The sequence below is a fragment of the Paraburkholderia largidicola genome, assembly GCF_013426895.1.
GTDB lineage: Bacteria > Pseudomonadota > Gammaproteobacteria > Burkholderiales > Burkholderiaceae > Paraburkholderia > Paraburkholderia largidicola.
Map to the genome: position 1 here is coordinate 285,265 of NZ_AP023177.1, position 55,102 is coordinate 340,366.

Sequence of the window (55,102 nt, forward strand, 5' to 3'; positions counted from 1 at the left end):
GGTGAGGCGCGCACGCAGATGATCGCCCTGAACCGCAACGATCCTGCCGCACTCGACCGACGCTTTGCCGGCATGAAAGCCGCGCTTGAAGAAGCGGTTCGGGATCACTCTGCTCTTTGAGCCAAGGGACAAAACTGTGTATTCCGCAGAGCAGCGTCTGAAGACATTGTTTGTCGCGGGCCTCGCGGGCAATGCATCCGAATATCGCTCGTTCCTGTCCGAACTGACGCGTCACCTGCGAGGCTATCTTCGCAAGCGGATTCCACAACTCCACGACGACGTCGAGGATCTCGTTCAGGACATCCTGCTTGCCGTGCACAATGCGCGTCATACATACCGCCCGGATGAACCTCTCACCGCGTGGGTCCACGCGATCGCGCGTTATAAGCTGATGGATTTCTTCAGGACCCGTGCGCGACGCGAGTCGTTGCACGAACCGCTTGATGAGCACGACGACATTTTCGCCGAATCCGACGACGAGCCGGCGGATGCCCGTCGCGATGTCGGGAAACTCCTTGGTCACCTACCGGACAAACAGAGGCTCTCGATCCTGCACGTCAAGTTGCAGGGACTTTCGGTTGCAGAGGCCGCCCAGTTGACAGGGCTATCGGAGTCGGCCGTCAAGGTCAGTATTCACAGGGGACTCAAGGCTCTGGCCGCACACGTCCGGAGAATCGCATGAGAACAGATGATCTTGTCGGATTGCTCTCGACCGGCATAACACCTTTGCGAAGAGGCACCGCAGCCCGTCGCTTCGGCATCTCACTGCCTATCGCCACGCTTGGCGCAACGGCATTAATGGCTATGGTGTTTGGCGTTCGCCCCGATCTGGCCGCCGTCGCCAAGACCCCGATCTTCTGGGAGAAGCTCGCGTTCCCACTATGCCTCGCAATCGGTGCCCTGATTGCGACCGTTCGGCTGGCGCGCCCCGGCGCCAAGGTTGGAGCCGGATGGCCCTTCATGACGACTCCGGTGCTAGTCGTCTGGATCGCTGCAGTCGTGACTGTCGTCACCGCGGCGCCGGAAGACCGGCTGCCTGCGCTACTCGGGCACTCGTGGCGGTCATGTCCGTTCAATATTCTTCTGCTCGCCGTTCCAGGCTTCATCGCCGTATTCTGGGCCGTCAAAGGTCTGGCACCCACGAGCCCACGGCTTGCGGGCGCTGCCTGCGGGCTGCTCGCGAGTTCGATCGCCACAGTCGCGTACTGCTTTCATTGTCCTGAGATGAGTCCGGCGTTCTGGAGCGTTTGGTATGTGGCTGGCATGTTGCTCCCAGCCGCGTTCGGGGCGGTGCTTGGTCCCAAACTCCTTCGCTGGTGAACAACGCTCTGACAATCCGGGCGGCAGTCCTCTGATCAGATGGCTGATGTCGACCACCACAGAAAAAAACAAAACACCACTGTAACCAGACGTCTGTGACCCACGAATTAGATGACGTATCCATCACGGATACCTTCTAATCTCTGGAGAAATGCGATGTCCACAAAAGCCACTGTTAGTTCCACCCTGCTCGCTGGCGTCGTTGCGAGCCTGCTCGCATCAGTCGCCCATGCAGCACCGCTCACAAAAGCGGAAGAAGGCGCAGCCATTGCGGCCCACAAGGAAAAGTGCTACGGCGTCGCACTGAAGGGGCAGAACGATTGCGCCGCCGGTCCCGGCACGACGTGCCAGGGAACGTCGGCAATGGACTTCCAGGGTAACTCGTGGAAGTTCGTTCAAGGCGGCACCTGTACGAGCATCGAAGTGCCGGGCGGTGGCCATGGCTCGCTCACGCCAATAAAGTCCTGAACCTGCCAACGGCTCGATGAACGGGAGCGGCCATGAACGATACCTCAGGAACAATGGCGGTTTGCGACCCTGACTGTTCTAGTGGCGTGACGCGTCGCGCTCAAGCGCCTGTCGGAACGAGTTTCAAGCATGAACACCTGAGCGCGATTCTCGCGGACGGCCTGGAGGATGGCTTCTTCGAAGTTCACGCCGAGAACTATATGGGCGCCGGTGGCCCACCCCACCGGGCGCTTACGGCAATTCGCGAAGCCTACCCGCTCTCCCTTCACGGCGTGTGCATGTCGATCGGCGGACCAGGAGCACTGGACCTCTCGCATCTCGCGCGCTTTCGCGATCTGGTGACGCGCTATGAACCCATGCTGGTGTCCGAACACCTCGCGTGGTCATCACACGGCGGCACATTCTTCAACGACCTCCTGCCGTTGCCGTACACGCAAGCAACGCTCGAGCACGTATGCGAACACATCGATCAGGTCCAGGACGCGATCAAACGCCCCCTCCTTCTTGAGAATCCGTCGACCTATGTCGCGTTCGCATCCTCGACATTGAGCGAAACCGAATTCATCCGCGCAGTCGTTCAGCGTACCGGCTGCGGCCTGTTGCTGGACCTCAACAACGTCTTTGTTTCGGCGACCAATCACGGCTTTTCCGCCGAGGCGTATCTCGCCGGACTACCGCTTGAACAGGTGGGCGAATTGCACCTGGCCGGACATAGCGAGCAGCGCGACGACGAAAACGAACTGCTGCTCATCGATAGCCACGACTGCGCCATCTCCGATCCCGTCTGGCGTCTCTATCGGGATCTCGTTACGCGAATCGGCCCACGGCCTACGCTGATCGAATGGGACAGCAAGCTTCCCGCATGGCCGGTGCTGCGGGCTCAGGCTCTATCCGCGCGGCACATCATGGCGGAACAAGACGTGTCACTCGTCGAGGAGGTCAGCCATGCAGGCTGAACATCCTTCGGGCGGCCACGCCGCCGCGTTTGCACCGGGTTTGACGGACCCATCGATCACCGCGCCTGAGGACGTCACCGCCGGGCCGGGCAAGGGTGTGGTCAAGCGCTACAACGTTTATCGCAACAACGTCACGGTCAGCCTCATCGAGGCGCTGGCCGCCGTCTATCCTGCTATCCAGCGCATCACCGGAGCCGACTTCTTCAGGGCGATGGCCCGTTTCCATCTCCGCGCGACGCCTCCCACTTCGCCGCTGCTGTTCGAGTACGGACGGGACTTTCCCGCGTTCGTCGAATCCTACGAATATGCGCGCGAGATGCCCTGGCTTGCGGATATCGCGCGCATCGAGCGGGCGTGGCTGGATGCCTATCACGCAGCCGACCTGCCTGTGCTCGCCGCCGAGGCGCTAGCCGGGATCGAACCGGCGTCTCTTGCTGACGTCCGTTTCACGCCACACCCGGCCGTGCGAGTGGTGCGCTCACGCTATCCCGCCGTGGCCATCTTCGCGACCAACCGGAACGACGGTCCCATTACGCCGCTGCGCTCAAGCGAAGCGGAGGACGCACTCGTGACGCGACCCGAAGATGAGGTGCTGGTATCGCGCCTGCCGGCTGGCGGCGCGGCCTTCCTGACCCATCTTCTCGAAGGGGCATCACTGGGCGAAGCGGTCGCGGCGGCGTTTCAGGAGGCGCCCTCCTTCGACATCCAGGGCAATCTGGCAGGGATGCTTTCAGCCGGCGTATTTACCGGCATTCGGCACGGAGATTGACCAGGATGTCGGACCGTTTGCCCGGCAGCCGCTGCCCGTATCGCATCGCGTATCCGCTTTCAAAACGTTGCGGCATTCTTCGTTGGGCCACATGAGAACTTCAGATCTTATACTAAGGCTTACTAATACTCTTACACCGATTGAGTCGAATTTTGCTTCGAAGCGGCTCAATCGCGCGCTTAGCGTCGGCATGGCCAGCAGCGCGGCTTTGCTGGTAGTACTTTATGGCATCCGCAGCGACATGCCGGAATTGATACTGACGACGATGTTCTGGGTACGACTTGCGTTTCCGGTAACGACACTCATCGCTGCGATGAACCTCGCCGGACGGCTTGGACGGCCCGGTGCACCCGTCAGGCTGGCATGGTTAGCGGTCACACTGCCATTCATTATCATGTTGCTCGCTGCCACGTTCGTCGTATTCGCGACTCCGCCAGGTTATCGCCTGCAACTGATGTTAGGTACGACATGGCGTGTCACCACGGCGAATATTGTTCTGCTCTCTCTTCCATCGCTTGTCGCAGTGATGCACGCCTTGAAAGGACTGGCTCCCATCCACCCGATGTTGTCAGGTACAGGCGCCGGACTGCTCGCTGGCGCGCAAGGACTGCTCGTATATTCGCTTTACTGTTCAGAGATGTCCGTACCGTTCTGGGGTGTCTGGTACGTACTGGGCATCAGCATCACTGCCGGTATCGGTGCCCTGATTGGTCCGCTCTATTTGAGGTGGTAGTCCGGAAAGAGCACCAGGAGAAATCACGTCGCGGGAAAGCAGGTTTCCTGATCAACGCAGGTTGTCTGTGTTGATCGGACGCTGAGTCAACAGTCGCAACCTACATGCGAAGGAAAAGCCGTGAAAACCATTGGCAGTCTCAGGATAGGCGTTCGCCTTGGAATTGGATTTGGCGTGACGCTCGTTTTGCTATGTCTTGTAGGCGCTCTAGGCCTCGCCCAGACTTCCCGCATTTATGCTGGTACCCAAGATCTTGCAACCAATCTGCTTCCCAGTGTCCAGCGACTGGGCAATATACGGGCGCTGGCTGATGAAACGCGCCAGGCTTCCTTAAGTTATCTGATTGCAACCAGCTCTTCGGAACGTCAGTTTCAGCGGTCGAAACACGACGCAGCGCTAAATGAGTTATCGCGGGTGTGGCCACAGTACGAGGCGGTGGTCGGCTCGGCTGAAGAACTGCAATTGTCGAACCAGATCAAGGCAGCATGGAACACCTATCTCTCGCTGGACAAACGGCTGAACGAGCTTGCCGACAGCGGAGATGAGCATTTCGGTGACGCCCGGTCTTTCGCCGGGGGCGAGTCTTTGCGCGCGTTCACCAAAGTCACTGACCTCATTGCGCAGGACATCGCCCTGAATAGCCAGGGAGCGGAGGACTCCGGTACCGAGGCAGCGACCGCCTTCCACAGCGCGTTGCTTTTTACGTGCGTGCTGATCGGAATAGCCGTCGCATTGAGCCTGGTTGTTGCGTTCATCATCACTCGCTCCATCACAGCTCCGATCCGTACATCCGTGAAAATTGCCCAAACGGTCGCACAAGGCGACCTCACCTCGAAAATCGAAGTGCGCGGCAAGGACGAAACGAGCCAACTACTGCGCGCGCTCAAACACATGAACGAGAGACTCGCGGACCTGGTTGGAGAAGTACGATCCGGCAGCGATACGATTGCCACGGGCGCTGCGCAGATCGCGGCGGGCAATGCCGATCTGAGCCGGCGCACGGAAGAACAGGCTGCATCGATTGAGCAAACCGCCGCGAGCATGGAGGAGCTGACTTCCACCGTCAGGCAAAACACGGAAAGTGCCCGGCAAGGCAGCACGCTTGCGGCAAACGCGTCCGATATTGCGCAGCGTGGCGGCAATGTTGTGGGACGCGTGATCGAGACCATGCATGCAATATCGGACAGTTCGGCTAAGGTGAGCGATATTATCGCCGTGATCGAAGGTATCGCTTTCCAAACCAATATTCTCGCGCTCAACGCAGCAGTCGAGGCGGCACGTGCGGGCGGTCAGGGGCGCGGGTTTGCCGTTGTCGCGGCAGAAGTACGGACCCTTGCGCAACGAAGTGCCAGCGCCGCGAAAGAGATCAAGGAACTCATCACACATTCGGTTGACCGCGTAAAAGCCGGTTCAGATCTGGTGAACGAAGCAGGCACGACCATGGGCGAGGTAGTCCATGCGGTCAAGCGCGTCGCCGGCCTGATGGAAGAGATTACGACAGCCTCACTCGAACAGCATACGGGTATCGAACAGGTCAACACCGCCGTTGCCCAGATGGACCAGGTGACGCAGCAAAACGCCGCATTGGTTGAAGAAGCCTCAGCCGCGGCGCAATCGATGTCGGCCCAATCCGGCACGCTGCGCGAAGTCGTGTCAATTTTCAAGCTGGCAGCTGATCCTTTGAAGAGCGCCCCCTCCGATGCCCCGATCTGAAGCTGCTGCAGTACAAACATTCAAACCAGGCAAGAAGCGAGAGGCAGCGGAAACGCCATCTGCTGACCGCTTCGCTCTATCGCAAACACCTCCCCACCCGCTTCGCCGCGTGGCGCGAACCTACCAATGTAACCCAAATTCCGTCGACTGTTTTGTGAGCACTGTCCTTTACGCATCAACATCGACGAAGTTCCGTTAGTTCACAAAGCCCCCTGCGGGTTACACGTATAAGCTTCTTTAAGCACGGGATTTGACGCATCGAGCGCATTATTGATGCAAAAAAATCTCGCGGCGCATTTCCCTGCGGTTGCTGGCGGCCAACGATGGTACTGTCCATACCCTCTACGCACGCTGGAGGACGGGACACGCATAGCCGCGGCATTCCGCGTCGCAGGCTGCGGCTAACCAGCGTTTGACCGAGTTGTTCGAACATCAACGCACAGCGCGGAACGGCAGACGGACCGGTGCGTTTCGTGCCGACTGCCGACAGCGGCGAACATGTACGTCCCAGGCAATGTGGGCCTCTGTGCTTCGCTGCGCTGGTCGCCACTGCTGGTTAGAGCGCAGAATGATCCCTTACAGCCTCTTCGAGGGCGGGCTTGAGTGCGAGAAAACGCTCATCGACCGCTGCAGGATTATCGCGATTGAGTGCAATCATCTGGGCTCGTACCTCGCCGCCCCGGATTACTTCGAACGCATCCGCCTCTATGCCCTCCACGATAGCGGCGGCCACTGCGGACGCTGGCTCCCGGGTAAAACCGAGTTCTGGCCCGGCCCGGTTGGATTTCATCATCGGCGTGTCGGTGGCGCCTGGATAGGCAGTCAGCACATGGACGCCTTCGCCCCGGAGCTCGCGCCGCAGCGCCTCGCCGAAACGGGCGAGGCCGGCCTTGGTCGCAGCATAGGTCGCATAGAACGGAGCGCCGATCAGCGCGATGCCAGAGGCGATGTTCACGACCATTGCGTCACCGCCCGCACGCAACGCCGGCAGGGCCGCACGTGTCAGCAGAACGGGCGCAACAAGATCGACGTCGATCATGGCCAGCAATTCGGCTTCAGGCGTGTTTTCAAGGCGTCCGGCCCTCACGCCGCCAGCATTGTTCACGAGCACGTCGAGCCCGCCCAGCGTGTCCAAGGCTTGGCTCAACGTTGCCGCACGGCCCTCGGGGGTCGCTACATCGGCCGTTACCGCCCAGATGGATGGAGCCGTTCCCTGAAGCTCCCGGACCGCGCTCGCCAGTGCGTCTGGCCGTCGCCCGGTGACAACGACTTTCGCGCCCTTCGCAAGCAGTGCATGTGCAAGTGCAAGCCCGATGCCGCTTGAGCCGCCCGTGATTAGAATACGTTTGCCTTCGACCCTCATGATTGCGCTGCCTCCGTCTTGTCCTGTGTCGCCGTATCAAAATCGCTCGCATCGTGACGCTCCCGAAGCTGCCCGGAAGGGTCACCGCTCGTCCGGTTGACCATGCGTCCACGTCTTACCGCCGGCCGCGCGAGAAGCATGTTGGCCCAGCGTTGAATGTTCGTGTAGTCCCGCACGGACAGGAATTCCGCCGCACCGTATTGCCAGCCTTTGACAAGGCCGCCGTACCACGGGAACACCGCCATGTCGGCGATGGTGTAATCGTCACCGGCGAGATATTCACTGTTGGCGAGCTGCCGGTCGAGCACATCGAGCTGGCGCTTCACCTCCATCGCGAAACGGTCGATCGCATACTCGATCTTCGTTGGCGCATAGGCGTAGAAGTGGCCGAAGCCGCCGCCCAGGTATGGCGCGCAGCCCATCTGCCAGAACAGCCAGTTGAGCGTCTCGGTGCGTGCCGCCACGTCTTTCGGAAGAAACGCCCCGAACTTCTCGGCCAGGTACAGCAGGATCGAGCCCGACTCGAACACGCGTACAGGCTTCGGCCCACCGCGATCCAGCAGCGCGGGGATCTTCGAGTTCGGATTGATGTCCACGAAGCCGCTGCCAAACTGCTCACCCTCGCCGATCCTGATCAGCCAGGCGTCATACTCGGCCCCCGAATAGCCGGCTGCGAGCAGTTCCTCCAGCAGGATTGTGACCTTTACGCCATTGGGCGTGCCCAGCGAATAAAGCTGCAGCGGATGACGCCCGACAGGCAGCACCTTTTCATGCGTCGGCCCGGCGACCGGTCGGTTGATGTTCGCGAAGGTGCCACCGCTGGGTTTATTCCAGCTCCAGACCTTCGGGGGAATATAGTCGAGTGAATCAGCCATGCAGTTCTCCATTACGGCTCAGCGCCGGCTCAGGCTACCAGCGGATAGTTGGACGGGAAGAGCGCGCGACGGGTCTCCTCGTCGTTGACCTTCTTGAACTCGTGGTCCTTGCCGATTGCTCTGGCGCGGGCCGCCGCTGGGCGTGCATCGACTGTTTCGAACAGCCGCTTGAGGTTGGGAAACGACCCCAGCGGATCGTCGGCCCCCTTGAGCACACGCGAAGCGCGGTCAAGCCATCCCCAAGCCGATATATCGGCGATTGTGTATGTTTCACCCACGATGTACGTGCGTCCTTCCAGATGGTCGTTCAGAACCTGGTAGTGGCGCTCGGCCTCACGTCGATAACGGTTCACCGCATAGTCGAGTCCTTCGGGCGCGGCGAACTGGAAGTGCACGGCCTGGCCCGAGAACGGGCCAAGACCGGAGGCGAGAAAGAGCAGCCACGAAAGCAGTTCGGGCCTGTCCTGCGGTGCGCCCTGCAATTTGCCGGTCTTCTCCGCCAGATAGAGCAGGATCGCCGTGGAGTCGAACACGCGCGCTTCCTTGCCGCCCGGCCCGTCTGTATCGACGATGGCAGGCACCTTGCCGTTGGGGTTGATCGCGCGGAATTGCGGCGTGTGCTGCTCGCCCTTGCTCGTGTCGATGGGGACCATCTCGTAGGGAAGACCCGTCTCCTCGAGAAACAGGGCAATCTTGGCCGGATTTGGCGTGGGGTGGAAGTAAAAGCGGATCATGGCGGTACCTTCAGGTTTGCGAATGGGTTGATGCACGCGGCACTGCTGCAATGCGCGCGGGAGCGGGCCTGGAAGCGAGCAGTACACCGAAAACGATGATGACGATCGACACACCTTCAGCCAGCGACGGCGTTTCGCCGAGAACGGGTATGGCGAGAACCGAGGCAACAGCAGGAAGCAGTGCAATGACAGCAGTGGCAGCCGAAGAGCCGAGCAGGGAAACGGCGCGGTTATAGGTGATGAGCGCGACGCCACTCATCAGCACGCCTTGATAAATCCCTTGCATGGCAATCTCCCCCGGGGAGGCAAGGCTGAACCGGCTGAGGCCGAGGAACAGATAGACTGGAAGATAAAGCGCCATCGACCAGAGGCAGATCAGCGCAGCGGACTGGATCGGTGTCAGGCCGCTGCGTCGAAACAGCAGCGTATAGATGGCCCACATCGCGGCAGCGGCCGTCAGTGCGAAGATGCCAAAAGGATTGGGTTTGCCATGGGCTGCTACACCGGCACCCACCAGGCAAACGAGCCCTGTAATGATCGCCGCATAGCCGATCCACCGTGACCTTCCCTGCCGCTCACGCAGGAAACCCCAACCGAACACGCCGGCGAAGACTGGCATCAACGTCGGTGCGACAGACGCGGCCTGAGCCGCCGAAGTCAGCTTCAACCCGAGCGCGACGAGCAGTACGAAAGGCACGCCCCACAACACCGCAAATATCAAACCCTCGCCCCAGGCGGCGGCAGACAGGCGGGAGCCCCGGCGCACGACAGTTGGCGCGAGAAGGATGCCGCCAATGCCGAACCTAAGCGCGGCAATGTCCCAGATGCGAAGCTCGCGGGTGACACCGAGCCGTGTCACGACAAACCAGCCCGAGAAGATCATGACCGTGAGCGCTGCCCAGGCGAACCCCGACAGTCGTATGCGTGAGGCTTTTCGCTGCGCCTGCTCAGGGTCGACGGCCGCCGCAACCGATACCTTGCCGCTTGCCATCGATCAGGCCGGTAGAAGCGCTTTCACGGCAGCGAGAATCGCATCCGGTTCGAGCCGCTTGCGGTAATCGACCTCGATACCGGCGAGCACAATGCGCCCATCCGGAGCAATCACATAGGTGGCGGGAACCGGCAATTCCCAGCTCCCGTCGCCATTGATCGCGGGCAACGCCTTGTTGTTCGAGCGCAGTGCCTCACGCAGATCCTCGGGCAGTGCATAAACGAGTCCGAAGCGGCGCGCGGCGGAATTACCTGCATCGCTCAGGACATCGAAGGTTAGTGCGTTTGTCTGCGCAGTCGTCAGCGATCCGTCGGGAAGCTGTGGCGAGATCGCGATCAGCCGGGCGCCCAGCGCGGCCATCTCAGGAAGGATCGCCTGATACGCCCGCAACTGGATATTGCAGTAGGGACACCATCCGCCGCGATAAAACGTAAGCACGACGGGTCCGTGCTGCAACAGACCGGAAAGCGAGACCCAATTGCCATGTATGTCCGGTAGTGAAAAGTCCGGCGCTTCATCGCCAGTTCCGACCGCCAGGTCCAGCGCGAACCTGGCACGCAGTTCGTCGATCCTGGCCTCGTAGAGCGCGACGCGCCCGGATGGCGCAGTGCGCGCGAACTCCGCCCTGAAGCTGTCCAGTTGCTCCTGCAGTCCCATGACTCTCCTCCTCCACGGGGCACGTTGCGCCCACGGCTATATTCAGCTCGCGCCCTTTCCGTTTTAGAACGCACATTCTATAATCGCTCATCGCAGCGAAGTTGGCAAGCTCGCTGCGCCATGATGGATCCAGGTGACAGAGATGGCGAGACCAAGGGAATTTGACGAAGAAGCAGTGCTGGACGCAACGGTCCAGTGCTTCTGGAGGTACGGCTACGAGGCGACGTCGGTGAAAGATCTCACCGGGAAAACAGGTCTCACCGCCGCAAGCCTTTACAACGCGTACGGAGACAAGCGCGGCCTGTTCCGGGCAGCGCTCGATCGCTACACAAGCGAAAGCATAGGCAACCGCATACGGCGGTGCGAAGCGCTCCCTCCCCTTGAGGCGATCCATTCGTTCTTCGAAGAGATCCTGCGCCGCTCGTTGAACGATCGCCAGCATAAGGGTTGCATGCTCGTGAATTCGGCCCTGGAGATGGCACCGCACGATGCTGAATTCCAGAAGATCATCGACGGTGTTCTTACCCGTATCGAAGGCTTTTTTCTCGGGTGCATCAGAACAGGTCAGGCCGACGGGACCATTACGCCATCACAGCCGGCCGCGGTCCTCGCCCGGCACCTGCTTGGCGTTCTGATGGGCGTTCGCGTCCTGGCGCGCGTTCGTCCGGAAAAAGCGCTGCTGGAAGGGGTGATTGCGCCAGCGCTCGCCCAGCTTGTACCGCCCGAGGACGGGCCGAACTGACGTTCCACGAAAGATGAGTGCATTCAGGTACCCTTTCAGGGTTTGCGCAATCTGGCCTGCTTGGCGACGCTGTTGTCGTTCGCACACCAGGGTTTGGGATTGGCATATGTAGCTGACGTGGAAGCCGCCGAGGATCCGGCGACCGGGCGGCTCGAATCAGTGCTACGCAGCTACATTCATCCGACCGTGGGGATGTACCTCTATTTCCCGGCGAAGGCGCAACCGAAGCTGCACGCCTTCATCGACACAGTGAGGCATAGGGCGTGAATCGCACAAGTCATCCGATTTCGGCCTTCACCGCCGCAAAGGTTTCCTCCAAGAACGCCGCGATCGGCCGCTCGCCGCTCTGGTTTCCCCAAGCCTCGATGGCCAGACGCGTGGCGCCCATGGAGACCATCGCGACGACACGCAGCGCCTGCCGTCGTTGCGGCTGGCGCCAGACTTCGCACAGCGTTGCGTAAAGCCCCTCTTCCTGGGCTGCGTATGCCGCCTGTTTGCGAGCTTTTAGCGTTTCGCTCGCGCGCATCACGCGGTCGATCGCTCGCATTTTCTCCGATTCGTAGCGCGAAACGTGATTGATCAGCGTTTTGCGCACGGCGTCGAGCGGCGCTTCGTCGGGGGAGACTTTCAGCAGCTCCGCTTGCATCGCATCCCATGCCCCCGCTTGCCACGCGAGCACGATGTCATCCTTCGACCTGAAGTACGAGAAGAATGTGCGCCGCGAGATGCCCGCTGCCTCCGCAACCGCGTCGAGCGTTGTCGCTTCGTAGCCATGGGCCAGAAAGAGCTGCAGACCCGTTTCCGCGATGCGCAGGCGCGTCTCTCGTTGTTTTTGTTCGCGTAGCCCTCGACGCGCGGATTGATCATCAACGGTTTTCGATGTCACGTAAATTTGCCTTGCAAGATTGCACTGAGTGCGCAAATATACGCACTCAGTGCAAATATAATCAACCCTCAGGGCGAGAATCATGGCCAAGTGGACTGCAGCGGATATTCCATCACAGCGTGGCCGTACCGCCATCATTACCGGGACCGGCGGCCTCGGCCTCGAAAATGCGTTGGCGCTGGCCCGCGCCGGTGCGAATGTCATCATCGCCGGACGCAATCCGGCCAAAGGCCGCGAAGCGGTCGAACACGTGCGCCGAAATGCGCGCGACGCGACGGTGTGTTTCGAGGAACTCGATCTCGCGCGTCTTGAATCAGTGGATGCATTGGGTTCGAGACTGCGTGCCAGACTCGACAGCGTGGATCTTCTCATCAACAACGCCGGCGTGATGACACCGCCGCAGCGCAAGACCACGGACGACGGATTCGAACTACAGTTGGGCATCAACTACGTGGGGCACTTCGCACTTACGGCGCACCTGCTGCCGCTTTTGCGCAACGGCGCAAGTCCACGCGTCGTGACGCTTGCGAGCATTGCTGCCCGCGACGGCGCGATCCATTTCGACGACCTGCAAGCCGAACGCACGTACAAGCCGATGCAAGCTTACGCGCAATCCAAGCTCGCATGCCTGATGTTCAGCCTCGAACTCCAGCGGCGCTGCGAGGCCAGGGGCTGGGGCATTGCGAGCATCCCTGCGCATCCGGGCATTGCCCGCACCGACCTGCTGCCAAACGGGACAGGACCGAACAGCGCTTTCGCCCTATTACGCAAATATCTCTGGTTCATGTTCCAGCCCGCGTCGCAAGGGGCATTGCCAACGCTTTATGCAGCGACGTCACCGGCTGCACAAGGTGGCATGTATTACGGACCGGACAGAATGGGCGAGATACGTGGACTCCCGGCCACAGCGAAGATTCCGCGGCAAGCGCTTGACATGGAGACTGCGACACGATTCTGGGAGCTCTCCGAAAAACTAACGGGCGTAGCATTTGGATGAATCCGGCCGATACCGTCATTCGGCCATGAGCGTGTCTGGCATCAGCCACCAGAACCCGTCGCGGACAGCATCGACCGTCGTACCGGTGAGCCCGGCCTGTGTCTGCACCCCCTCGATGTCTCCGGAATCGTGCAGTGGTTGTTCGAGCAAATCCGCGCTGAGAAAGGCGTGCTCGATATCGTCGTCGCGAGCGCGGGGTTCGTTGAGCAAGTCACGCTTGAGGCCGCGACGCCCGAGCATTTCGACAAGACATTTGACATCAATGCACGCGGCGTGTTCTTCACCAGCCCAAAGGCCCTTCGGCTGATGACACGCGGCAGCTCGATCGTACTGGTCTCGTCGGCCGTGTATCGCAAGGGCTTTCCTGGGCACGCGACCTACAGCGCGACCAAGGCGGCGCTGCGTTCGTTCGAACATGGTCCACTGAACTAAAGGACCGAGGAATTCGCGTGAACAATCTGAGTCCGGGCGCCGCGGACACGCCGATTATCGACGGATAGTTCAAGACCAAAGAGTAAGCGGGTGCCGGTCGCGCCTTCTGCGCGTCGACCACGCCGCTAGGACGAACTGGTCGCCCCCGAGGAGCTTGCAAACGCGGTCTCTTTCGTCGCATCCGACGAACGCAGCGTCTCTACTGGCATCGATCTAGTAGCGGATGGGGGCTTTACCCAGCTCTAGGTGCGGGGGTGAGTCGCGTATCGGATCTCGTCTATCCTAGCGATTAGCAGCTCAGATTATCTTGAAAATACGTTGAATTTTTATCAGGTATCCCTGGTAAGAACTTTGGCAACCGGCAATTTTGGCGCTCTCCGAAAACCGCGGTCTCCGGCCATGAATGCCTCCAACATGTGAGGAATCAACGTAACGGCGTCGACCGTTTCGCCGTAGGTTTGTCCATGCAGCGCGGCGTAACGGTCGAGCTCGACCTTGAGGCTGGCCGAGCACGTAAAAGTCAGTTTGACTGTCTGTGAGTCAGGCAGCGGCCCCAGCCGCAGTTTGCGCGTCGTGCTCATTGAATCGGTCCTCTCTGGACATTGAGTGGCTGATACGGCCGCAGCACCAAATCCTTGTTCACCATCACGTTGACCTGAAACCCTGTCCGTACCGTCAGCGTCGGTTGGATGCTCAAATCGCGGCGAGTGATTTCCTGACCGACCTGATTGGCCGTGTCCTGCGAGCTGTCCCGGAGCGCGATGATCGTGTTGCCGTTGGCGCTGCCCTGATTCGAGACGGCCAGCTCGGAGCCTACGCCGAGCATCGTTGATAGCGCAGCACCTGTCAGAACGCGGCCCCAATGCCAGTCCACACCGTCCTCCAGGCCCGCATAACCGGCAGCGTCGACGCCGGGCAACCTGTCCAGCGCGATCGACGAGGAATCGGGCAGCACCAAGCGCAGCCAGACCAGCAGCACCCGCTGCTGCCCGAACGCGACCTGGCTGTCGTAGCGGCCGATCATACGTGAACCTTGCGGGATCAATAGGTAGTGCCCGGTCGCGGTGTCGTATACAGGCTGAGTCACCTCAGCGATGATCTCTCCCGGCAGGTCTGAATTGATGCCCGTCACCAGCGCCGCCGGAATGATCGTGCCCGCCATGACGGTGTACGGCGGGGCCGGAGCCTGCAAGCTGCCGGTGTTACTAATCGCAGCATCGCCCCCTTTTGTCACGAACGCTTCCTTCTGGTCCTGCCGGTTCTGGATCGCCGTCGGGTCGTCGGGCTGTGCGGCCGTGGACGCTGGCCCGGCACCCATCGGGTTGAACGCGCCCGCCGAGCCATTGGCTATTGACGGTGTGCCCGCAGACGAGGCGATTGCATCGGGTTTGCCGCCATCGCTGCCGGTGCGGAAGAACACCGCCGACCGTGCAATCTCGTCAGCCATACGCTGACGGTCAACGCTTTCGGCCGATGGCCCCTGAGCTGCCATGCTGCCCGGCAGCGGTGGCCTGGCCGACGCCGCGCCCCAGTCGCCCGGCAGCGGCGGTCCGAGCTGCGGCACGCTGGCCTGGGCCGCCGGCGCTGGTTTCGGCGGCAGTTTCGAGTAGTCGGCCGGCAACTGGTCGAGGTCGTCGGCCCTGGCGATCCGATCGACGTTGTACAGGTTGGTCCGGTCGTCCGAGCCGCGTCGTCCCTTCGATTGCAGCGCCCACATCGACGCGCCGGCCACGGCCACCGCAAGCGCCGTGGCGGAGATAGCCAGCGTGCGACGATTGAGCCGCGTAACCGCGCGCGGTGCTGCGCGCAGCTCCACGCCCTCCGGGGCGACTTTCGGCGCCGGCTGGGCTTCGCGGTCAGTCGTGTCCATGACCGGCTCCTGCGGCCACGCCGTCAGTGCGTTCGATGCGTACCACGGCGGCCCGACTCCCCTCCTTTCCGCCCAGGCGCAGCTCGGCCGCTCCGAACAGCCGATCCACGATGTCGTAAGGCGCATGGAAACGGTAGTTCACCAGCTCACCCTTGCCATCGGGGCCGACCACGAACAACGGCGGCAATTCGCCATGCGCGATGCCGGCAGGAAACTGGATATAGACGTGCAGCCCGTCGTCGAACGCGCGTACAGGTTTCCACGGTGGGCTGTCGCCCGTGATCGCGTAGCGGAAATGCAGTTGATCGAGCGACAGGCCTGAGGCCGCAGGCGTAACGGCATCCGCGGCCTGTGCCTGGGCCCGCAAGGCCAGCATCTGGTCCTTCGGATACTCCCACGAAACCGACGCCATCCAGGCCTTCGCGGTGGACGTGAGTTCGAGCAGATAGGTGCGCCGGTTCGTCGTGATGACGAGATTCGTCTTGATCCCCGCGTGTACTGGCTTGACCATGACGGCCACGCGCCGGGTCGCCCCGCTGCCGCTCGCGGTGTCGCCCACGATCCACTGAACGGTATCTCCGGCCGCGACCGTCACCAGTTCCTCGCCCGGCTGCAAGCTGATGACGGTCACGCGGCCAGGACTCGTGTAGACCTGATACAGCGCCCCGTCGGAAAACGGCCAGACCTGGATCGCATTGATGTAGCCATCGCGCGTCGGCACCACGCTCGCGTCGGCATTGGCCTGCTCAACGCGCGCTTTCGCATCTGCCGGCTCCGATGCCGGCTTCGCATCGAGGTTGCCCGGCAACGGCTTCATCTGATCGGGCAGCGGCAAAGGCTTGGGCACTTCGACTACCGCGACGGGTTTCGGCGGTTCGGGTAGCGGTTCGGCCTTCACGGATCCGTCCAGCGAGATCGCCGGCGGTGGCTTGCCTTGCGTGGCGCAACCAGCAAGGCCGCCCGTCAGGGCGAGAAAGGCAATGGCGGTGATCGACGGTTTCATGGCTTCTTCGCTCCTTCCGGTGTGTCCAGGTCGCGGCTCCAGGACAGCCCGTTGATGTAGATACCGAGGGGATTGCGGCGCACCTGCTGCTCGGTGCGCGGCGTCTGCATGACGAGGGTGAGCATCGCGGTCCAGTGCTCGGTGCCGGTCGGCGTGCCGTCGTTGAAGTGCTGTTCGGTCCAGCGCACCTGGAACGAGGTGTCGCTGACGCGCACCACACTGGTCACGTCCACCGATGCGGAGTCCCGCCCGACATGGGCGAACGGATCGTGAGCACGCGCGTAATCGTTCAGCGTGGCCGCGCCCCGGTCGGTGGTGTAGCCGTAGGCTTCGAGCCAGTTCTGCCGCACGACTACCGGATCGATTGACAGCGAACGCACGTCGGTGATGAAGCGCGCCAGGTGATACGCGATCTGTGCATCGGTCGGCCGGTAAGGCGTGGCCGCCGCGCCGATCGCGCGGACCTGGCCCGTGTGATCGACCTCGACCACGTAGGGCGTGACGCGCGACCGGCCGCACTGCCAGACGAGGCCCGCTGCCATCAGCAACGCGAGGCCCAGGCAGCCGAAGGCCATTAGCCGCCAGTTCTTCGCCTGCACGCGCGTGCTGCCGAGGCGTTCGTCCCATACCTGTGCGGCAGCCTGATAAGGCGTGGCGGGCGCAGGTGATTCGCTATAGCGCACGCCGGGTCGAGTGAAGCGCATGGCTCGCCTCCCTTACTCGTTCGAGGAATCGTTGATGTCCGGCGCGACTCCGCTGCCGCCGTGATCGCCCGAGCGAACGACGTGCGCGGCGGTCGTTGCGCCATGCGTGATGTGTTGGCGCCGTTGCAGGCGCTTCGCCCAGTCAGGCGGCTTGCCAGCCGGCGATTCGTCATCGGCAGACGACGACGGCGTGGATGCGGTGCCTGCGGTTTCAGGCGAAGCGGACGACGCCCCAGTGCTTGCGCCGGTAGCAGGTGCGGCCTGCGCGCCGCTGCGCGCGGCGTTGGCGACGCCCGCGCCGAAAGCACGCGCGCCCGTCGCGCCGGATGCGGTTGCGCCTGCGCGGTAAGCCGACGCGGCACCGCTGGCGGCCCGAGCGGTGCCAAGCGCGCCGCGTGCAACGAGACGCGCGCCGGCGGCTACCGCCGCGCCGCCCGTCGCAACGGCAGCACCGCCTGCGACGGCGAGGCCCGCTACGCCCAGCGCCGTGCCGGCGGCAGCGCCCGCGCCGAGCTGCGGCGCACCGGACACCAGCCCGGTCGCAATGCCCGGCCCGAAGATGCCGAGTCCGAGCATCGTGAGCGAGGCAAGCATGATGGCGAGCGCGTGGTTCAGCGAGGGATCGGTACCGGCTGGCATCTGGAACTGCCCAAAGATCGTCGAGCCAATGCCGACGATCACGGCGAGCACCAGCACCTTGATGCCAGACGACACCACGTTGCCGAGCACCTTTTCTGCGAGAAACGCGGTCCTGTTCCAGAGCGCGAACGGCACCAACACAAAGCCCGCGAGCGTGGTCAGCTTGAACTCGATCAGCGTTACGAAAAGCTGGACGGCCAGAATGAAGAAGCTGATGACCACGACGATCCAGGCGAGCAGCAGCACCACGATCATGTCGATGTTGCTGAAGACCGCTGTGATTCCGTTGGACATCGTGCCGACCTGTAGCAGGATCGGCTGTCCAGCCTGGACGCCAATCGCGGCCAGCCGCCCGGGTTGCAGGAAATTGCCGACACTGATCGACGAGCCCGTCGCAAGCAGGCCGAGTCCCACGAACGAGCGGAACACGATACCCGCGAGCGCGTTGAAGTTACCGATGATGTAGGCGAAGGCACCAGTAGAGGGTCTTGCGAATCAGCTTAGCCAGCACTTCCTCGCCACCCATCGCCCAGAACAGGCCGGCGAGCGTCATGTCGATGACGATCAGCGTGGCCGAGAGATACGCGACTTCGCCGTGCAGCAGGCCAAAGCCCGAGTCGATGTATTGCGAGAAGACAGTCAGGAACTGGTCGATGACGGAAAGATCGTTCATGGCCGATCTCCTTGCGGTGCCTCGAAGCTCGCCGAGATCGGCTGCACGTCGGCGAGCGTCTGGTACTCGTTGACACCGCCCGGCCCCAAGAAGAAGCGTCGCGCATACGCTGCGTCCATCAGGCCGCACGTCGTGTAATCCGCGGATGGGTGTGCAACGGCACAACGATGGCGCAGCGCGTAAAGCCGCTGCGGATCGTGCGCGAGTGCGTCGACCGTCAACACCGGCCCATGCCGGCTGCAAGCAGTCAGCATGGCAATGATGGAAAGGACCAGTGCGCGGCACATGGCCCATCAGTTCCCGTAGAAGCTCACCGACTGCGGCGTGTATTGCGGACCGCTGCCGATGAAGCGGGTACGGACCTGCTGCGCCTGCGCCTCGTCGGCCGCGGCACGCGCCTGGTCGAGCGCCGTGGCGCGCTGCTGCGACACAGTAAGCTGCTGTGACTGGATCGCCTGCCGCGCGATGAGCGCGAGCAACTGGTTCGTCGCCTGGCTCGCCTGCAACGCGCCGACCGCACCCTGGCTCTGTGTCACCAGGCTGCTCAACACCCCTTGATCGGACAGCAGGTTTTGCGCGGCCTGCGACTGCATCTGTGTCGAGGTCTGCAATGCCTGTACCGAGGTTTGCCAGCGCGTCTGCGCATCCTGCACCATCTGCGCGTTGCTAGTGCCAGCGCCATAGGACGGCGGATACAGCCGGTTGAACGTAGCCTGTGATTGCGCGACGTTGAACGTGAGTCCCTGCGCCTGCGAGATCAACTGGTTCGTCGTCGCCAGCGTGGACAGCAACTGCGATAGCGAATTGAAATTCAGGCTTGTGAGATTACGGCCCTGGTTGACCAGCATCGTCGCCTCGTTCTGCAACTGCTGGATCTGGTTGTCGATCTGTTGCAGTTCGCGCGCTGCAGTGAGCAGGTTCTGCGAATAGTTCGCCGCATCGAACACTGGCCACTGCGCAAAGCACGCGGACGACACCGACAGCAGTAAGGCCGTGACGATGGCCAGCGCGGTCTTTTTCATGGCCGAATCCCTGTTGACGTGAGGTACGAAGGCATGAGATCTGCGGCCCAGTCGAGGCCGCTATGACGCAGCCACGCACCTGCGAAGCCGAGCGTGCCGGCGTTCAGCAGCACGCGGTCGATGTCCCGCTGGTCCTGCGGCGTGGACGCGCCGACGAATGCCAGCGTGGCCGGCCCTAGATCAAGGTCGAACAGGCGGTTGCCGAGGCGCGACTGGTAGTAGTAGTCACGCTTGGGTTCGGCGCTGGCGACGATCTCGATCTGCCGGCTGTTCAGGCCAAAGCCTTCGTAGATCGTGCGAATCTGCGGCTCGGCCGCCTGCGGGTTGGGCAGGAAGATGCGGCTCGCGCAGCTCTCGATGATCGCGGGTGCGATGCTCGAATCCTTGATGTCGGCGAGCGACTGCGTGGCGAAGATCACCGACACGTTTTTCTTGCGCAGCGTCTTGAGCCACCGACGGATACGCGCGGCGAATATCGGGTCATCGAGGAACAGCCAGGACTCGTCGAGGATCAGCAGCGTCGGCGCACCGTCGAAACGCTCGTCGAAACGCGCGAACAGATAGCCGAGCACGGCAAGCACTGCCGCCTTGCTCGGCATTCCTCCATCTCGAAGCCCTGCACGTCGGCGCTGCCGAGCCGGTCATGGTCGGCATCGAGTAGCCGGCCGTGTGCGCCACCGAGCACGTAAGGCGCGAGTGCCTGGCGTAGCGCATTGGACTGGAGCAGCACCGACAGGCCCGTGAGCGTGCGCTGTTCGATGGGCGCACCTGCGAGACTGCCGAGTGCTGACCATACGGCGGCCTTCTCATCGGGACCGACGGCTATCCCTTCTTGCAGCAGACGGCCTTCAACCCATTCAGCCGCCCAGGTGCAGTATCTTTCCCGGTCGATGAGCGCAAGCGGCTGGAATGCGATCGTGCCATCGGAGCCGAGGTCGTAGTGCTCGCCGCCGAGGCCGAGAATCGTGGCGCGCATCGAGCGGCCCATGTCGAAGGCGAAGATGCGCGAGCCGCGATAGCGGCGGAACTGCATCGCCAGCTTGGCGAGCAGTACCGACTTGCCCATGCCGGTCGGGCCGACCACGAGCGTATGGCCCACGTCGCCGATGTGCGTTACAAGGCGGAACGGCGTATCGCCGTCGGTGCGCGTGACGATGAGCGGCGGGCCGTCGAGATGTTTGTTCTTCTCCGGCCCGGCCCACACTGCCGACAGCGGCATCAGGTGCGCGAGGTTCAGCGTCGAAATGCTCGGCTGGCGGACGTTGGCGTAGGCGTGGCCGGGAATCGACGATAGCCACGCTTCGACCGCATTGAGGGTTTCGGGGATCGTGACGAAACCGCGTCCCTGGATCGTCCGTTCGATCCTCCGCAGTTTTTCGTCGGCCGCTGCGGCGTCTGCATCCATGACCGTGACAGTCGCGGTCACGTAGCCGAACGCTACCTGATCGCTGCCTAGTTCCTGCAAGGCGGCGTCGGCATCCATCGCCTTGTTGCTCGCGTCCGTATCGACGAGTGGTGATTCCTGCTGGAAGATGGTTTCGCGCAGCAGTGCAATGACGTTCTTGCGCTTGGCGAACCATTGCCGACGCAAGCGCGTCAGCTCTTTCTCCGCTTCAGCCTTGTCCAGACAGAGGAATCGCGTGGACCAGCGATAGGCGAAACCTAGCCGGTTGAGGTCATCGAGCAGACCAGGCCAGGTCGAAGTCGGAAAGCCGCGTACCGTGACGACGCGCAGGTGCTGGTCGCCGAGCATCGGCGCGAGGCCACCGATCAACGCCGAGTCGGCCAGCAGCGCATCGAGATGAAACGGTACTTCGGGCACACCGATGCGGTAGCGCCGCGTCGCGACGGTCGCGTGCAGGTACGTGAGCGTCTCGCTGTCATCCAGCCACATGATCTCGGGCATCACGCCGTCGAGCAGGTCGAACACACGGTCTGTCTCGGCGACGAAGGCGGCGAGCCGTTCGCGCCAGTCCACGCCGGACGTGGGCGTGTTCTCGTACAGTAGTTTCGCGGCGCGAGCGCGGGATTCCTCCGGCGGCAGGTACGCCATCGTCAGGTGATAGCCGCTCTCAAAGTGACTGCCAGCCAGCTCGAACGCGGCGCGGCGTTCCTCGTCTACCAGCCACGACAGCGCCTCGGGGAAGTTCGAGTGCGGATAGTCGGCCGCTGGCCGGCGTTCGGCGTCGATGAACATGGCCCAGCCCGATCCCAGGCGGCGCAGCGCATTGTTGAGGCGCGCGGTCGTAGCGATCAGTTCGCCCTGTGTGGCGCTGTCGAGATCCGGCCCGCGAAAGCGTGCCGTGCGCTGGAAGCTGCCATCCTTGTTCAGCACCACGCCGGCCGCGATGAGGCCTGCCCACGGGAGCCAGTCGGCGAGCATGGCGGGACGCTTACGGTATTCGGCGAGGTACAACATGCGATTGTCTCCCGGTCCTCACACGTCCAGCAGCGACTTGTGTTTCAGGTGCCGCGCGAAAACCTGCATGAACTGCGGATCGACCTTTGCGCCCCATACCGCGAGCGAATGGCCGATCAGCCATAACGCAATGCCGGGGATCCACAGTTGCAGGCCCAATCCCACGGCGGCGGCCAGCGTGCCGTTGGCGATTGCCACGGTGCGCGGCGCACCGCCCATCAGGATCGGCTCGGTGAGCGACCGATGCAGCGGCACCTCGAAGCCCGGCAGGTCGGTAGCTGTGCTCATACGACGGCCCCGCCGGAAAAGCTAAAGAACGACAGGAAGAAGCTCGATGCGGCGAAGGCGATCGACAGCCCGAACACAATCTGGATGAGCCGTCGGAAGCCGCCGCTGGTGTCGCCAAACGCAAGCGTGAGGCCGGTCACGATGATGATGATGACCGCGATGATTTTGGCGACCGGCCCCTGGATGGAGTCAAGGATGGATTGCAATGGCGCTTCCCACGGCATGTTCGAGCCGCTGGCCTTCGCCGTGCTGGTCAACGCGATCGTCACCACTGCCAGCATCAGTCCTTGCAGCGTCGGCTGAACCAGGCTGCGAAGGCGTACAAGCGGATTTACTGAAAAGCGCAGAACATGGGCGTGGCTCATAAGGATTCTCCAAGGGGAGGCGAAGAGGAGGCGGAACGTGACATCGGCGGCATGGCGTCGCGGAGCTGGTAGCCAACAGCATCAAACCCGGTCACTCGGGCGATGCGCTCGATGCGCCGATGGCGACCGCGGCCGGCGATGTGGATGACGACGTTGACTGCCTCCGCGATCAGCGCGCGCGGCGGGTTTACAGCCACTTCGAGGATGAGTTGTTCGACGCGCAGCAACGCGCCCAGAGCGGAGCCGGCGTGGATCGTGGCGATGCCGCCGGGGTGCCCTGTGCCCCAGACCTTGATGAGATCCAGTGCCTCGCCGCCGCGCACCTCGCCGACGATTACGCGGTCAGGCCGCAGGCGCATCGTGGCGCGGACCAGTTCCGTCATCGACACGACGCCCGGGCGAGTACGCAGCGGTACGTGGTCTCGTGCCGTGCATTGCAATTCGATGGTGTCTTCGAGTACCAGCACGCGATCGCCGGTGACGGCGATCTCCGCGAGCAAGGCATTGGCGAGCGTGGTCTTTCCGGTACTGGTGCCGCCAGCGATCAGGATGTTCTGGCGCCCACGCACCGCGTCGCGCAAGAACTGCGCCTGTTTGACGGTCATCATGCCGTCGGCAATGTATCGTTCAAGCGGGATGACGCCGACCGCGCGCTTGCGCAGCGCGAAAGCCGGTCCCGGCGCGGCGGGCGGCAAAATGCCCTCGAAGCGTTCGCCGGTTTCCGGCAGTTCGGCGGTCAGAAGCGGCTGCCCGCGATGCACTTCAGCGCCGACATGCGCGGCGACCAGGCGGATGATGCGTTCGCCGTCTTCTTCGGATAGCTCAGCACCCATCGGTGCGCGGCCCGACGACAGGCGGTCAATCCAGAGCGTGCGGTCGGGATTGAGCATGATTTCCACGACGTCCGGATCTTCGAGCGCGGCGGCAAGCAGCGGCCCCATCGCCGTGCGTAACATGCGGATGCGCCGGTCGAGCGACGTGCTGGCGAAGGATTGGGCGTGGCTGGAAATGAGTACGCTCATGAGGCACGCCCCTGTGCTTCGGCCTGCGCCGCCGCCTCGTCCAGCCGTGCGTCGTCAGGGTTCAGTTCCTCCACCACCTCGCGCACGAGGCTGCGGCCGCGCATCAGATGGCGGCCAAGCTGTTCGACGAACTGCTCGAAGCGCGCCCTGCCCTGCGCACGGGCCGCATCCTGATGGGCTTCGGGAACGGGCGTGCTGACCGTGAGGAAGTAGCGGACGAATAGCGCCAGCGTTTCGATCTCGATGTTCTGGTCACGCTCCAGCTTCTCGAACTGGCGAGAGAGCCGGTCGAGCCGTTTGGCAATCGCCGCCTCGCGCTGGTCGCCCGCATCGGGCGAAAGCCAAGACGCAAGTGCAGCCGCGACGATGGACGACTTCGACACGCCCTTCTTGGTCGCCAGTTCGTCGAGGCGTCGGGCGTGTTCGGACGGAATGAACAGATTGAGGCGATACTGAGTCATAGCTGGCGTCCCTCGTCGTGATCGAGGGACGCCAGCCGGGCCGTGCGCTGCATGGCCGGATCGAACTGGCGAGGGAGCGGCGGTGTCAGGTCGTCGTCATCGAGCAGCGCGAGGTCACTGTCGGCGAGTTGCTGTTCGGGGCTGTATTCGGAGATTTCCGACAGCTCGGGCTGTCGTCGTGGCCCACCACCGTCATCGGAGGTGCCAGCGTCGTCGTCCGAGAGATAAGTAGCGGCGGGCGCGGTTGGAACGGCGGGAACCGCTAGTCCACTCCAATCGTCGGGTCGCGATGGAGGTGCATCGACGTAGGCCCCGACCCAGAGCAAAGGCGGCGGCAGCACGCGGCGCCTGAAATTGGCGTCGGTGTAGTAACGCAATTTCTTCGCCTTGATCGGTGCCAGGCCGGATACCATCACCACCGATTCGTCAGGCGGGAGCTGCATCACTTCGCCCGGCGTCAGCAATGGACGCGCAGTTTCCTGGCGCGACACCATCAGGTGCCCGAGCCACGGCGCGAGCCGGTGGCCGGCGTAGTTGCGCTGCGCGCGCAGTTCAGTCGCGGTGCCGAGCGTTTCCGAGATGCGCTTGGCGGTGCGCTCGTCATTTGTGGCGAACGTCACGCGCACATGGCAGTTGTCAAGAATGGAATGGTTCTGGCCGTAGGCTTTGTCGATCTGGTTGAGCGATTGCGCAATGAGGAAGCTGCGAATACCGTAGCCGGCCATGAACGCCAGCGCTGTCTCGAAGAAGTCGAGCCGACCGAGCGCCGGGAACTCGTCGAGCATCAACAACAGCTTGTGACGGCGTGTGATGCCGTCACTACCGTCGAGCGATTCGGTCAAACGCCGGCCGATTTGGTTGAGGATCAAGCGCACCAGCGGTTTTGTGCGGCTGATGTCGGATGGCGGCACGACGAGGCATAACGACACTGGATGCTCAGACGCGATCAGGTCGGCGATGCGCCAGTCGCAGCGCGAGGTGACCTCGGCCACGGTAGGGTCGCGGTATAAGCCGAGAAACGACATGGCCGTGGACAGCACGCCTGATCGCTCGTTGTCGCTCTTATTGAGCACTTCACGCGCGGCTGATGCGACAACGGGATGCGGTGCATCGCCGAGGTGCCGCGTCGTCATCATTCGATGTAACGTCAGCTCGAACGGGCACGCGGGATCAGACAGGAAATTGGCGACGCCGCGTAGCGTCTTGTCTTCGTCCGCATAGAGCACATGCAAGATTGCGCCAACCAACAGCGCATGCGAAGTCTTTTCCCAATGGTTACGGCGTTCGAGCGCACCTTCTGGATCAACAAGAATGTCCGCGATGTTCTGCACATCGCGTACTTCGTGTGTGCCGCGCCGGACTTCGAGCAGCGGGTTGTACGCAGCCGATTTCGCATCGGTAGGATTGAAGAGCAGGCAATGCGAGAAGCGCGAGCGCCAGCCCGCAGTTATCGTCCAGTTCTCGCCCTTGATGTCGTGGATGACAGCAGACGCCGGCCAGCTTAACAGCGTGGGGATCACCAAGCCCACACCCTTACCGGAACGTGTGGGTGCAAAAGTCAGGACGTGTTCGGGACCTTCGTGCCGCAGGTACTGGCGGTCATGCAGGCCGAGAAAAACGCCTGCGGGCTGTGTCAGGCCCACCCCGCGAATGTCGCGCGCGTCGGCCCAGCGTGCCGAACCGTAGGTCGTGACGAGGCGCGACTGGCGCGCGCGCCATACCGACATGCCGACGGCGACTATGGCGGCTGCAACGCCGCTGGTTGCCGCGATGCCCCCGCCCTCAAGAAACAGGCTCGGCGCATAGGCGTCGTACCAGTACCACCACTCGAACAGTCGCCACGGGTGATAGAACGGAATGCCAAGCCAGTCGAACCAGGGCGAGCCAAGGCGCAGCTGGTAGCCAAGGTGTGCGGCGGTCCACTGGGTTGCAGCCCAAGTTCCCGCGACCACAATGCTGAACACCGTCAGCATCTGGCCGAACAGCACGCTGGTCCCATTCATGCCGGCCTCCGACTTTCTCCTGCGTTACGCGGCGAAAATGTGTCGCGTAGCCAGAAGGATCGGTGCTGGGTCAGTGCTGGTCAAAGACCGTTATCGAAAGAAATAGTGAGAAAAGAACAAGATTTCCAATGGAAGATAGCGGAAGCGAATCACAGCGTACTTATGCACGGTACAGCGCAAGCCGCAAAGACGCATCTGCCATGTGTCGCGCATCAACAATTCAGAATCTGGGCGTACTCTTCGACGGCGTGTATTGTGGGCCGTTACCAACGAACAGTTGGTGCCTAGCTTCCGACGCAGCATTGCATTCGGCCGACAGCGCTTTCGCATCGCTCGCACACTTTTGTTCGACCTCACGCAGACGATCGGGGTTTGCCACCAATGATTCCACCGTATCGATCCGCTCGGAATTGCCACAGGAGCTCAACAACGCGACAAACAGAAAAGCGGCGATCTTGTTCATTGTTCAACCTCTTCCGAGCCACTCGGCTGATGCGGAATTTCAGACTTCCCGCCGTCGGGCGACCCGACGCTGCTGACCCTTTCGATGAAGCGAGCTAGCGCATCCGTGGGCTCTTTATCCAAGTGCAAAAGATAAGTGGTAAGCATCGGCGTGCGGCCTGCGAGCGGCCTCGCGACCACGCCTGGTTCACGGCTACTGGCGATTTGAGAAGCACCCGCTAGTCCCAAGGCGAAACCCGCTGACACCAACGCCATCATCAAATCGATAGAAGAGACTCGCTCAGCTATTAACGGCTCCCGATCCGCACGCCGTAACGCGCGCTCAACTTGACGGGCGTGCCCTTCGCACACTTGAGGATCGCCAAGCGCTAGTGGATGGCGCAGCACTTCCTCCAATGGCAAGCGCTTGTAGGCCAGCAGCGGATGACGCGCCGGCAGCGCAACCATCATCGGTTCGTCCCAGACGGCCTCAGCTATGATCCCATCACCTGCTTCACCTGATTGAGCAAAGCCGACGTCATACAGATCGTCGCGCAATCCTCTGATTTGTTGAGCGAGCGGAGTCTCAAACAACCGAATCTCGGTCTCTGGCTCCTCCTGCCGACACAATGCCAAGAAACCGGAGAAACGCGACGGCGTTATTCCATCGGAAAGCGCAACACGCAATTGACCATTGAAGCCGTTGGTCGCGGCCCTGACGCTATCTCGTGCCTGCTGCAAGACAACGAAGACACGCGGCACATGCTCCAGGAACAATCTCCCCGCATGAGTTAATCGTGTGCTGCGTGTGGTTCGCAGAAAAAGCTGAACCCCGAGGTCTTCCTCTAGCTCCTTGATCGCCCTTGATAGGGGCGATTGCTCCATGTGCAGCCGTTCGGCCGCACGGGCGAAATGGAGTTCTTCGGCTACCGCAACGAAGCAGCGCAGATGTCGAAGTTCCATTCTCACGCTCTCCTCCCGGCGGGAGCGGCGCTTGTAGGGCGAGACGAGCAGCCCGCCATGCGCACATATGCCGTTGTTCCGACGTGGTGGGCGTCACTGGACATCGAGTGCGCTCACTAGACGAAATATGTAATGAACGTTTAATTTATAACCACGATTGGATTTAGTCAACAACATTCTATAACGACCGATAAATAAAAAAGGAAGTACTGATATGGCGCGTCCCCGCACCTATGACGAGGCCGAAGCGCTTGATCGAGCAATGGATGTCTTTTTGCCGCCGCGACTATGGCGGCTCGACAATGAATGAACTGACCGCGGCTACGAGGGCACCTCGTTGAGTGATCTTTTAGAGGCAATGGGCATTACGCGCCAGAGCCTCTACGCCACTCTCGGAAACAAGGAATCCTTGCTTCTTAAGGCGGTGGATTGCTACCAGCGGACGCATATGGCTTATGCCCACAAAGCCTTGAAGCACCGACGATTCGGTAGGCGATCAAGGAATTACTCCCGGAATCCATAGCAGCCCAGCTTTCCGACAGCCGGCCGACGGGGTGCGTGGCAATCGGCAATTCCCGTGTTCAACGGGCAACGGGACGAAGGGGAACTGTCGCAGCAGACCGACTCAGAACGTCCTGCCAGATTGAATGAATCGATCCTTGAGGAAGTCGCAATTATGGGCGCAGCCGTGGGCCACTACGTACCACTGCGGACCAGCTCCGCGCGTTGGCCGACAGCACCCTCGCGCACCTGAAACCGATCTCTCCTAACTGATCAGTATATAATTTAATCGGCCCGCTTTGATTTTTCTTGCATTCTATACTGATCGATACGCTAGCGAGTATGTGCCTAATCACTGACATCAATACGAAGCAGCTTGAGCGGCCCTTCGCTCAGAAAAAGTTTATGGACGTTCGTGGGCGTCGAACGAGTAAAATACGGAAGCCGCAAATCCCGGTGCCCTTTGTCAAGAACGGTGTGCGCCGATCCCAGCACGGCCTAGTCGTCAAAAGTGGCCGGCTCGCGAGAGGCCGGATACATTGACTCAAACTGCTACGCGTGAGATGGATAACGCTCGCCTTCCAAAGCCAGGGCGGACCACACATTTTTTTACCCGCGCCTGCGCGACGATCTTGGCCGTGATCTTCTCTTTGAAGTACATCTAGCGCACCAGTGCGCTCTCCGCCTTAAGCTCTTTCATCCTCGCCATCAGCGACGCGTCTATGCCGCCGTACTTACCGCGCTAGCCGTAGAAGATTGTGGTATTCGTGGCCAGCTCGCGGCCAATCTCCGGCACAGCGATGCTCGATTCCGCCCGCTTCAGCGCTTCCATGGTCTGGCTGTCTGTGAACTTCGACTTCTTCATTGCGTAGAACTCCCTTTGCTCGATATTCCACTTTTGATCTTACTTACTGGATCGGCGGATTACCCAACGGAATTGATCCCGAGGCGCTTACGTGCACGCAACTCGGACGACCAACGTCGAGGTATTTAGGCGCGACGCAATTCAATAGCTGTCGGAACGGATGGTGGAAGGTCTTGAGCGTCTCGAACATATCATCGTGCCACCCGGCACGCACACTCTAATTGGCAATAGTGTCGATTACCACGTTAGTTGGTGATTCTGTTCGTGAGCCAGCGAATTAACGGAGCCGCAAACACCACAACCGGCAGCATCGCCCCCCAGGAGACCAGATAGGCACCAAGCCATTGGGAGACTAAGGCGCGACCCTCGTAAAACTGAATGGAAGCGATCCCAGAACCCACCGCGCAGGTTATATCGGACTGAATCGTGCCGTAGACATAATGACCGTATTCTCCAGGTATCTTCCATCTCATTTATATCTAACCTCCTCAGATTCACGACCGTGACCCGTCGACGAATCATCATTTCATCCGCAGAAGCGAGCAACCCACTATATCGCTAGTACATCGAAGCTATCGACACGATCCGACCTTAACTCTTCTGTCCAGCTCTACGGTCTCTTCGAACTGCCAGGGCATGGTAGTGACGCAACGGAGCGTAGAAACGAAGCGCCGCAAGCGTCAGCCTCGCGCCGGCCGAGACCCAGAAGGAGCGGCTTGCCTGCCGCTCGAATACTTCGGAAAGTAATCAATAGCCGGAAGAATCAAAGAAGCGCACGCGTGCAAAGTGCCCCAATCGAGTAAGGCGACTGACGGACGGCCGCAACGCCGGTTCCTCCGTCCTATCGATTAAACCAAACGCGTCACCTAAAACTAACATCAGCTTCCGGCAAGCTTCTTCAGAATAGGCAACATTTCGGACGGATCGGGGCGATGCGTGTAATCCGGATTGACCTCCGAGTAAAGAATGTAGCCATCTTGGCCAACCACGAAGCGCGCTGGCATCGGGAGGGTCCAGCTTGGGTCACCGTTCACCGCGGGTAACTCATTTCTCAAGCTTTTATACAAGTCAATTAGGTAGTTCGGAAGCTCAAACTTCAGCCCGTACTGAGCTGCCACCTCATTCCCGGGGTCGCTGAGCACCGGAAAGTTCAACTCGTGCTTCCGCACCGCTCTGCGACCATTCGCGGGGGTCATCGGGGAAATCGCAACCAGCTTAGCGCCGAGCGAATGGATCGTGGGCAAAAACTCGTTCATTGCCTGGATCTCTATGTTGCAGTAAGGACACCACGCCCCGCGATAGAATGAAACGATTAACGGACCTTGGCTCAGCAACTCGATCGACGAAACCTGATTCCCGTCCTGATCCTGAAGCTGGAAGTTTGGCGCGAGATTTCCCTCCTTAACGGAATTGCGAACAAGGCCGCTGGCGATTAGCTCTTCCGTCGCTCGCTCCATAATCGGGTGAATGTGAGGCGGGGCGTTGAACGGCGGCTTACCAGCTTTATAGTCAGCCTTGAACGCTTTAAGACGCTCGGGAAGTGTCCCGAGCTTGTATTCTATGGCCGACGTTGCCGTACCGACCACGTCGAATTTGTCCTGAGCAGACATTTTTTGAAACTCCAGTTAGTCCATGAGGAGCGATATTTCTCCCAGAGAAACGTGCGCCCGCTTCCGTCCAGTTAAAGACTACGCAACACATCGAGAGATAGACTCGAAACTGCCGATAGCACCGTGTCCGAGAAACAACAGCATGTCGGCAATCTGATGAATCCGGTTCAATTTCGAATCGTGCGAACGAATTCCGCCAATGCTTCTCCAATCTCATGCGGGCAGTCCTCGGGTACGTAGTGCCTCGCCTTTAGAGAGATTTCCTTTTGATTGGGCCAAGTCCTGCAGAACTCACGCGCCGCTCCGGCTGTACCATGACCTTCCTCTGCATTAATGAACAGCTTTGGCACATCCAGACTAGTTGAAAGCCAATCACTGTAGCGTTTAACACGCGCATACACATCCGGCGGTTCGCCGTCAAACACGATTTCACGAGGCCAGAGCAACGTCGGCAAACGCGACACACCTGGCTCCTTGAAGGGTCGGCGGTAGATATCTTTTTCTTCGTCAGATAAATTACGGATGACGCCATGCTCGAAGAGCATCTTCTCGACAAAGAAGTTGTCCTCCAGTACCATTTTTATCCCGTCAGAACCGCGCAACCGTTTAAAAACCGCCTGCCGTTCCGGCGGCATATCCGTCCACATGCGGGGGCGCACCATCGCCTCCATATAGACAATGCCTTCCACAGAAGCAGGGAACCGCGCCGCCCAGTCGAATCCAAGTGCCGCCCCCCAGTCGTGAACCACTAGGATGACTTTCTTACGCAGGCTCAACTGCTCAAACCAAGAATCGAGGTACTTCGCATGGTCCGAGAACCTGTAACAATAGGTCGGCGAGACACTGGAATGACCCATTCCAATCAAGTCCGGCGCAAGACATCTCCCTAACGATTGGACATGAGGAATCACGTTACGCCATAGGTAAGACGAGGTTGGGTTTCCGTGCAAAAAGACGATCGGGTCACCTTCCCCAACGTCAATGAACGCCATCTCAGCATCGGCCACGGACAGCCTCTTTAGTTCAAAGGGAAACTCCGCTGATATCGACTCGTTCATCGTCATCTCCAAAAAATATTTCGTTAGCATTACGAACGACAGCGACAATGCGAGCTGAGGTGGCTTTTTACCTGCGGACTCGCTATCCGCCATTCTCCGGAGGGAACCCCGGTTCTTCCCAGAGCGCAACTATAGAACGACACCTACTTCGTGGATAGGCCGCGTCTCCATGACGAGGCAAAGCCTTGCGTCACGACCGTTCCCTCTATTACGGGTCGCCCGGCCTCACGCCATCGCCTGGCGCTCTGTTAGCTCCACTTGCGGCCTTTAAGATAGTTGAAAAGCGTTTTACTGACACCGCCGTCAATTGTGAGAGTCGTAGCCGTAACCCACGATGCGTCATCGCTCAGAAGATACAGTATTCCCTTACAGATATCGTCAGGCTGGCCGATACGGCCCAATGGCACGGCGGCTCTGCGAGACTCGCGAACTTCGGGGTCTTTCAAATAAACTGTAAGCGGTGTTTCTATGGTTCCCGGGGCCACAGCGTTCACCCGAATTCCATGCTCCGCCCATTCGAGTGCCATTTGCTCGGTCAATAGAGTAACCGCCCCCTTTACCGCGCTGTACGCGCCCGCCCCCCATACGGATGCTGTCCGCCAATTGATGAGACATTAACTATGGCACCCAACGTTCCGCGCCGAAGAAGGTGGGCCGCAAAAGCTCGACACATCAGAAACGTCCCCGTGAGGCCGACGTCAACAGTCTTTCGCCAACCCTCCTCGGGAAGATCGATCAGCGGCTTCGCATTCATGGCGATCGCACAGTTCACTAGGAAATCGAGCCCCCCAAACTGAGACTGGGCGCTTTCGACTGCCCTTACGCAATCACGGTTGTTACTCACATTCAGCTCAACAAACGCGGAGTTCTTCCCCAACCTGGAATTTAATGCTGCACCAAGATCAGAGTTCACGTCCCCTATGACGACGTTCCCACCTCGCGCAACAATCTCTTCGGCGACTCTTTCGCCGATTCCACTCGCTCCGCCCGAAACTAAAACCGTTTTACCGGAAAATGAACTCATCGTCTCTCACCCTTGAAAAGGGGGTCTCTGAAACCGCCAGGCCGTCAGCGACCTGCCTCATTAGCTGTTGACGTCACACCGAAGCCCAGCCACCATCTACGTGCAGATCAACTCCGGCGATATAGCTAGCTTCGTCTGACGCGAGAAAAAGTGCCGTCGACGCGATCTCCTCAGGCCGGCCTAGTCGCCCAAAAGGGACGTGGGCCGCATCCTCTGCGCGACGTTGATCCTGACCTTCCTTAGTATCAGCGACCTGCTCGAAGATTGGCGTGTCGATCGGGCCTGGGCAGATTGAGTTGACCCGGATGCGGCGCCCTTTCAACTCCGTCGTCCACGTTCTAACGAATGACCGAACCGCCGCCTTAGTCGCGGCATAAGTTCCAAGACTCGGAAGTCCCTTGTGCGCAGCGATGGACGTAATGACGACGATCGCGCCCCCATCATTGAGAAGCGGCAACGCCTTTTGCACCGTGAATACTAGTCCCTTCGTATTGATCGAAAACTGCCTATCGAAGCTTTCCTCCGTCGTCTGTACTAACGGTTGCGGATCGACCACACCCGCCGCTACAAACAAGACGTCAAACTTCCCCTTTTCGGTCGCGACCTTATCGTAGAGTCGGTCGAGGTCAGCGAGTTTGGAAACATCACCGCGTACGGCGGTGACAATGTCTTTAATAGGTGACTCAGCACGATCCATTGTGTAGACGGTGGCACCCTCTTCAACGAACCTTTTAGCGGTGGCGAGACCCATTCCACTACTCCCACCAGTAATTACCGCGACCTTTCCTTTAAGCTTCTGCATTTGTACTCTCCTCACGATATGGTTGAGACAGCCGGCCTCTCATCTTTGCAGCGCGCGAGCCGGCGACGGCGCGCGGAAACACATAACCCGGCTTTGGGTGGAGCGGAACCTCTGCTCCCGGGAGCCGCGACATGTCGTAGAAACGACAGGTCCAATACGTCGATAACGAGTTCGTTTCCCAAACTTCAGACCCCGCCCCAAGGTTAGGATTAGCCGCACGCCAAGCATTCACATCGATGAAGGTCGATCATGTGCTCCATTCCGGTGCTCTCACGAGCCCACTACGGCGAGGCAGGCCTATGTTCTGCGGAGGCGGCCGTTATCTCACCTGCCCAGCAATCCGCTTCTGAAGCACGTCAAGTAGCACCGCTCCAAGGATAATTGCGCCGGTGGCGAAGTCTTGCCAGAAAATATCAATGCGAGAAAGGTTAAGAAAGTTACGAATTAACGCGATCGTGACAACTCCGATGATCGTACGCAGGATATTCCCTTGACCGCCGCTCAAACTCGTTCCGCCGATCACAACCGCAGCGATTACCTCAAACTCGAGGCCCTTGGCTGTGTCCGCCTGGATGGCGCCGACGCGAGATAAGAGGAGATTGCCCGCGAATGAAGCCGACAACCCGACGATCATGAGGCAGATAATCTTCACTCGGTCAGCTCGGATCCCCGACAGCACCGCTACGTTTCGGTTTGCTCCGACCGCATACACTTTCTTACCAAACGTCGTGCGTGTCATCAAAACCCAACCCGCGCCATAGCATAGGACCGCGATCAAAAACGTGTTCGGGACGCCAAACGTGACGCCCTGACCGGTTTCCGTAAAAGCGTCAGGGAGATTTGATATAACCTGACCACCGGTCGTCACAAATGCAAGACTCCGGGCGATCATCATCATACCCAGTGTGGCGATGAATGAAGGGACGTGTCCCCGAGTAACGACAAGTCCACTAAATAGCCCAAGTACAGGACCAACGAGCAACGAAACTAAAATCGCTAGGACTACACCGATGTGCGGCATGAGGGTCGCAGAGACGGCAGCCGAGAGTGCAACTACGGATCCCACCGAGATATCAAACTCCCCGGAAATCATCACCACGGTCATGCCGGCCGCCACAATGAGCGCGACTGCCATCTGCCCCATAAGGTTGTAGATGTTTATCCACGTTAAAAATCGCGGGGACAACAACGATAAGATCAAAACCAGCAGGATAAGGACGCCCATTGCCTGAATAAGGCCGTAGGATTGCCGCAGCCCCTCTATTAAGCGCGATTTAGGGCCCAAAAGGGATGACATCATAGTCGATGAAGCCACGTTTTTTTCGTCTATCTTCATTGCATTCTCCCACTGACACTTGTGGCGAGGATAGCCTCGCGACGGATACTCGCGCCCGAAAATTCTCCTACTACGGATCCTCTGAACATTACGAGCACTCGATTGCACAGACGCTCTATGTCGAGGAGGTCCGCGCTAATAAGGATGACCCCAACCCCGGCGGATACTATCGCAGCTATCGTCGCGTGTATCTCAGCCTTCGACCCTACATCCACACCCGTCGTTGGCTCGTCAAGTATGAAAATCGATGGCTTGGTTTCCAGCCATTTTGCGAACAGCACTTTCTGTTGATTGCCGCCACTGAGAAATTTAATTTTGCTTTTTGGACCGGGCGCACGAATCCTCAATCGCTCGATTGCTGACCGCCCCGTCTCAACCATCGCTTTCTCATCAAGAAGCCCGAAACGGCCGTTGAAATAATCCAGGTTGGCCATGCATACGTTGTCGTAAATCGGCGATTCGGGAAGAATTCCGTCGCGCAAACGGTCATGCGTGAGCAACGCCATTCCGTAACCAATCGAACGCACGGGGCTATCGAGGTCGACCGCGCGTCCAGCAATCTCGAAATTGCCACTGGACCGCTTATTGTTGCTGCTACCGAATAACGCTCGAGAGAGTTCAGTCAAGCCTGAACCAGTCAGTCCAGTAAAACCGAGAACTTCGCCGCGGTGTAAATCAAATGTGACATTGTCCAAACCGCCTCGAACGCTCAGATTGCGTACAGACAACAATATGTCCGCTGCCGGCGACGATGTCGGCCGCTCGGGCTCCATAGTTAGCGAACGTCCGACCATCCTCTGTATGACTTCATCGAGGGACGTGGCATCCTTTGAGGTGCTCGCAACGATAGCGCCGTCGCGAAGCACTGTGATGTCGTCGCAAACGGCAAACACTTCAGCGAGGTAGTGCGACACAAAAACGATGCCGACGCCATTCCGGGAAAGCGCTCTGATCAAATCGAGAACGAAGTTAACCTCTATGTCTGTAAGAGCTGATGTCGGCTCATCGAGCAATAGCAGTCGCGGATTCCGACTGACAGCCTTGAGGATCTGGACCATCTTCTTGACGTCGTTGGGCAGCGTCGAGATCACGGAGTCCGGGTCCGCCTCGATACCGTAGTCGTGAAGAAGCCTGGTCACCTCTTCTTTTTGACTCTGTCGACGAAGAAGTCCGGCGCGCGCCGGCTCGTTGTTCAGCATGATGTTCTCCGCTACAGTCATGCTCTCGATCAAATTAATATCCTGGTGAACCGTGACGATTCCCTTCTTGAGCGCGTCGTCAGTTCCGGCAAGATGGATGGTGTCACCATCGAGTTGCATGTGACCCGAATCGGGGTGATGGACCCCCGAGATAATCTTCAACAACGTACTTTTTCCGGCTCCGTTTTCGCCGACAAGACCGTGAATCCGCCCCGGTTCCACAGCGAAGTCAACGCTCTTCAACGCTTGGACGCCGAGGAAGGTTTTAACGATCCCTCCGCAGTCGAAAATATACTTAGGCATCTCCTGCTCCGAATTCTTGTTCCGATTCCGTAGACTCATAACCACCGTAGACTCCAGTGACCGTCAAAACCGCCGCGTGTTCATTAGAGTGTGCCCTACGCCATGTTCCGGCGCCGCACCGGTCTACTTTCCAGTCACTTGCGGGTCGTCCGCGAAGGCTGACGCGTTCTCTTTCGTTAGCACTTTCGTTGGAAGAAGGTCTTCGTGCGCCTTGAGAGTAGCCCCCATCAGCTTCATGGCCATGGCATTCATGCTCTCGTAGCCAATTTTATAGGGATCCTGAACGACAAGACCGAGTATCCTTCCATCTTTGACCATTTGATATGAGACGCGATCGAGGTCAAAGGAGACAAGCTTAACGTCAGTGCGCTTAGCCTCGACGAGTGCCGCATACGCACCCTGTGCCACCAACTGATTAATAAAGAACACTCCTGAAACTTCAGGACTGGAGAGGATCGTATCTTGCATCGTGCGTCTACCGTCTTCCAGACTTAGCTTCAATGTCTTCCGCGTTATGACTTTCAATCCCAATTCCTTCGCGCGCGTTTCGAATCCATTGATCCGGGCTTGCGCCACTGCTACCCCAGTCGCGTTGTCGAAGACGATCACACTTGAAGAAGGCTTCAGGTTCTTGGCCATAAGCTCGGCGGCCCTCTGCCCCCCTTCAAAGTTGTTCGAGATAACGAGATAGTCGTATTTTCCCGAGTTCAAACCGGTGTCTGCAACGACGACCGGAATATGGTTTTTGTTATAAATGTTCTTAACCGGTTCAGAAACGACAACGCTATCGCCAGGGAACACTACGAGTCCGTTGACACCTTGTGCATAAAGATCTTCAAGATCACCGATCTGTCGAGTCGTGTCTGTATCGCCGCCGTTAGTCACCAGCATATTAATATTGACGCCTTTCGCCTTCCAATCCTCGACGGCTTTTCTCGCCCCATTTTGGAGCGTGATAACAAAAGGATTTCCGCCATAGAAGAGCGAGAGGCCGACGGTAAAATTCGGCCCCGCTGTCGCGCTCGTACTCGTCAACGTTGCGACGAGCGCAAGCGCGGTGGACAACCGTTTCGTGAGTCCCATTTCATGTCTCCGAATGTAGTCATATTTGTCGAAATAAAACTGATTGCGCGGGGCCTCGGCCGGTAATGCCAGTCCAGAGGAGTCTTAATTGAATGTATACAAACTTGGGGCTAGTCTGACGACAACCTTCAGCGGAAGTTAGGGCTTAGTGGGTCGAGACTAACGATGCTCCGACGCGACTGGCCGGGTTTCCCCGGTCTCCTCAAGCGTCCGAGTCGCGTCCATCGATGCGTAGATCCAAAGTATCTTCATAGGGGATTTCTCTGACGCGTTACGGAACCTATGCACGACGTTCGGCGGAATCCAGGTGGTGTCGAATTGACTGAGCGGCACGCTTTCGCCATTGATGTCGATTACCGCTTCGCCCTCCAACAACACCACACTTTCTTCGCAGTTGTGGCTATGGAAAGGAATTACCGCGCCGGGCCGGAATTCTGTGATCCCATTTATAAAGCCCGTTGCGCCAATTCGACGCGAGACAAGTGGCGTCGTTGCGGCACCTCCGCCGCGATCATGACGGGCAATTTCGTTAGGCCTAAGAATTGTCGGCGTGGCACTACTGGATTTTGGATTTGACACATAACCTCCTGAAAGAAGCTACCGAGGGGTAGCATCGCCGCCGTCAACGATGGTGATTTCAACCTCACCGGCCCCATTTCGTCGGAACTCTGCGGCCGCACGGTACTCATCGGACTCGAAGCAAGAGACGGCCGCCTCGAACGTGGGAAATTCCACGACAATAAACCGCGTGAATCTCTCGGGTCCTTCCATAACCTTGAAATCCCCTCCCCGCACATGGATCCTTGCCCCATACTTCTTCATAATGTCGGGTACCCGGTCCGTGTATCTCTTGTACTCAACGGGATCCGCGACGCGGGCCCGAGCAAGCCAGTAAGCGGCCATAACCGTTCTCCTTCGAAGCTGGTTCGGATTATCGGATGATCACGGTGAGCTCTCCGACGTCTTGGACAGAGGCATGCAGTTGGTCTCCGCGGGCGACTGCGCCTACGCCCGAGGGTGTGCCGGTGAAGATTAGGTCCCCGGGCAACAATGCGAAGAGCGTCGAAAGGTAGGCGATCGTTTCGGGGACGTTCCAAATCATATCGGCGAGGTCTCCGTGCTGGCGGCGCTGGCCGTTGACGCTAAGCTCAATAGTTCCGGAGCTTGGATGTCCGCCAGTTGAGGCAGTTCGAATGGCCGAGCACGGCGCCGACCCGTCAAAGGACTTCGCCGTCTCCCAAGGTCGTCCCAACTTTTTTAACTCGGCCTGAAGATCTCTACGAGTCATATCCAGCCCAACGGCGTACCCAAACACCATGGAGAGCGCCTCCTCGGTCCTGAGGTTTGATCCCCCTTGTGACAAAGCAACGACCAGTTCTACCTCGTGATGGAGATCGCTCGTCATTGCGGGGTATGTAATTGAAGCCCCGTCTACCACAAGAGACGTAGCCGGCTTCATGAAGAAAAATGGAGGAGCTCTGTCGGGGTCATGACCCATTTCACGGGCGTGTTCAGCGTAATTGCGGCCGACGCAAAAGATTCGATTCACGGGGAAGCGCTCTTTGCTACCTACTACGGGAAGCGTCGTCAGCAGCGGAGCCGAGACGACGTACAAATTCGCAGACATTTGAGCCTCATTCAACGAGTCGTTATTAATTTTGCGCCGTTAGAGATGCTATTCAGAACCAGTGCTGGTCCACTCGGCAACGCGCCCGGCTTCAATCGCTTCGCGGGCCTGGAAGTTCAATTCCACCTTTATCCCGTTAATTGGCTCTCTCATAAAGAGCTGGTACAGGTTGGAGTTGTGAGCCTTTCGCTCGCTGTACGTGGTGCCATTTCGCTCCAACCGTTCGATAAATTCCACGATGTCTTCACAGTTAAAGCAAACGTGGTCGATATGTCCGGAGCCAGGTTGCCCTTGAGAACTGTAGTCGACGCCCTGTGCATCAACCGGGGTACTCAGATATGTGTCTTGGTGTTCCGAGTGGCGAGACCGCCCGATGTGAACAACATCCTGCTCGCCGATGTACAACCAATGAACAGGAAAGCCAAACTCAGGGTGGTAACCATCTCGAAATCCGAGGTTATTGCAGAACCAATCTCGAGTACCCTCCGGATCGTGGGTAAGGATGAGAATATGCTCCATAAATTTCAAGCCCATTTCGTAGTCCTCTTAGTCGGGAAATTTTCGGCCACAACACCCAGTTGAGGTCGCCTAGTGACTGTACATCGTCTTGACGTTTGCGAACTCCCTTAAGCCCCAGACACCGAGTTCCCTACCGTAGCCCGACTGCTTGATGCCGCCGAAGGGAAGACGCGGGTCCGACGCAACTACTGCATTCACAAATACGGCCCCCGCTTCGATATCACGTGCGATGGCTTGTCCCTTATCTAGGTCACCGGTCCAGACCGCTGCGCCAAGTCCAAATGCCGTTGCGTTTGCCACGTCCAGCGCGTGCTCCGAATTCCGGACGCGGATAATGGAAGCCGCAGGCCCAAACGTCTCCTGCGTCGCGGCCGTCATTTCGGGTTCGACATGATCTAGGATCGTCGCTGGGTAAAAGTTCCCTTCGCCCTCGGGTATCTTTCCGCCGACCCGAATAACGGCGCCTTCCTTAACAGTCGCGTCGACCTGCGCATGCAGCTCGTCTCGCAGGTTCCTACGTGCCATCGGGCCGAGACGAGTTGCGTCATTGAATGGATCACCAGCTTGATAGGTCCTCGTCTCCCGGACAAATGCGTCCGCAAACTGATCGGCTACGTCGTTTTCGACAATAAATCGCTTCGCGGATATGCAACTTTGCCCGGCGTTCGAAAACCGCGAACGCGCGGCTGCCCTCGCCGCCTCGGGGATATCAGCGTCGGACAGGACGATGAACGGATCGGAGCCGCCCAGCTCAAGCACGTGTTTCTTAAGCGCTGCGCCGGCCTCCTGCGCAATGCTTCTTCCTACCGGCGTGGAACCGGTGAAGGTAACCGCGGCCACGCGGTCATCGCGAATCACTGGCGCTACTCGTCCCGACTCAACAAGCAGTGTTGCAAAAAGGCCTTCGGGCGCCAACGCCGCGCGGAACAGTGTTTCAAGCGCAAGCGCGCATTGAGGCACGTTGGCCGCGTGTTTCATAACAACTGTATTTCCCACCGCGATCGCTGGAGCCGTCGCTCGGATGACTTGCCAAAAGGGGTAGTTCCATGGCATTACCGCCAAAACCACCCCAATAGGGTCGAAAACGACACGACTGTCCCTCGCGCCACTGTCGACCCGCTCGTCAGCCAGCAACCTCACTGCATTTGCAGAATAGAAATCGCAGGTTACTGCGCACTTTTCGATTTCCGCCCTCGCTTCCTCAATGGGCTTCCCCATCTCGGATGTAATCAGGAAAGAAAAATTTTCTTTCCCCGCGCGTAGTGCTCCGGCGACGCGCGACAACACCTCCTGTCTTTCCGCGATGTGGCTTTTCCGCCATACCTTGTAGCAATCGTGGGCGTTCCCCAAGCGGCGCTCGATTTCGGCGTCGTCATGAGGCATGGTTTCCTTTTCTGTACGCCCATTCGATGGGTTGATTGATCGCATTGTCACGTATCCACCTTTGTTCCACGGATATCTTTAGTTAGCCAATTTCTGAGGTGAGAAACCAACCGCGTTGAGGAATGTCTCCTCTGCTTAGAGAACTCCAGTCGTCGCTGTAGAAAATGTCTTCAGGCGTCCGATTGAGAGTTGGTCCGCCAGCAAGTCCAGATCTCGTAGTACCCCGTTTGAGATTGGGATGCCTCCTGCTCGGAAACGCTCCCGTTTGATCGCGCTCTGCTCGCCTGGCATCCAGATCCTATCGACGCCGGGGAGCTTCGCCGAATTGCGAAGGTCTCCGATCAGTGTATCTATCGCGCGGGTGAAGTCTTCCAAGTCTGCGAACGCATTTACATCCAAGACAACTATGCTTTGGCCCGTGTTCGTACGGGTAGAGGAGTCTTTGTTGAAGTCGACCACTTGCTTGCCCATAGCCGCGCCGTTTAGGGTTCCCGCAAGAATTCCTATCACCAGTGCGAGACCGTACCCTTTATGCCCGCCGATCGGTAGGAGAAATCCTTCATCCGATTTCGTCGGGTCGACGAGAGGACGCCCGCTCCGGTCCATCATCCACCCCTCGGGCATCAGTTCACCCCGCTTTGCTTTTGCTTTGACTTTGCCGTAGGCCGTTGCGGTGCTAGCCATGTCCAACACCACGTCCACTTCGTCCTTGGTTGGGATCGCCACCGCAATCGGATTTGTCGACAGCAGTAGATCGGTACCGCCCCACGGAGGCATATGATTCGCGTTGCCGACGGCGAAATACAAAGCGATCATTTTCTGCTCGACAGCCATCCGCGCATACAGGGATGCGGGCCCCGCGTGGTTGCTATTGCGCGTCCCAACCCAAGCTACTCCTGTTTCTCGGGCCTTCTCAATCGCAAGCTTGGTTGCCGCCGTTACGACGAGATGACCCATGCCATTATCCCCATCGATCACCGCCATTGCAGGACGATCCGAGACCATCCTGATTTTGGGCACGCGGTTGATTCCACCGGCTTCAATACGTTTGACGTATTGGCTCAGACGAATTACACCGTGGCCGTCGGAGCCTTGCATATCTGCCTGAACCATTAACGAGGCGATCGCCTCCGCATCTCCCGCCGGCAAATCAGCGGCGCGCAATGCCGCCCCCACAAACGTATGCAGCTCTGCCGGCGTTGCTAGCGACGATTTATTGTGAGTCATTTTTCAATACGCTGAGTATGGATGTGATGCTAGTCTAGGGGGCGCCGAAGTGCCGGTCCAATACCATTTATCGCGCCGGATATGCAAGTTCGGCATAGCGCGTGCTGCGGGCGTCAAAGGCTTCTCCTGTCGGCCGCGCGAGGCTTCACATGTGTCTTCCTATTGATTGAATAAGCGCAATGGACCGGAATGTCATTCACGCATAACCCACGTGCGTGAGCTGATCAGTTCGCGCCTGCCGGGCGTCCGTTCGTTGCGGCGCTTGACAGTGAAATGATTGTCCGTCACTCCGTTTCTACGCCCACCGCGACCTATGCATCTGACAGAGATTAACGTCGTTTCAAGCGAACTTCTAGGAGTCAGTCTTGGAGTATTTCCGTCGCGTCAGCTGGTCAATAAAGCACCTCAGATGGCAGTACTCGGGTTCGGTGCCCAATGGGATCACGCGCGGCAAATGTCGAGACGGATGCATGGCAAGCCGTTGTATTAACTCGCAGGGTCGTGGGGGCGTCTCTTCGAATACGCTCGCCACTGATGTCGCACGCTGGATTAACCACCTTGCGGTTCGTCGGTCCGCGGCTCGCCGTGCGCACGAGTCAGAACTCATCCGTGGCGATGCGACGACCCTTCTACGCAGCCCGCGAGCGGCGAACGACGATTACTAGCGAAGAATTGGTTGCCAACACAAATCAGTGGCTCTGGACCCGAGCCATGCACGAGTCCCCACACCGTGCGATGGAGGGTCTACAGCACGCGTAGCAGCTCGATGCGAGTTTCGAACCTGTACCGCGACGAGCAGGAGCGGGCGTGATCTGTGCATGGTATGCCGAACGGTCGCTGACCTCTGTCGCACGGCGTATACACACCGAGATTCATCAAGGTCAAAGCCGACGTGCTCAGGGAAGCGCGCGGGGTGACCCGGCGGTCGCGTGATTCATCGCGCGGACAGCCAGGCTGGCCGGCGCCACGACACGCACAGCAAGCAGAAACCTGATGTTCGTAAATGGCGTCGAAGGCGCGTGCAGTTTAGGGTGAGAATTCTTCTCACCCGTCAAGGACTGCAATTCCTGTTCGAGGGTTGTCGGTTGCCACGAGAACAGTACGCCAGGATCATTCCTCGGCACAGGCTCGGGAGGTCAATGACACCGCGTCTGAGGGGGCGCTTTATGGTCGCTCGCGATCCTCCAGCGAACTAGCTCCGCTTGCGAAAGTCTCGGCCGGCCCTGGCAGGCCCTAAGTTTGGACGAAATCGCGTATGCTTAAACGTGAGAAACTGTCTTTCGTTGCCCCGAGCGCCACACCGAATACAGCGGCCATGGCCTAAGCCATAGCCGCCGACCGACGTCACGTAACTTTTGAGCTCGGTCGGGGAAGCCACAGGTGACGGTCGCGCCCGACGTTGTCGGTTTGCATGCGAGAGTTCAAAAATGCAGACGACATCTGTGAAACGAACCCAGTCTTGGTCACGCCTTGACCATTCGCTGCGGGACGTGCGGAAACTACTAGCAATGCCGTGCGCCGTCATACCGATGTCGAGGACGAGCAGCCACGGCGGAAAGCGTCGGAATCGCAGTGATGCCCTGCCGATATCTGCTGGGGCGTCAACTCACATGGGCAAACCGGATAACGAACCTAAGACAGAGGGCCTACGCTATGGCGCCACCGCCATCCACCAACACCGTAGAGCCCGTCGCGTAGCCGTTGGAAGCGAGATAGACGATCGCCTGAGCGACGTCCTCGGGTTGTCCAACACGTCGCACCGGGAGTCGATTTGACGCGCTTTCAAACATGTTCTTCCGAGCGTCCTCCTCCATTTTCGACCACAACGGAGTTTGAATGAGTCCAGGTGATACCACATTGACGCGGACCGGCGACAATTCGAGGGCAAGCCCTCGCGCTAGTGCCTCCAACGCTGCGTTGATCGCACCTTGGAGAACAGACATCTTGTTTGGCCGAACGGAAAGGAAACCCGAAACAAAAGTTAACGAGCCACCGCTTTGAATTCTCGCAGCCCGGGCGACGCGGTACGCTCCCCAGAACTTGCTGTCCATCGCATCAACCGCGGCTTCCAACGGCAACTGTCGCACCGGGCCGGTAGCAGTCTGGGCGGCCGAAACTACTACATGGTCGAAAGCTTCGCGACGCGCAAAGAACGATTCGACCTCATCGTTTCTCGTTATATCGAGCACAGCCGTTTCGAGGCGGTGGTTTGTACGTCCCGCAACGGACTCGAGCTTTGCCGGGTTTCTCGAGGAAATAGTCACCTCTGCTCCTTGATCCGCGAACGCGGACGCCGCCGCCGCTCCGATTCCAGAACTTCCGCCGACAATCAATACACGCTTGGAATGCATGTTTCCGACTCCTTCTAGGTATGCTGACAGTCCGCCAGCAGGTGAATATATCCACAACGAGTTTAGCGTTGCGGCAGATTGAGGTCCAATGCCGTATGCGGCGCGCGCCATACCGATTTGCTATATCTGACGGTTGCCACGGTTGGTTGACGCAACACGCCGCGGCAGCCTCGCGTCAATGGGTCGCAGTTGAACGGAAACTAAAAATCCCGCTTCGGAGGAGTCGATCACTCTCTGCCGTTATCAGATCTCGTACCGCGAAGGTCGCTGCGCTTTCTTCCTTCTCTGCCCGCGTGACTACCAAGAGTTGGCGCTGAAGCTGGGTACCGGCGATTTCAGAACGAGTAACTAGCTCGTCAGGCTGGGAATAAAATACAGATATCGGCATAAGAGTGCAGCCTCGTCCCTGCAAAACAAGTTCCCTGATTGTGTCAACCGAGTCGATCTCGGCTTGCACGTTCAGCTTCGCACCGATGTGAGCCATCTCCGTCTCGACGAGCCTCCTGTGCAGAACGGTCATGAGTAGTGGCACCTCGCGCAGGTCCGATACGTGAACAACAGGCGGGGCACTTTGCGATTTTGGGCAGATAAGCGCAAAAGGCTCGGAAAGAAGAGGCCGAACGGTGACAGGCAAGTCGATCGGCACATCGGTCTTGGTAACAATCGCAACATCTACAAGCCCCTTGACCAGCCAGTCGAGCAGACTCGGCGTGAAAGCCTCACGAACCGAGAGACGAACCGATTGGACGGTACGCTGACACATCGAGAACACCCCGGGAACTATAATTCTGGCAACGGTGGGCGAAGCGCCGAGCACAACGGAGACGTCGCCGACCGCACCGCGGCCTCCGTCCAAGGCCGCGCGGGCGCGGTTAGCCTCTGCAATAATTTTTTGCGCTGCAAGATAGAGAGTTGCGCCTGGAGGCGTAAGTCGCACTCCCCGTGACGTGCGTTGCAGAAGCGTTACACCAAGGTCATTCTCAAGGTCGTGAATCTGCCTAGTTAGCGCGGGTTGTGAGATGGAAATTGCTGCGGAAGCAGCGTTGAAGCTGCCTGCGTCGACGACTGCCAGAAAGTATCGCAAAGAGCGCAGTTCCATGGTCTGTTTGAATTCCTAAAAGCCCGGATGACAGTCCAGCTTACGGCTTAGGCACGGATCTCGCAACCGCCTCCTTCCCCGGAACGGGCAACGTCGCTCATACGGAGGCCTGCCACCGCGCCGCAGGTACGCGCGTTACGAAAAGCTGCGCGTTGGGCGCTACCTCGGGCGTAGTTCTCACAGTCACGGGGAGATTTCGCACCGCGCACGTCACGAAAATCGGGCTAACATTTGGACCCCGTACTTTCACGGAAATGAAGCTCGCCGATTGATCAAATTTTTAGCGTTTTGAGGATGAGAAATGGTCTACGAAATGGCACAAATTGAAGTAATTCGAGGCAAAGAGCGCGACTTCGAGGCTGGAGTCTCGCAAGCGTTAGCGCTGTTCACGCGAGCCCGAGGTTGTCGCGGCGTTGAGCTGCACCGACAGATCGAGCAACCGGACCGCTATATCCTTATCGTTCAATGGAAAACGATAGAGGATCATACGGTTCTTTTCAGAGAATCGGCAGACTTCCAAGAGTGGCGGCGCCTCGTGGGTTCGTTTTTCGTAAAGCCGCCGATCGTCGAACATTTCGAAGTTGTTCTTGGACCAGATCGCTAACCCAGCACGCGGCAGTTGTTGTGCAATTCTTGGTTATCCAAAGTCGCGTGATTGTTGCTCTTCGCCACGCATCCACCGGCTCGATCTGCCGGTGGATGCTGACGCGCGAAACCTCGAGCCGGATACATTATCAAGGCCTGTTGGCATCAGGCCCCGCGCCCGTCGAAATCAAAAACAAACGAGCGCGGCGCGCGTTAGGGGAAAGTGTCGCACACATGGCACGGCGTGAAGCCTGGAAGTGCTAGGCCTGCGTTGACACTAAAGGCTGTGCGTTTTTATTCTTCGTCGGAATAAAGGTTATTCTGATTTCCTACCTACAATACTCCGCTAATGCGGCCGAAGCTGTACGACAACCGAAATAAGACGGTGTGCGGCCCTGCAGATGTCGATCATGCGCAGCCACATCTCATTCTGCTCAGCTTCCGAAGAGAGCCTGCGATATCGCATCCAAGCAACGGGCTAGCTCACGTTAGGCTTCCGTGCGTTCCGATTACGTGTCGGAGAAGCCCATGCAACCTGAAACGAAGGGAACACGATGATCGATCTGTATAGCTGGGCGACCCCTAATGGTCAAAAAGTCCATATCTTGCTCGAGGAGCTAGGATTAGAATACACGGCACACCCAGTTAATATCGAGGCTGGAGATCAGTTTTCCAACGATTTCTTAGCCATCAGTCCGAACAATAAAATTCCTGCCATTACCGATACCGAAGGTCCACCCCGTGGAGACGGTAGGCCGTTTTCTTTGTTCGAGTCCGGTGCAATCTTGCTTTACCTCGCGGAAAAAGCTGGTAGATTTCTACCAGCCGACGCCACCTCGCGTTACGAGGTGTATCAATGGCTTATGTTTCAGGTTGGGTCCATCGGCCCAATGCTCGGACAAGCCCACCACTTCCGCGTATACGCGCCGGCACCGATTCAGTACGCAATTTCCCGTTATACCAATGAGGCAAGGCGACTGTATAGCGTGATGGACAGTAAACTTCGGATGACTAATTTCCTTGCCGGCGACGAATACACGATTGTCGACATCGCGACTTTTCCTTGGACGCGGCAGTGGAAGAATCAGGGGCTTGAGCTAGAAGAGTTTCCAAACGTACGGCGATGGCACCATGAAATAGCTATGCGCCCGGCCGTTGAGCGAGGCGTACAGGTACTCACGTCGGTTCGTCCTGCGCAGATGGATCAATCCGCTAGGGAAGTACTTTTTGGCGCGACACAGTTTGCCCGACGATGACACTTTCAGGCAAAGCCCAAATGGGTGGCGGAGAAGATCTTCGAATGAGCGGGTTTCGAGGTGTCCATCCACGCATTGCGGACTTCTTCACGAGAACCTACTCAGGCTTGGCGCCAAAGCGGTGCGGGAGTAACGTGACGCATCGTCACCGCCTTCGGTGATGCGCTGCTCAGTTGGGCTTTAGAGGCGGATGGCCGAAGCAACGAATCGGCGCTTCCCCGGCGACGGCAACACGCCCCCGAGGGAGACGCCTAGACCTAAGACGTCAGATCGGGACGAGCGTCTTCTTGATCATGCCCCGAACAGCTTCGCGCCGGAGACCCGGCCCATCACATATTTCCCTAGGAAGTCAGTGAAATTGTTCATTACACCTGGGATCACGATGGCCCTTTTCCCCAGTCCCTCTAGTGCAAGACGCACCACCGGCTGCGTCGACATGGGTTTCATCGGAAGCTTCGAGAAATCGATGCCCACCATGTTCTGAAATCCCTCCGTCAGGGTCGGCCCCGGCGCCAGCGTCGTGACGTCCACGCCAAATTCCTTAAGCTCGACATGCATCGCGAGCGACAGCGCTGACAGGTACGCCTTTGAAGCGGCATAGCTCGCCTGATAGGGTGCTGCAGCCTGATAGCCGATCAATGACGACACAAACAGCAGCCCTCCCCGGCCCTTGCGTCGCATCTCTCCGCCGAACGCGTGCGCCAAACGCGTCGGAACGACGGAGTTCAGCGTAACGACGTTTTCTTGGCTCTCCACCGAGTTGTCCAGGAAACTGCCGACCGTAAGGGTTGCAGCATTTAAGATGACCAAGCCCACGTCCAGGCCCTTGACCTGCTTCTTCAGAGCGTCGACTGAGTCGGGCAGAGCGAGATCGAGCGCGATCGTCTTGATGTCGACCTTCGAACTCAACTGAAGCTGGCTGGCCAAGGCGTCGAGCTTGTCTGCTCGCCGAGCCACAAGGATCAGGTCCATGCCGAGAGCAGCCAGTCGCCGCGCGAACTCCTCGCCGAGGCCGGCTGAGGCGCCGGTGACCAGTGCATAGCGCCCGTAGCGCGAACGAAAATCAATCAAGGGTTTCTCCTATCGTTATAAAAAATTATGCTGCGAATTCGCCTGGCGTCGCGCTGGGCAGGGGCTCTATTGATGGCTCGTTACTTGAATAACGTGCTTGCCGAACACGCCCCGTGACTTGAGAGCGAGATGCGCTGTCGACGCGTTCTCCATCGAATGGACACCTGCAACAACCGGGACGACCATCCGTTTGTCGACGAGCGGCGTTAACGCTGCCAGTAGATCGTGATCGGGCGGGCTTTGGACGAACCGTACACGCTGTTTGCCGAAGACGGCCGACGCAAGCCAGTAGGCGGCCTCGCCTACGCCGCCAAGGGTCATGACAACCATTCGACCATCGGGAGCCAACAGGCGGCGGTAATCGCGAATGTTCTGGGCTACCGGATCCAGGATTACGTCGAACTTGCCCAGTGAGCGCGGATCGGTGGTCCGATAGTCGTACGCGGCCTCCGCGCCGAGATCGCGAATCGCTGAGACATGATTTGCGCCGATCAGAGCGGTCACCCGCCCTCCCATGGCCCGCGCGATCTGCACAGCTGCGGTCCCGACGCCCCCGCCGGCGCCGCGCACCAACACCCGCTCGCCTTGCTGCAAGTCAACACCTTTGGTTAGCACTCCGAGTGCAGCGCCTGCCGCACCGGATAGAGCGGCGGCTGAGACAGCATCAATGGTGGAGGGTCGGCACGCCACGGCACTAGCGGGTGCCAAGACGTACTCAGCAGCAGCGCCCGATGGGATTTGCTTGAGCCCGTTCAGGAACCCCCAGACCTGGTCGCCGGCATACAGCCTCTGCTCTGAGGCATCCACTTCGACTACCGATCCCGCAAAGTCAAACCCCACACCGCGGGGAAACGCAGAGCCGGACAGAAGCCGGAGCTTGCCGCTACGAACCAAGACGTCGGCGGCGTTCACGCTGCTGGCCGCGACTTTCACCAGCACGTGCCCAAGCTTCATTTTTGGCACTGGTACTCGGCCCACGCGAAGGACCTCTGGCGGCCCGTAGGCGTCGTACTGCACCGCACGCATCTCAGTCATTCGTCGTTCCTTGTGGTTTTTTTAGACCGTTGCCAAGTTGAGTTGCAGGGACGCGCGTTTCGCACAGTTACGGATTTGTCGACTCGACAGCGGTGACAGCGGTTCTTGGGGACGAGGATCTGACAACGACAGGTCCTCAGCGGGGCGCCCGAAGCCCCAAGACCGGTAACCCAAGTCGGTTCCAAGCAAATGTCCCGGCGCCAATCTATAATGACTAGTATAGATATCTCGGACAATTTGGTTTGACTGATGGCACGGCCACGAACTTTTGATGCATCCGCGGTGCTCGACCGCGCGATCGACGTTTTCTGGCGATATGGCTACGAAGGCACGACAATCACGGAGCTGTCTGCGACCATGGGCCTGAGTGCACCGAGCATTTATTCCGCCTTCGGCAATAAACGCGGCCTGTTCGACGCTGTCCTTGACCGATACACCGAACGCCAGTCCGAACGCGGTGCGTGGATCCTGTCGGCACCGACAGCTAAGGAGGTCGCCGAACGAATGCTCTATCGCGCCGCCGACGAACTTGCGAAGCCGGACCAACCGGCGGGTTGTCTGCTGATTCAGGCTGGCCTTTCCGCCTCGCCCGAAAACGCACATGTTCCAAAGGAACTTGCGCTTCGGCGTCGAGCTGCGGAACTCGCACTCCGAGACCGGTTCCGGCAAGCAAAGGTCGCTCATGACTTGCCGGCTGACGCAGATCCGACGGTGCTTGCCAGCTACGTCATCGCCGTTATTGGAGGGCTGAGCGTTCAGGCCGCGGGTGGAGCGAGTAGGCGGGAACTGCGAAAGATCGTTGAGCAAGCGATGTCCTGCTGGCATTTGCAGGCCGGCGCGCTCGCGAAAGCATCGTTCGACGGCACCCACACAAGCATTGAACCGCCTGCGGCCAAGCCCAGTAACGGGCGCGGGCGACGGCGTGAATTCGATACGGACCGCGCGCTGCGCGATGCGCTTCGCGTGTTTTGGCTCAAGGGCTACGAAGGCGCATCCCTTTCCGATCTTACAGATGCGACGGGAATCACCCGTCCCAGTCTCTACGCCGCGTTCGGGAACAAGGATGCGCTTTTCGTTCAGGTGCTCGACCTCTATGAGCGCGAGGAACTGGCGTACGTTCGCGATGCGCTGCAGGCGCCCACCGCGCGCGAAGTCATTAAGCGCTATCTCATGGGGGTCTTGAAGGCTCAGACGACGGTAGACGGCCCGCGGGGCTGTCTCGGTGTCATGACATCCATGCAATGCAGCGACGAGGCGCGCTCCGTCCGCGAAATCGTCAAGCAACGTCACGCACTCGGCCATGCGGCCTTGATCGAGAGGTTCGCCCTCGCAAAGGCGAGCGGCGAATTGCTGCCTTCCGTCGAGCCCGAGGGGCTGGCTCGCTTGCTGGAAGCGATCGGACAAGGCCTTGTCCTCCAAGCCAGCGAGGGCGCAACGGAGCCAGAGTTGCGCGCGCTCGTGACGACAGCGCTCAGCGCGCTGCCGCTTACTCTCCACGCTCTGCATCGAGATCGCGAGTAGCAATGCGCCTCGGGTCTCGATGTCGGCCCGAGCGGCTTCCAATGCCCTCTGTTCAAAGTTGCAGTACATGCACCAAGCACCGCGATAAAACGTGGGGACCAATGGGCCACGGCGGAGCCGATCGCGCAAACCGACACGAAAACCCTCTAAATCCTTTAGCACAAACACGGGAGCAAGTTGGCCGGCCATGAGGGCTTGATCGGCCGTGCCGCTGGCAATGCGAGCGACACGGTCATCTCCCAATTCTTTAGCGATTGCACTTGGAATCTTGCCACTGGTCAACAGCCCGGCGGCGAATCCATCGACGGTGTCGTACAGCGTCATGATCATCTCCCACGACGGCACTAGCGATGCACCACCGTCGATGAAATGATCCTGGAATCACGATTGCGGCGGTAGCCGCAAAAAATGACTTTAACAAATTCACGATCTGAATGAATCACCCCCGGTCGTGCGGCACACTGTGACTCGCTCACGTCTTGATCGCCGACGGGTGTTGAAGCGCTTCGCCGGTTGGGTTGACGTTGAAATCCACGTCTCGCTCGAGTTCGCTAACTATAAAGTTGGAGAATGCGCGGGCAGAGGGCTTGGCGGCGCGCCCGGCGGGCAAAACCACATGCATGTCCGCCGAACCCATGTTCCATTCGGGGAGCACCCGCACCAACACACCGCTCTGCAGCTCTTTGAGCATGCCTAGCCGGCCCGCTGACACTATGCCAAGGCCTGCAACCGCCGCGGCCGTCGCCCCCTCATTGCCGTTGAGAACAAATCGTCCTTCGACACGAATCGAGGTCGAGTTGCCGCTCTTGCTGAAGACCCAGCCTTCCATACCTCTCCCTGCCGGACCGAGGATGAACGTGTGGCGTGTCAAATCTGCCGGGTTTCTCGGCGTTCCTGCTTTCGCGAGGTAGGCTGGTGAGGCAGCTAACAAACGATGAACGGTAGCAATCTTACGAGCCACCGCTGCCGAGTCTGCAAGGGCCCCGACGCGCAGGGCAACATCAATGGCGTCCCCAATCAGATCCTGCTTCTCGTCGTTCAGCATGAATTCGACGCGCAGGCCCGGATGCAAATCGGTGAATCGCGCAATCCTCGGCAGCAGCATCCTGACCGCGGTGGACGTTGAACATGCAATCCGAAGTACTCCACGCAGTTCGCCAGAGCCGCGCGCGGCGTGATCAGCCTCGTCCAACGCCGACAGGATTGCCTCGGCGCGGGCCAGGTAGTCCGCCCCCGCCTCGGTAACCGCCACTGTGCGGGTTGAACGGGTCAGCAGCGTTGCTCCGACGCTCTTTTCGAGTGCAGCCACGATTCGCGAAGCCGTGGGCTGCGAGATGCCCAAATCACGCCCAGCGGCCGAGAAGCTGCCAGTCCGCGCGACGCGACAGAACACCTGGAGCGAGAAGAAACGGTCATTCATAAACTGGCTAAATCCTAGCAAGGCCCGTCGCCCATTATATAACGATCACTAACTTTATTCATAATACGGGCGCTTGCCGTGCTTTCGCGCGATTCGACCAAGTTGCCACGCGAATTCGCTTTCCACCGTATCGGACCGCTTCACACACCTATATCTACACGCGCTGAGCCGTCGCCCTTCGAATTAATTACCGTCCGATACAGTTTCCCATTGACTCGCAACGGATGGCACATTAGCCTACTGGTCGGTATACAAATCGACACCTTGTCGCGTCGACGTTTCGCGCCAACGGGAAATCGGTCATCGCAGCATGGGGCTGCGAGACCTCGTCGATCCAAACAACTCTATGAAGGAAAAGCGAATGGCAAAGCTACAAGGCAAGGTTGCAGTTATCACGGGTGGGACGTCCGGCATGGCGCTGGCGACGGCAAAGCTCTTCGTCGCGGAAGGAGCGTATGTTTTCATCACTGGCCGTCGCCAGGAACAACTGGATGCGGCCGTGAAGGACATCGGCGGCAACGTGACCGGCGTGCGCGCTGATTCGGCAAACCTCTCGGATATTGACCGCCTATACGACGCAGTCAAGACCGAGAAGGGTCACCTCGACATCGTCTTCGCGAGTGCCGGTGTCGGCGAGCTGGACAAGCCCATCGGCTCGGTAACCGAAGATGGGTTCGACGCTACTTTCAACACCAACGTGCGCGGAACACTGTTCACAGTGCAGAAAGCGCTTCCGCTTCTTCGCGACGGCGGCTCAATCATTCTGAACAGCTCGGCGGCCCACCTACAGGGATTTCCCGGCACGAGCGTCTACTCCGCAAGCAAGGCTGCTGTGCGGTCGTTCGCCCGAACTTGGACCTCCGATCTCAAGAGCCGGAAGATCCGGGTGAACACGATCAGTCCCGGCTCCATCGGTGACACCGGAACCTTTGCGAACGCTCCTGCCGAGATGCTCGAATATTTCAAGTCGCTCATCCCCGCTGGCCGCCTCGGGTTTTCCAAAGAGATCGCCGCGGCCGCCCTCTACTTGGCTTCGGACGATAGTCAGTTCACCACGGGTATCGATCTTCCCGTCGATGGCGGCATGGCCCAAGTCTGATGCGATACGGCGGCTTGGCTTCCAAAGTGCAAGCCGTCCTTCACTCTCGATCGTGATCCCCTTCGGTGCCGGGTCGGCAATGACCATATCGCCCTTCATGGCGACCGCCGCGGAGGAGCAGCTCGCTGACCTTCATCTGCGCTTGAGGAACACACGCTGGCCCAAGCCGAGACTGCACCAGACTTGATGCAGGGCGTCTATAAGGCGTGCGAGCTCGTCGAGTACCGGCATCAGGCCTGCGAGTGGCGGCGCTCCGAACGCAGGCTCAACTCGTTTCCGCAGTTCCGTACCGAGATTGACAAGCTCGAAATCCACTTCATTCACGCTCGCTCACACCCCGCAAACGCCCTGCCTCCTTTGCTCACCCATGGTTGGCCGGGCTCGATCACTCTTTGCAGGTGAACTGCGCGCCTGCTTCTTGCCCTGGATGAACAACGAATGACTCAAGACAGCTCGACTCCTGCCGCTGGACTGACCTCGACACGCGGATGGCTTGCAGTCCTGTCAATCGCGGCAGGAACTTTCACTATGGTGACAACCGAGTTCCTGCCGATCGGCTTGCTGACCTCTATCGCGCATGACCTGCGAGTGTCGGAAGGGACCGCCGGGCTGATGGTCACAATGCCGGGACTGCTCGCGGCGTTCATCGCGCCACTGTCCACGCTGTTCATTGGCACCGTCAACCGCCGGACGCTTCTCATGATTTTGATGGCACTGATCGGTGTCGCCAACCTAGTGACCGCGAGCGCTAGCAATTTCGGCTCTATTCTGATCGGACGTCTGATCCTTGGCGCTTGCATCGGGGTGTACTGGACCTTCGCACCTGCCATGGGTGTGCAACTCGTTGCGCAACGTCATGCTGGGCGAGCGGCTGCAATCATCCTCGCCGGCATTTCGGTGGGAACGGTGCTCGGAGTCCCTGCAGGGGCCGCTTTGGGCAACTTGACCGGCTGGCGAACGGCCTTCGTGGCGGCTGGTGGCGTGGCGGTCTTGGTGCTTACGGCCCAAGCAGCACTCCTATCTTCGCTTCCTGGCTCTGGAAACACCTTGGTGAGAGACCTTCTCGGCTTGCTGAGCGTTTCGCGAGCACGGCTCGGACTGGTGGTCATCGCGCTGGTTTTTGCCGGACAGTTCGCCGCGTACACCTATCTCGAGCCGCTATTGCGCGACTCCGCACATATTACGGCACAGACATTGAGTGGCCTGCTCGCTGCATACGGCATCGCGGGACTTTTCGGGACCTTCCTCGGCGAGCGCGGGGTCGCAAAAGATGTCCGCATCGCTCTCCCCGTCGCCGTCGCGGCCCTGTCGGGGTCAATCCTGCTCGTTGCCTTGCTGTCGGTGCTGCCAGTTGGGATCGCAATCGCGGTCGTTCTTTGGGGCGCGGGGTTCGGCGCGATTCCGGTTTGCGGACAGATGTGGATGTACCAAGCCGCGCCGGTGTCGTTCGAGAAGAGCATGGCTTTGATGGTCACGACAAGCCAGATCGCTGTCGCGGCAGGCTCAGTGCTGGGTGGCATCGCTGTAGATCGCAGCGGCATTTTCAGCGCGTACTATGCCGGCGCCGCGATGTGCGCTCTGGCCCTCGTCCTCTTGCTGGGCAACCTTGCGCGCGGCAG

At 59.4% G+C, this 55,102-nt stretch carries 57 protein-coding genes and 5 pseudogenes (2 of these 62 running past the window's edge); 20 read left to right on the top strand and 42 right to left on the bottom strand.

Features of this window, described 5'->3' with window-relative positions:
* From PPGU16_RS40540 to PPGU16_RS42970, 9 genes and pseudogenes are all read left to right on the top strand, one after another.
* Positions 1 to 120: the end of an SDR family NAD(P)-dependent oxidoreductase gene (locus PPGU16_RS40540; RefSeq protein WP_180727690.1), read on the top strand. 687 nt of this gene lie to the left of the window's left edge; 120 of the gene's 807 nt are visible here — the last part of the coding sequence; its start codon lies off the left edge, out of view; the stop codon is at positions 118 to 120.
* Between the two features lie 37 nt (positions 121 to 157).
* On the top strand, positions 158 to 682 hold the full coding sequence (locus tag PPGU16_RS40545) for a sigma-70 family RNA polymerase sigma factor (protein WP_243460831.1): 525 nt from the start codon (positions 158 to 160) through the stop codon (positions 680 to 682).
* On the top strand, positions 679 to 1,320 hold the full coding sequence (locus tag PPGU16_RS40550; protein ID WP_180727691.1) for a DUF1109 domain-containing protein: 642 nt from the start codon (positions 679 to 681) through the stop codon (positions 1,318 to 1,320). The genes PPGU16_RS40545 and PPGU16_RS40550 overlap by 4 nt, the downstream gene beginning before the upstream one ends.
* Positions 1,321 to 1,476: 156 nt before the next feature.
* A complete protein-coding gene (locus PPGU16_RS40555; protein ID WP_180727692.1) occupies positions 1,477 to 1,788 on the top strand; it encodes a BufA1 family periplasmic bufferin-type metallophore in 312 nt (103 codons plus the stop codon).
* Between the two features lie 53 nt (positions 1,789 to 1,841).
* Positions 1,842 to 2,744, top strand: a complete 903-nt coding sequence (gene bufB, locus PPGU16_RS40560) for an MNIO family bufferin maturase (protein ID WP_180727730.1) — start codon at positions 1,842 to 1,844, stop codon at positions 2,742 to 2,744.
* Positions 2,734 to 3,513, top strand: a complete 780-nt coding sequence (locus PPGU16_RS40565) for an HvfC/BufC N-terminal domain-containing protein (RefSeq protein WP_180727693.1) — start codon at positions 2,734 to 2,736, stop codon at positions 3,511 to 3,513. The genes bufB and PPGU16_RS40565 overlap by 11 nt, the downstream gene beginning before the upstream one ends.
* Before the next feature lie 91 nt (positions 3,514 to 3,604).
* Complete coding sequence (locus tag PPGU16_RS40570) at positions 3,605 to 4,246, top strand: DUF1109 domain-containing protein (protein ID WP_180727694.1); 642 nt, start codon at positions 3,605 to 3,607, stop codon at positions 4,244 to 4,246.
* 120 nt (positions 4,247 to 4,366) lie between these two features.
* Positions 4,367 to 5,959: a methyl-accepting chemotaxis protein gene (locus tag PPGU16_RS40575; protein WP_180727695.1), complete on the top strand. Its 1,593-nt coding sequence runs from the start codon at positions 4,367 to 4,369 to the stop codon at positions 5,957 to 5,959.
* 50 nt (positions 5,960 to 6,009) lie between these two features.
* Positions 6,010 to 6,117 (top strand): annotated as a pseudogene (locus PPGU16_RS42970) (IS6 family transposase); the annotation flags it as partial.
* Positions 6,118 to 6,515: 398 nt separating this feature from the next.
* Here the strand turns inward: PPGU16_RS42970 and PPGU16_RS40580 are convergent.
* From PPGU16_RS40580 to PPGU16_RS40600, 5 genes are read right to left on the bottom strand one after another with little or no spacing between them, the layout of a single operon-like run.
* Positions 6,516 to 7,322, bottom strand: coding sequence for an SDR family NAD(P)-dependent oxidoreductase (locus PPGU16_RS40580; protein WP_180727696.1), 807 nt, complete (start codon positions 7,320 to 7,322; stop codon positions 6,516 to 6,518).
* Positions 7,319 to 8,197 carry a glutathione-dependent disulfide-bond oxidoreductase gene (gene yghU, locus PPGU16_RS40585; protein ID WP_180727697.1) on the bottom strand — a complete coding sequence of 293 codons (879 nt, stop codon included), beginning with the start codon at positions 8,195 to 8,197 and terminating at the stop codon, positions 7,319 to 7,321. The genes PPGU16_RS40580 and yghU overlap by 4 nt, the downstream gene beginning before the upstream one ends.
* Positions 8,198 to 8,226: 29 nt before the next feature.
* Positions 8,227 to 8,931, bottom strand: coding sequence for a glutathione S-transferase family protein (locus PPGU16_RS40590; RefSeq protein WP_180727698.1), 705 nt, complete (start codon positions 8,929 to 8,931; stop codon positions 8,227 to 8,229).
* Positions 8,932 to 8,941: 10 nt separating this feature from the next.
* The gene (locus PPGU16_RS40595) at positions 8,942 to 9,922 is read right to left on the bottom strand and encodes a DMT family transporter (protein WP_180727699.1); all 981 of its coding nucleotides are present in this window, start codon (positions 9,920 to 9,922) and stop codon (positions 8,942 to 8,944) included.
* 3 nt (positions 9,923 to 9,925) lie between these two features.
* Positions 9,926 to 10,579, bottom strand: a complete 654-nt coding sequence (locus tag PPGU16_RS40600; RefSeq protein ID WP_180727700.1) for a peroxiredoxin-like family protein — start codon at positions 10,577 to 10,579, stop codon at positions 9,926 to 9,928.
* A gap of 142 nt (positions 10,580 to 10,721) precedes the next feature.
* Between PPGU16_RS40600 and PPGU16_RS40605 the strand changes: the two genes are divergently transcribed.
* Entirely contained in the window at positions 10,722 to 11,321 is a 600-nt protein-coding gene (locus PPGU16_RS40605) for a TetR/AcrR family transcriptional regulator (RefSeq protein WP_180727701.1), read from the top strand.
* Between the two features lie 277 nt (positions 11,322 to 11,598).
* Here the strand turns inward: PPGU16_RS40605 and PPGU16_RS40615 are convergent, their stop codons facing one another.
* Positions 11,599 to 12,291, bottom strand: coding sequence for a TetR/AcrR family transcriptional regulator (locus PPGU16_RS40615; RefSeq protein WP_180727703.1), 693 nt, complete (start codon positions 12,289 to 12,291; stop codon positions 11,599 to 11,601).
* Here PPGU16_RS40615 and PPGU16_RS40620 point away from each other — a divergent pair.
* The 3 genes from PPGU16_RS40620 to PPGU16_RS40630 all read left to right on the top strand — a co-directional run bounded on the left by PPGU16_RS40620 (position 12,290) and on the right by PPGU16_RS40630 (position 13,882).
* Positions 12,290 to 13,204 carry an SDR family oxidoreductase gene (locus PPGU16_RS40620; protein WP_180727704.1) on the top strand — a complete coding sequence of 305 codons (915 nt, stop codon included), beginning with the start codon at positions 12,290 to 12,292 and terminating at the stop codon, positions 13,202 to 13,204. The genes PPGU16_RS40615 and PPGU16_RS40620 overlap by 2 nt on opposite strands.
* Positions 13,205 to 13,342: 138 nt before the next feature.
* Positions 13,343 to 13,636, top strand: coding sequence for an SDR family oxidoreductase (locus tag PPGU16_RS42975; protein ID WP_243460828.1), 294 nt, complete (start codon positions 13,343 to 13,345; stop codon positions 13,634 to 13,636).
* Positions 13,637 to 13,771: 135 nt separating this feature from the next.
* Positions 13,772 to 13,882: an SDR family oxidoreductase gene (locus PPGU16_RS40630; protein ID WP_243460832.1), complete on the top strand. Its 111-nt coding sequence runs from the start codon at positions 13,772 to 13,774 to the stop codon at positions 13,880 to 13,882.
* A gap of 83 nt (positions 13,883 to 13,965) precedes the next feature.
* On the opposite strand, the gene PPGU16_RS40635 is transcribed toward PPGU16_RS40630, so the two are convergent.
* The 15 genes and pseudogenes from PPGU16_RS40635 to PPGU16_RS40705 all read right to left on the bottom strand — a co-directional run bounded on the left by PPGU16_RS40635 (position 13,966) and on the right by PPGU16_RS40705 (position 27,509).
* Positions 13,966 to 14,217: a DUF2274 domain-containing protein gene (locus PPGU16_RS40635; RefSeq protein WP_180727705.1), complete on the bottom strand. Its 252-nt coding sequence runs from the start codon at positions 14,215 to 14,217 to the stop codon at positions 13,966 to 13,968.
* Positions 14,214 to 15,506, bottom strand: a complete 1,293-nt coding sequence (locus tag PPGU16_RS40640; RefSeq protein ID WP_180727706.1) for a TraB/TrbI/VirB10 family type IV secretion system protein — start codon at positions 15,504 to 15,506, stop codon at positions 14,214 to 14,216. Before PPGU16_RS40640 ends, PPGU16_RS40635 begins: the two co-directional genes overlap by 4 nt.
* Complete coding sequence (gene trbG / locus PPGU16_RS40645; protein WP_180727707.1) at positions 15,493 to 16,509, bottom strand: P-type conjugative transfer protein TrbG; 1,017 nt, start codon at positions 16,507 to 16,509, stop codon at positions 15,493 to 15,495. The genes PPGU16_RS40640 and trbG overlap by 14 nt, the downstream gene beginning before the upstream one ends.
* Positions 16,506 to 17,213 (bottom strand): conjugal transfer protein TrbF, encoded by a 708-nt coding sequence (gene trbF / locus PPGU16_RS40650; RefSeq protein WP_180727708.1) that lies wholly within the window; start codon positions 17,211 to 17,213, stop codon positions 16,506 to 16,508. Before trbF ends, trbG begins: the two co-directional genes overlap by 4 nt.
* Positions 17,214 to 17,225: 12 nt before the next feature.
* A pseudogene (trbL, locus tag PPGU16_RS40655) lies at positions 17,226 to 18,525 on the bottom strand (P-type conjugative transfer protein TrbL).
* Positions 18,522 to 18,779 (bottom strand): hypothetical protein, encoded by a 258-nt coding sequence (locus PPGU16_RS40660; protein WP_243460776.1) that lies wholly within the window; start codon positions 18,777 to 18,779, stop codon positions 18,522 to 18,524. The pseudogene trbL and the gene PPGU16_RS40660 overlap by 4 nt, the downstream one beginning before the upstream one ends.
* A gap of 39 nt (positions 18,780 to 18,818) precedes the next feature.
* Positions 18,819 to 19,547 (bottom strand): P-type conjugative transfer protein TrbJ, encoded by a 729-nt coding sequence (trbJ, locus tag PPGU16_RS40665; RefSeq protein WP_180727245.1) that lies wholly within the window; start codon positions 19,545 to 19,547, stop codon positions 18,819 to 18,821.
* A pseudogene (gene trbE / locus PPGU16_RS40670) lies at positions 19,544 to 21,966 on the bottom strand (conjugal transfer protein TrbE). The gene trbJ and the pseudogene trbE overlap by 4 nt, the downstream one beginning before the upstream one ends.
* 18 nt (positions 21,967 to 21,984) lie before the next feature.
* Positions 21,985 to 22,254 carry a VirB3 family type IV secretion system protein gene (locus tag PPGU16_RS40675; protein WP_180727246.1) on the bottom strand — a complete coding sequence of 90 codons (270 nt, stop codon included), beginning with the start codon at positions 22,252 to 22,254 and terminating at the stop codon, positions 21,985 to 21,987.
* Entirely contained in the window at positions 22,251 to 22,619 is a 369-nt protein-coding gene (locus tag PPGU16_RS40680; protein ID WP_180727247.1) for a TrbC/VirB2 family type IV secretion system protein, read from the bottom strand. Before PPGU16_RS40680 ends, PPGU16_RS40675 begins: the two co-directional genes overlap by 4 nt.
* Positions 22,616 to 23,641 (bottom strand): P-type conjugative transfer ATPase TrbB, encoded by a 1,026-nt coding sequence (gene trbB / locus PPGU16_RS40685; protein ID WP_434064458.1) that lies wholly within the window; start codon positions 23,639 to 23,641, stop codon positions 22,616 to 22,618. Before trbB ends, PPGU16_RS40680 begins: the two co-directional genes overlap by 4 nt.
* A complete protein-coding gene (locus PPGU16_RS40690; RefSeq protein ID WP_180727248.1) occupies positions 23,638 to 24,102 on the bottom strand; it encodes a CopG family transcriptional regulator in 465 nt (154 codons plus the stop codon). The genes trbB and PPGU16_RS40690 overlap by 4 nt, the downstream gene beginning before the upstream one ends.
* Complete coding sequence (locus PPGU16_RS40695; protein ID WP_180727249.1) at positions 24,099 to 26,105, bottom strand: conjugal transfer protein TraG; 2,007 nt, start codon at positions 26,103 to 26,105, stop codon at positions 24,099 to 24,101. Before PPGU16_RS40695 ends, PPGU16_RS40690 begins: the two co-directional genes overlap by 4 nt.
* Before the next feature lie 220 nt (positions 26,106 to 26,325).
* Entirely contained in the window at positions 26,326 to 26,568 is a 243-nt protein-coding gene (locus PPGU16_RS40700; RefSeq protein ID WP_180727250.1) for an EexN family lipoprotein, read from the bottom strand.
* A complete protein-coding gene (locus tag PPGU16_RS40705) occupies positions 26,565 to 27,509 on the bottom strand; it encodes a LysR family transcriptional regulator (RefSeq protein ID WP_180727251.1) in 945 nt (314 codons plus the stop codon). The genes PPGU16_RS40700 and PPGU16_RS40705 overlap by 4 nt, the downstream gene beginning before the upstream one ends.
* Positions 27,510 to 27,867: 358 nt before the next feature.
* Between PPGU16_RS40705 and PPGU16_RS42980 the strand changes: the two genes are divergently transcribed.
* A complete protein-coding gene (locus PPGU16_RS42980; RefSeq protein WP_243460833.1) occupies positions 27,868 to 28,032 on the top strand; it encodes a hypothetical protein in 165 nt (54 codons plus the stop codon).
* A gap of 720 nt (positions 28,033 to 28,752) precedes the next feature.
* On the opposite strand, the gene PPGU16_RS43165 is transcribed toward PPGU16_RS42980, so the two are convergent.
* The 17 genes and pseudogenes from PPGU16_RS43165 to PPGU16_RS40795 all read right to left on the bottom strand — a co-directional run bounded on the left by PPGU16_RS43165 (position 28,753) and on the right by PPGU16_RS40795 (position 45,496).
* Positions 28,753 to 28,875 carry a hypothetical protein gene (locus tag PPGU16_RS43165; protein ID WP_274600003.1) on the bottom strand — a complete coding sequence of 41 codons (123 nt, stop codon included), beginning with the start codon at positions 28,873 to 28,875 and terminating at the stop codon, positions 28,753 to 28,755.
* 245 nt (positions 28,876 to 29,120) lie between these two features.
* The gene (locus PPGU16_RS40715; protein WP_180727252.1) at positions 29,121 to 29,348 is read right to left on the bottom strand and encodes a DUF2798 domain-containing protein; all 228 of its coding nucleotides are present in this window, start codon (positions 29,346 to 29,348) and stop codon (positions 29,121 to 29,123) included.
* Between the two features lie 405 nt (positions 29,349 to 29,753).
* The gene (locus PPGU16_RS40720) at positions 29,754 to 30,485 is read right to left on the bottom strand and encodes a peroxiredoxin-like family protein (protein ID WP_180727253.1); all 732 of its coding nucleotides are present in this window, start codon (positions 30,483 to 30,485) and stop codon (positions 29,754 to 29,756) included.
* A 167-nt stretch (positions 30,486 to 30,652) separates the two neighbouring features.
* Entirely contained in the window at positions 30,653 to 31,543 is an 891-nt protein-coding gene (locus PPGU16_RS40725) for a haloalkane dehalogenase (protein ID WP_345961198.1), read from the bottom strand.
* 248 nt (positions 31,544 to 31,791) lie between these two features.
* Positions 31,792 to 32,567 (bottom strand): annotated as a pseudogene (locus tag PPGU16_RS43325) (SDR family NAD(P)-dependent oxidoreductase).
* Positions 32,568 to 32,640: 73 nt separating this feature from the next.
* Positions 32,641 to 33,369, bottom strand: coding sequence for an SDR family NAD(P)-dependent oxidoreductase (locus PPGU16_RS40740; RefSeq protein ID WP_180727255.1), 729 nt, complete (start codon positions 33,367 to 33,369; stop codon positions 32,641 to 32,643).
* A 319-nt stretch (positions 33,370 to 33,688) separates the two neighbouring features.
* Entirely contained in the window at positions 33,689 to 34,705 is a 1,017-nt protein-coding gene (locus PPGU16_RS40745; RefSeq protein WP_243460777.1) for an ABC transporter permease, read from the bottom strand.
* Positions 34,702 to 36,207: a sugar ABC transporter ATP-binding protein gene (locus PPGU16_RS40750; protein ID WP_180727256.1), complete on the bottom strand. Its 1,506-nt coding sequence runs from the start codon at positions 36,205 to 36,207 to the stop codon at positions 34,702 to 34,704. The genes PPGU16_RS40745 and PPGU16_RS40750 overlap by 4 nt, the downstream gene beginning before the upstream one ends.
* Positions 36,208 to 36,330: 123 nt before the next feature.
* A complete protein-coding gene (locus tag PPGU16_RS40755) occupies positions 36,331 to 37,290 on the bottom strand; it encodes a substrate-binding domain-containing protein (protein WP_180727257.1) in 960 nt (319 codons plus the stop codon).
* A 159-nt stretch (positions 37,291 to 37,449) separates the two neighbouring features.
* On the bottom strand, positions 37,450 to 37,869 hold the full coding sequence (locus PPGU16_RS40760) for a cupin domain-containing protein (RefSeq protein ID WP_180727258.1): 420 nt from the start codon (positions 37,867 to 37,869) through the stop codon (positions 37,450 to 37,452).
* A gap of 18 nt (positions 37,870 to 37,887) precedes the next feature.
* Positions 37,888 to 38,193, bottom strand: coding sequence for a DUF1330 domain-containing protein (locus PPGU16_RS40765; RefSeq protein ID WP_180727259.1), 306 nt, complete (start codon positions 38,191 to 38,193; stop codon positions 37,888 to 37,890).
* Between the two features lie 28 nt (positions 38,194 to 38,221).
* A complete protein-coding gene (locus tag PPGU16_RS40770) occupies positions 38,222 to 38,917 on the bottom strand; it encodes a fumarylacetoacetate hydrolase family protein (RefSeq protein WP_180727260.1) in 696 nt (231 codons plus the stop codon).
* 48 nt (positions 38,918 to 38,965) lie between these two features.
* Positions 38,966 to 39,451: a VOC family protein gene (locus PPGU16_RS40775; RefSeq protein WP_180727261.1), complete on the bottom strand. Its 486-nt coding sequence runs from the start codon at positions 39,449 to 39,451 to the stop codon at positions 38,966 to 38,968.
* A 54-nt stretch (positions 39,452 to 39,505) separates the two neighbouring features.
* Positions 39,506 to 40,819: an NAD-dependent succinate-semialdehyde dehydrogenase gene (locus tag PPGU16_RS40780; RefSeq protein ID WP_243460778.1), complete on the bottom strand. Its 1,314-nt coding sequence runs from the start codon at positions 40,817 to 40,819 to the stop codon at positions 39,506 to 39,508.
* Positions 40,820 to 40,954: 135 nt separating this feature from the next.
* Positions 40,955 to 42,046: an Ldh family oxidoreductase gene (locus tag PPGU16_RS40785; protein WP_180727263.1), complete on the bottom strand. Its 1,092-nt coding sequence runs from the start codon at positions 42,044 to 42,046 to the stop codon at positions 40,955 to 40,957.
* Positions 42,047 to 43,692: 1,646 nt separating this feature from the next.
* A complete protein-coding gene (locus PPGU16_RS40790) occupies positions 43,693 to 44,397 on the bottom strand; it encodes an SDR family oxidoreductase (protein WP_180727264.1) in 705 nt (234 codons plus the stop codon).
* 175 nt (positions 44,398 to 44,572) lie between these two features.
* Positions 44,573 to 45,496: a LysR family transcriptional regulator gene (locus tag PPGU16_RS40795; protein ID WP_180727265.1), complete on the bottom strand. Its 924-nt coding sequence runs from the start codon at positions 45,494 to 45,496 to the stop codon at positions 44,573 to 44,575.
* Positions 45,497 to 45,797: 301 nt separating this feature from the next.
* On the opposite strand from PPGU16_RS40795, the gene PPGU16_RS40800 reads away from it, so the two are divergent.
* Positions 45,798 to 46,100 carry an antibiotic biosynthesis monooxygenase family protein gene (locus PPGU16_RS40800; protein ID WP_180727266.1) on the top strand — a complete coding sequence of 101 codons (303 nt, stop codon included), beginning with the start codon at positions 45,798 to 45,800 and terminating at the stop codon, positions 46,098 to 46,100.
* Positions 46,101 to 46,635: 535 nt separating this feature from the next.
* On the top strand, positions 46,636 to 47,337 hold the full coding sequence (locus PPGU16_RS40805) for a glutathione S-transferase N-terminal domain-containing protein (RefSeq protein ID WP_180727267.1): 702 nt from the start codon (positions 46,636 to 46,638) through the stop codon (positions 47,335 to 47,337).
* Positions 47,338 to 47,628: 291 nt separating this feature from the next.
* Here the strand turns inward: PPGU16_RS40805 and PPGU16_RS40810 are convergent, their stop codons facing one another.
* Together PPGU16_RS40810 and PPGU16_RS40815 are read right to left on the bottom strand one after the other, a co-directional pair.
* Positions 47,629 to 48,408 carry an SDR family NAD(P)-dependent oxidoreductase gene (locus tag PPGU16_RS40810; protein WP_180727268.1) on the bottom strand — a complete coding sequence of 260 codons (780 nt, stop codon included), beginning with the start codon at positions 48,406 to 48,408 and terminating at the stop codon, positions 47,629 to 47,631.
* A gap of 66 nt (positions 48,409 to 48,474) precedes the next feature.
* Positions 48,475 to 49,443: an NAD(P)-dependent alcohol dehydrogenase gene (locus tag PPGU16_RS40815; protein WP_180727269.1), complete on the bottom strand. Its 969-nt coding sequence runs from the start codon at positions 49,441 to 49,443 to the stop codon at positions 48,475 to 48,477.
* 249 nt (positions 49,444 to 49,692) lie between these two features.
* Between PPGU16_RS40815 and PPGU16_RS43250 the strand changes: the two genes are divergently transcribed.
* Positions 49,693 to 50,964 carry a TetR family transcriptional regulator gene (locus tag PPGU16_RS43250; protein ID WP_180727270.1) on the top strand — a complete coding sequence of 424 codons (1,272 nt, stop codon included), beginning with the start codon at positions 49,693 to 49,695 and terminating at the stop codon, positions 50,962 to 50,964.
* On the opposite strand, the pseudogene PPGU16_RS43330 reads toward PPGU16_RS43250, so the two are convergent.
* Together PPGU16_RS43330 and PPGU16_RS40830 are read right to left on the bottom strand one after the other, a co-directional pair.
* Positions 50,941 to 51,294 (bottom strand): annotated as a pseudogene (locus PPGU16_RS43330) (redoxin domain-containing protein); the annotation flags it as partial. The gene PPGU16_RS43250 and the pseudogene PPGU16_RS43330 sit on opposite strands and share 24 nt — an antisense overlap.
* A 142-nt stretch (positions 51,295 to 51,436) precedes the next feature.
* Positions 51,437 to 52,384, bottom strand: a complete 948-nt coding sequence (locus PPGU16_RS40830; protein ID WP_180727271.1) for a LysR family transcriptional regulator — start codon at positions 52,382 to 52,384, stop codon at positions 51,437 to 51,439.
* A 361-nt stretch (positions 52,385 to 52,745) separates the two neighbouring features.
* On the opposite strand from PPGU16_RS40830, the gene PPGU16_RS40835 reads away from it, so the two are divergent.
* The 3 genes from PPGU16_RS40835 to PPGU16_RS40845 form a co-directional block, all read left to right on the top strand.
* Positions 52,746 to 53,483 carry an SDR family NAD(P)-dependent oxidoreductase gene (locus tag PPGU16_RS40835; protein WP_180727272.1) on the top strand — a complete coding sequence of 246 codons (738 nt, stop codon included), beginning with the start codon at positions 52,746 to 52,748 and terminating at the stop codon, positions 53,481 to 53,483.
* A gap of 186 nt (positions 53,484 to 53,669) precedes the next feature.
* On the top strand, positions 53,670 to 53,885 hold the full coding sequence (locus PPGU16_RS40840) for an epoxide hydrolase N-terminal domain-containing protein (RefSeq protein WP_243460779.1): 216 nt from the start codon (positions 53,670 to 53,672) through the stop codon (positions 53,883 to 53,885).
* A gap of 126 nt (positions 53,886 to 54,011) precedes the next feature.
* Positions 54,012 to 55,102 carry the 5' portion of an MFS transporter gene (locus PPGU16_RS40845; protein ID WP_180727273.1) on the top strand. Its footprint extends 10 nt past the window's final position, so only the first 1,091 of its 1,101 coding nucleotides appear in the window; its start codon is at positions 54,012 to 54,014; its stop codon lies off the right edge, out of view.

What these genes read in the sequence shown, in the direction of transcription:
- PPGU16_RS40550 (WP_180727691.1), top strand. Translation starts at nt 679, where the DNA reads ATGAGAACAGATGATCTTGTCGGATTGCTCTCGACCGGCATAACACCT.
- PPGU16_RS40555 (WP_180727692.1), top strand. Translation starts at nt 1,477, where the DNA reads ATGTCCACAAAAGCCACTGTTAGTTCCACCCTGCTCGCTGGCGTCGTT.
- bufB (WP_180727730.1), top strand. Translation starts at nt 1,842, where the DNA reads ATGGCGGTTTGCGACCCTGACTGTTCTAGTGGCGTGACGCGTCGCGCT.
- PPGU16_RS40565 (WP_180727693.1), top strand. Translation starts at nt 2,734, where the DNA reads ATGCAGGCTGAACATCCTTCGGGCGGCCACGCCGCCGCGTTTGCACCG.
- PPGU16_RS40570 (WP_180727694.1), top strand. Translation starts at nt 3,605, where the DNA reads ATGAGAACTTCAGATCTTATACTAAGGCTTACTAATACTCTTACACCG.
- PPGU16_RS40580 (WP_180727696.1), bottom strand. Translation starts at nt 7,322, where the DNA reads ATGAGGGTCGAAGGCAAACGTATTCTAATCACGGGCGGCTCAAGCGGC.
- yghU (WP_180727697.1), bottom strand. Translation starts at nt 8,197, where the DNA reads ATGGCTGATTCACTCGACTATATTCCCCCGAAGGTCTGGAGCTGGAAT.
- PPGU16_RS40590 (WP_180727698.1), bottom strand. Translation starts at nt 8,931, where the DNA reads ATGATCCGCTTTTACTTCCACCCCACGCCAAATCCGGCCAAGATTGCC.
- PPGU16_RS40595 (WP_180727699.1), bottom strand. Translation starts at nt 9,922, where the DNA reads ATGGCAAGCGGCAAGGTATCGGTTGCGGCGGCCGTCGACCCTGAGCAG.
- PPGU16_RS40600 (WP_180727700.1), bottom strand. Translation starts at nt 10,579, where the DNA reads ATGGGACTGCAGGAGCAACTGGACAGCTTCAGGGCGGAGTTCGCGCGC.
- PPGU16_RS40605 (WP_180727701.1), top strand. Translation starts at nt 10,722, where the DNA reads ATGGCGAGACCAAGGGAATTTGACGAAGAAGCAGTGCTGGACGCAACG.
- PPGU16_RS40620 (WP_180727704.1), top strand. Translation starts at nt 12,290, where the DNA reads ATGGCCAAGTGGACTGCAGCGGATATTCCATCACAGCGTGGCCGTACC.
- PPGU16_RS40615 (WP_180727703.1), bottom strand. Translation starts at nt 12,291, where the DNA reads ATGATTCTCGCCCTGAGGGTTGATTATATTTGCACTGAGTGCGTATAT.
- PPGU16_RS40635 (WP_180727705.1), bottom strand. Translation starts at nt 14,217, where the DNA reads ATGAGCACGACGCGCAAACTGCGGCTGGGGCCGCTGCCTGACTCACAG.
- PPGU16_RS40640 (WP_180727706.1), bottom strand. Translation starts at nt 15,506, where the DNA reads ATGGACACGACTGACCGCGAAGCCCAGCCGGCGCCGAAAGTCGCCCCG.
- trbG (WP_180727707.1), bottom strand. Translation starts at nt 16,509, where the DNA reads ATGAAACCGTCGATCACCGCCATTGCCTTTCTCGCCCTGACGGGCGGC.
- trbF (WP_180727708.1), bottom strand. Translation starts at nt 17,213, where the DNA reads ATGCGCTTCACTCGACCCGGCGTGCGCTATAGCGAATCACCTGCGCCC.
- PPGU16_RS40660 (WP_243460776.1), bottom strand. Translation starts at nt 18,779, where the DNA reads ATGCTGACTGCTTGCAGCCGGCATGGGCCGGTGTTGACGGTCGACGCA.
- trbJ (WP_180727245.1), bottom strand. Translation starts at nt 19,547, where the DNA reads ATGAAAAAGACCGCGCTGGCCATCGTCACGGCCTTACTGCTGTCGGTG.
- PPGU16_RS40675 (WP_180727246.1), bottom strand. Translation starts at nt 22,254, where the DNA reads ATGAGCACAGCTACCGACCTGCCGGGCTTCGAGGTGCCGCTGCATCGG.
- PPGU16_RS40680 (WP_180727247.1), bottom strand. Translation starts at nt 22,619, where the DNA reads ATGAGCCACGCCCATGTTCTGCGCTTTTCAGTAAATCCGCTTGTACGC.
- trbB (WP_434064458.1), bottom strand. Translation starts at nt 23,641, where the DNA reads ATGAGCGTACTCATTTCCAGCCACGCCCAATCCTTCGCCAGCACGTCG.
- PPGU16_RS40690 (WP_180727248.1), bottom strand. Translation starts at nt 24,102, where the DNA reads ATGACTCAGTATCGCCTCAATCTGTTCATTCCGTCCGAACACGCCCGA.
- PPGU16_RS40695 (WP_180727249.1), bottom strand. Translation starts at nt 26,105, where the DNA reads ATGAATGGGACCAGCGTGCTGTTCGGCCAGATGCTGACGGTGTTCAGC.
- PPGU16_RS40700 (WP_180727250.1), bottom strand. Translation starts at nt 26,568, where the DNA reads ATGAACAAGATCGCCGCTTTTCTGTTTGTCGCGTTGTTGAGCTCCTGT.
- PPGU16_RS40705 (WP_180727251.1), bottom strand. Translation starts at nt 27,509, where the DNA reads ATGGAACTTCGACATCTGCGCTGCTTCGTTGCGGTAGCCGAAGAACTC.
- PPGU16_RS42980 (WP_243460833.1), top strand. Translation starts at nt 27,868, where the DNA reads ATGGGCATTACGCGCCAGAGCCTCTACGCCACTCTCGGAAACAAGGAA.
- PPGU16_RS43165 (WP_274600003.1), bottom strand. Translation starts at nt 28,875, where the DNA reads ATGAAGAAGTCGAAGTTCACAGACAGCCAGACCATGGAAGCGCTGAAG.
- PPGU16_RS40715 (WP_180727252.1), bottom strand. Translation starts at nt 29,348, where the DNA reads ATGAGATGGAAGATACCTGGAGAATACGGTCATTATGTCTACGGCACG.
- PPGU16_RS40720 (WP_180727253.1), bottom strand. Translation starts at nt 30,485, where the DNA reads ATGTCTGCTCAGGACAAATTCGACGTGGTCGGTACGGCAACGTCGGCC.
- PPGU16_RS40725 (WP_345961198.1), bottom strand. Translation starts at nt 31,543, where the DNA reads ATGAACGAGTCGATATCAGCGGAGTTTCCCTTTGAACTAAAGAGGCTG.
- PPGU16_RS40740 (WP_180727255.1), bottom strand. Translation starts at nt 33,369, where the DNA reads ATGCAGAAGCTTAAAGGAAAGGTCGCGGTAATTACTGGTGGGAGTAGT.
- PPGU16_RS40745 (WP_243460777.1), bottom strand. Translation starts at nt 34,705, where the DNA reads ATGAAGATAGACGAAAAAAACGTGGCTTCATCGACTATGATGTCATCC.
- PPGU16_RS40750 (WP_180727256.1), bottom strand. Translation starts at nt 36,207, where the DNA reads ATGCCTAAGTATATTTTCGACTGCGGAGGGATCGTTAAAACCTTCCTC.
- PPGU16_RS40755 (WP_180727257.1), bottom strand. Translation starts at nt 37,290, where the DNA reads ATGGGACTCACGAAACGGTTGTCCACCGCGCTTGCGCTCGTCGCAACG.
- PPGU16_RS40765 (WP_180727259.1), bottom strand. Translation starts at nt 38,193, where the DNA reads ATGGCCGCTTACTGGCTTGCTCGGGCCCGCGTCGCGGATCCCGTTGAG.
- PPGU16_RS40770 (WP_180727260.1), bottom strand. Translation starts at nt 38,917, where the DNA reads ATGTCTGCGAATTTGTACGTCGTCTCGGCTCCGCTGCTGACGACGCTT.
- PPGU16_RS40775 (WP_180727261.1), bottom strand. Translation starts at nt 39,451, where the DNA reads ATGGGCTTGAAATTTATGGAGCATATTCTCATCCTTACCCACGATCCG.
- PPGU16_RS40780 (WP_243460778.1), bottom strand. Translation starts at nt 40,819, where the DNA reads ATGCCTCATGACGACGCCGAAATCGAGCGCCGCTTGGGGAACGCCCAC.
- PPGU16_RS40785 (WP_180727263.1), bottom strand. Translation starts at nt 42,046, where the DNA reads ATGACTCACAATAAATCGTCGCTAGCAACGCCGGCAGAGCTGCATACG.
- PPGU16_RS40790 (WP_180727264.1), bottom strand. Translation starts at nt 44,397, where the DNA reads ATGCATTCCAAGCGTGTATTGATTGTCGGCGGAAGTTCTGGAATCGGA.
- PPGU16_RS40795 (WP_180727265.1), bottom strand. Translation starts at nt 45,496, where the DNA reads ATGGAACTGCGCTCTTTGCGATACTTTCTGGCAGTCGTCGACGCAGGC.
- PPGU16_RS40800 (WP_180727266.1), top strand. Translation starts at nt 45,798, where the DNA reads ATGGTCTACGAAATGGCACAAATTGAAGTAATTCGAGGCAAAGAGCGC.
- PPGU16_RS40805 (WP_180727267.1), top strand. Translation starts at nt 46,636, where the DNA reads ATGATCGATCTGTATAGCTGGGCGACCCCTAATGGTCAAAAAGTCCAT.
- PPGU16_RS40815 (WP_180727269.1), bottom strand. Translation starts at nt 49,443, where the DNA reads ATGACTGAGATGCGTGCGGTGCAGTACGACGCCTACGGGCCGCCAGAG.
- PPGU16_RS43250 (WP_180727270.1), top strand. Translation starts at nt 49,693, where the DNA reads ATGGCACGGCCACGAACTTTTGATGCATCCGCGGTGCTCGACCGCGCG.
- PPGU16_RS40830 (WP_180727271.1), bottom strand. Translation starts at nt 52,384, where the DNA reads ATGAATGACCGTTTCTTCTCGCTCCAGGTGTTCTGTCGCGTCGCGCGG.
- PPGU16_RS40835 (WP_180727272.1), top strand. Translation starts at nt 52,746, where the DNA reads ATGGCAAAGCTACAAGGCAAGGTTGCAGTTATCACGGGTGGGACGTCC.
- PPGU16_RS40840 (WP_243460779.1), top strand. Translation starts at nt 53,670, where the DNA reads ATGCAGGGCGTCTATAAGGCGTGCGAGCTCGTCGAGTACCGGCATCAG.